We start from the raw sequence: 56,356 nt of genomic DNA, 5'->3' as shown, positions 1-56,356 counted from the left end.
GGATCTTCGCCAGCGCGTCGGCACCGGTGATGAAGAACAGGTCGACGTCATCGCCGCGCTCGGCCCGCAGGTCGCGCAACGTGTCGACCGTGTAGGTGTCACCCTCGCGTTCGATGTCGACCCGACTGACGGTGAACCTCGGGTTGGAGGCGGTCGCGATGACCGTCATCAGATAGCGGTCCTCGGCCGGGGACACGCGCCGGTCCTTCTTCTGCCACGGCACGCCGGTCGGCACGAAGACCACCTCGTCGAGCCCGAAACGGCTCTGCACCTCGCTCGCGGCCACGAGGTGGCCGTGGTGGATGGGGTCGAACGTGCCGCCCATCACTCCGAGGCGATAGCGCTGGCCCGCCCGGTCGCCCCGGCGGGCCAGTCCTGTCAGTTCACTCATAGAAGATCCGTACGCCGGCTCAGGCGTGCGGTCGGCTCTTCCCGATGTTCAGCACGAACATGAGTCCGGCGATCAGGAGCGCCAGCGCGATCAGGCCGAAGCCCCACGCCGGGATCGGCAGGTGCTTCAGGCCGTCGTGGGCGGCTCCGCCTTCGAGCAGGGTCATGCCCTGGAGCAAGGTCATCGTCATGGGCGGCAGCCTACCGTCCCCGCCGCGCCTGCGCGCTCACCCGCGTACCTGCCCGTCGCCGGTCACCACATATTTCGTCGACGTCATCTCGGGCAGCCCCATCGGCCCGCGCGCGTGGAGCTTCTGGGTCGAGATGCCGATCTCGGCCCCGAACCCGAACTCCTCGCCGTCGACGAAGCGGCTCGACGCGTTCACGAGCACCGCGGCGGCGTCCACCTCCGCGGTCCACCGGCGTACGCTCCCCTGGTCGCGCGTGACGATCGTCTCGGAGTGGCCCGACGAACAGCGGCGCACGTGGTCGAGGGCCGCGTCGATCGAGTCGACGACCGCGGCTGACAGGTCGAGCGAGAGCCACTCTTCGTCGAAGTCGCCCTCCTGCGCGGGCACGACATCGGCCGCGTACGCCGCGAACCGCGGTTCGGCGTGGACGGTGACCCCGTGCGTACGCAGGGCCTCGACCGCCTTGCCCACAAAGGATTCGGCGATGTCGGCGTGCACCAGCAGGGTCTCGACGGCGTTGCAGACGCTGGGTCGCTGGACCTTCGCGTTGAGCAGGATCTCGAGCGCCATGTCCTGGTCGGCGGACGCGTCGACGAACAGGTGGCAGTTGCCGGTGCCGGTCTCGATCACGGGCACCTTCGCGCCCTCGACGACGGCGTTGATCAGGCCCGCTCCCCCGCGCGGGATCAGCACGTCGACGACGCCGCGCGCGGACATCAGAGCGGCGGTGACCTCGCGTCCGCCGGTGACGAGCTGGATGCAGTCGGCGGCAGGCCGGCCTCCTCCAGGCCCGTACGCAGGGCCGCGACCACCGCGGCGTTCGACCGCGCGGCCGAGCTGGATCCCCGCAGGAGCACGGCATTGCCGGACTTCAGCGCGATGCCGCCGGCGTCGGCGGTGACGTTGGGGCGCGCCTCATAGATGATCGCGACGACGCCGAACGGCACGCGGACCTGGCGGACCTCGACGCCGTTCGGGTTGGTCCACCCGCGCACGACGTCGCCGACGGGGTCGGGCAGCCCGGCGAGCTGGCGCAGGCCGGCGGCCATGCCGTCCAGGCGCGCGTCGGTGAGGCGAAGGCGATCCACCAGCGACTCCGGCGTGCCGGTGGACCGGGCCGCCTCGACGTCCGCGTCATTCGCGGAAAGCACGTCGGTGCGCGCCGCGAGGAGCGCGTCGGCCATGGCGTGGAGGGCGCGATCCTTGGCGGCGCTACCGGCGGTGGCCAGCGTACGCGCGGCCTCGCGGGCGCGGGCGCCCTGCTGGGCCAGATCGCCTGCGAGGGCGTCCCGGTCGGCGCGGGTGTCCGCGGGGAGCTCGTTCATGGGCACAGGATAGGGCTCGACGCGCGGCGTCAGGCCACCTTCCAGACCGCCTTCTCGTCCAGCGAGTTCTCGTATTCGAGCTCGGTGACCTTCGAGGTCGTGTCGACCACCTTCGCCGCCACCAGGCCCTCGCCGCACTGCCCCACCCCGAACTTGGTGTCCACCGGGAACGTGGTCGGGCCCACGCGTACGGTCTGGGAGACCGGCGTACGCCACCCCGTGGTGCGGGCGCTCCAGGACTCCAGGCCCATGCGTACGCGGCCGTCCTCGGTGCCGGGGACCTGCGGGATCTTCACGACGCAGACCTTGAGCTGGTAGGTGAAGTCGTCGCCCTCCTGGCGGAAGTTCGACAGGGTCACGGTGAAGTGCTCGAACGACGCGGTGGTGCCGGGGGCGAGGGTGGAGCCCCCGGAACGCGGCGGCGCGGGCGACGTCGTGACCGGGGCGGGCGTCGCGACCGGGCCGCCGGGCTGGGCATCGTCCTGGCCGACGACGCCGAAGACGACGCCGCCGCCGATGACCGCACCGGCCAGCGCCGCGGCGACCGGGACGAGCGCCGGCGCGCGGCGGCGTACGGGATCGGCCGGGGTGTCGAGCACGGTCTGGAGCATCAGCTGCGGGTTGGGCAGCGGTCGTTCCTCGGGGAGCTTCATGAGACCCCTCCTTCGTCGTTGCCGGCCAGCAGCTCTGCCGCCGGGGAGTCGGCCAGCGTACGCCGGGCCCGCGAGAGGCGGGAGCGTACGGTGCCCTGCGAGATGCGCAGGGCCGAGGCCGTCTCGCCGACGCCCAGGTCGGCCCAGCACACCATCTCGATCACGTCGCGCTGGCCCTGCGGCAGCAGGTCCAGCGACTGGTGGATCGCCTGCATCGTCGCCTCCGACTCCACCCACTGGTCGGTGTCGTCGGTCGAGGTCTGGGTCGCGGGACCGACCTTGTCGACGAGGTTGAGCCCGCGCATCGTGGAGCGCACCTCGTTGCTGCAGGCGTTGCGCGTCATCACCAGCAGGATGCCGCGGGCCGAGTCGTTCTTGAGGCGATCGACGCGGCCTCCGAGGCAGCGCTGCCAGAGCTAGGCGAACACCTTCTGGGTGACGTCCTGGGCCTGGTCCCAGTCGGCGAGCCGCCGGAACGCGTGGTTGTAGACCGCACCGCTGTGGCGGTGGAAGATCTCGGAGAACGCGTCCTCGTCGGCCTCGAGGAGCCGACGCCACAGGTCGCGGTCGGACGGTGCTTCGGTCAGGGTCATCTCGCGGCATCGGGTCGGGGGCTGGGTGCTACGCGAGAGTAGCCGATCGAGGCCCACACCTCCCCCGATGGCGTGGGCCTCGACGGTGATCATTGGTCAACCGTTCATCTTCGCTGGCGAATTGACGGTCAGTTGTCCAGGTTCCAGACGAACGTCTCGTCGAAGCCGTTGCGGTAGACGACCTGCTTGGTCGGGACGTTCTCGTCGGCCTTCACGAAGGCGACCTTCCCGGTCGCGCACTCCCCGTCGCGGAGGTTGCGCTCGGCGTTGTGCTGGCCGTTGTGGGCGGCGCCGTCGCCGTACGGGTAGGTCATCTCGGGCGTGCCGCCCTCGAACATGCCGGCCCGGGCGGTGCGGTGGCGGCGAAGGCGGCGGCGGTGGTCTTCAGGGTCTTGGCAGTCATTCTGGGGGCCTCTCGGGATGGTCGGACTGCTTCGGACACCAACCTGATTCCGGCGGGAGGTGAGGTGTTCCACGAATCAAGGAGAAAGTTGGTGCGGACCCCGACCTGGGTGTTGGGCGCATGCAGCGGCCGCGCGTGATGGCAGCCGTCGCCCCGCCCGGCGCGGGGGGTGGGGCGCTCACCACGTCAGGCATCCTGCACCTCGTGTTCGGCGTCGTGGGATTCCTCGGCATGGGGGCTGCGGCCATCATCGCCCGCCCTTGGCTCGACCGTCGCCGACCGCACGGAGGGCCGCTTTCGCTGGCTGCGGGCCTCGTCATCATCCTGGCCTTCCTGCTGGGCGGCGCCCTCTCGGCCTTCCCGTTCGGGGTCGGCCTCATCTGGCTCGCCGTCCTGGCCATCTGGGGGTGGTTGGGACTCGCCTCGATCACCGCGTATCGTGCGATCCCCCATCCCCTCGTGGAACGCCGATGACCCAGGTCCGGTCGTCGAGTTCGGGAGACGGCTCTGGAGAGGGCGAGGTGCCCAACCAGTGCCGTCTCCATCCTTCGATGGAAGTACGCGGGTTCGTCCCTTCGCCCGTCGCGGCCGGGGGTCCGCGAAACCTAGCGTCGTTGGTGAGCAGATCGCTCACACGATGTCAGGAGTCCTTCGTGTCACCCACCCCCTCGGCGCCCTTCGCGCCACCGCTGCCCACCGGTCGGCCGGGATCGCCCGGTCCCGACCACCCACCCGCCCTGCAGCTCGTCGACGTGCGCAAGGCGTACGCCCAGGGTCCCGACGCCGTGATCGCCCTGCGCGGCATCGACCTCACGCTCTCGCGCGGATCGTTCACCGCTGTGATGGGGCCGTCGGGCTCGGGCAAGTCCACGTTCCTCAACTGCGCGGCGGGGCTCGGCACCCCGACGAGCGGGACCATCCACGTCGGCGACACCGAGCTGAGCGGGCGCTCGGCCGACTTCCTGACGAAGTTCCGCCGCGACCGCCTGGGGTTCGTCTTCCAGGCCTACAACCTCGTCCCCCAGCTCACAGTCGCCCAGAACGTCGGGCTCCCGCTGCTGCTGGCGGGCCGACCGGCCGACCACGCGCGCCAGACCGAGCTGCTGGAGGCCGTCGGCCTCGGCGGCATGGAGCGGCGTACGCCCGGTGAGCTGTCGGGCGGCCAGGCCCAGCGCGTGGCTCTCGCCCGCGCCCTCATGACGACGCCGGAGGTGCTGTTCGCCGACGAGCCGACCGGCGCGCTCGACAGCCGCACGGGCGCGCAGATCATTCGACTGCTGCGCAGCGCCGTGGAGTCGAGCCTGCAGACGATCGTGCTGGTCACCCACGACCGGTCGTCGCCGCGGCGGCCGACCGGGTTCTGTTCCTCGCCGACGGCCGCTTCGTCGGCCACCTCATCGAGCCGTCCGCGGCCGAGGTCGCAGCCCACCTGACCGAGATCGGCGGGCACTGACATGTGGCGCCTCGCAACGTCCACCGTCCGGGCCAACCGGGTGCCCTTCGCCGGGACGTTCCTCATGATCGCCCTGGCGTCCGCCCTGCTGTCGGGGGTCGGCGTACTGATGGAATCAGGCCTGCGCGCGGGCCGCGCTCCCGGAGGCTTCGGCCCCGGCGCCGGCGACCAGCTGACCACGCTCGCCGGATCGGTCGCCGGGGTCGCCCTCGGCATCGTCATGATCGTCCTCGCGTCCACCATGGCGCTGGTGGTCCAGCAGCGTCGCCGCGGATTCGCCCTGCTGCGGGCGATCGGCGCCACCCCGGGCCAGCTGCGGCTGATGCTCACCCAGGAGCTCGTTGTCGTCGGCTGCATCGCTGCACCCGTGGGTGCCGTGCCCGGGGCGTTCGCCGCCGTGGCTGCCCAGCCGCTGCTGGTGGCTGCCGGGGTGATCCCGGCGGGGTTCGCCATCACGGCCTCGCCGTGGCCGATCCTCGTGGCGGTGGCGGTGGTCGTCCCGGCAGCCCTCATCGCGGCGGTGCTCGGCGCGCGTCGCCACCTGGCGATCGCCCCGACCGACGCCCTGCGGCAGGCGGCCATCGAGTCGCCGGCCCTGTCGCGCGGCCGCATCGTGGGCGCCTGCGTCTGCGCCGTGGCGGGGCTCGTATCGGCGTTCTCGCCGTGGGTGCTGCCGGGCGCGCTCGGCGGAGCGACCGCCGGGGCCTCGGCCCTGCTGTTGATCACCGCGGCGGGGCTCGCCGGACCGCTCCTGGTCGACCGGGCCTTCGCGCTGGCGGCCCACGGGTCGGACCGGACCCGCGGGGGTGCCGGCGTACAGCTCGCCCTGGCCAACACGCGCGGATTCTCGCGCCGCCTCACGGCGGTCGTCGTGCCGCTGGCCCTGGTGGTGACGCTCGGCACGGTGCAGAACCTCGTCGGGGCCACGCTGGGATCTGCGGCGACCGCGCAGCTCAGGACGGGCTTCACGCCCGACCTGATCGTGGGCGACGGGACCGGCGTTCGGCCCGAGGACGTCGCCCGCCTGCGCGCGCTGCCCGGCGTACGCGAGGTGGCGCCGACCAGCACCATCCCCGCGGAGGTGCGGTCGGACCACGACGAGGAGGATCCCCTCCCGGGCGACCTGGCCCTGGAGTGGGAGCCGGTGCCGGTGCTCGCGGTCCCGTCGGACATCTCCCCCGGGCTGCTGGACCTCGGGGTCACCGAGGGCTCGCTGGCCGAGCTCGCGCGCCCCGGCACCATCGCGATCAGCCGCGACGCCCGCATCGAACACACGCTGGCGCTCGGATCGACCGTCGACGTGCGCGCGGCCGGCGGCACGGTGACCGCGACCGTCGTCGCGGTCTATGACCGGGGCCTCGGCTTCGGTGCGTTCGCCGTCGGCGAGGGCTCGGCGGCGGCGCTGGCGCCAGGCGGTTCCGCAGGAACGGTTCTGGTGGACGCCGAGCCCGGCCGTGCGGCCGAGGTGGAGGCAGGCGTACGCGGTCTCGGGCTGGACCTCACCGACCGGGATGCCCACATCGCCGCGGCGGTCCGGGCGGAGGGACAGTCCCAGACGGTCTCGCTGGGGGTGCTGCTGATCCTGCTGGCCTTCGTCGCGGTCGGGGCGCTGAACGCGTTGGCGATGACGACACTGGGGCGACGCGACGAGTTCACGCTGCTGCGGGTGATCGGCACGTCGCGGGCGCAGATCCTGCGTACCGGGGCGGTCGAGGCCGCGATCGTCGCGGCGGCGGCGATCGGGCTGGGAGTGGTGACGGTGCTGCCGGCGGTGGCCGGGGTGACCCTGGGGTTCGCCCAAGCGGTGGTGCCCACGCTGAGCTGGCCGTTGGTGGCGGGGCTCGTGGTCACGGCGGCTCTGGCGCCGGTGGTCGGGATTCCCCTCGTGGCGGCGGGCATGACGCGCACGTCACGCGAAGGGCGGCGGGCGCGGACGGTCGCGTCGGCCGTCTGAAGGTGGGGCACCCCGTCGTTGCCGCTGGCGCTCAGGCCGCGGCGACCGACGGGGTCTCGCGCGCGGCGCCGGCGGCGGCGCGGATGAGGTAGAGGACGACGTTCACCACGTACGCGAGGCCGATGACCGTGGCGACGATCGTGACCGACGGCTCGTGGGTGGCGAGAGCCCAGGCGAACCACGTGGCCTGGGTGAGCACCTGGAACAGCAGCGCGCTGAGCGAGACGCCGGTGACGTGGGTCGACCGGACGAGGTCGACGGCCTGGGCGATGAGGCCGATGAGGCCCGGCAGGAAGGCGGCGACGGCGAACGCGACGGGTCCCCAGGCCTGGCCGATGGCGAACATGAGCGCGCCGACCGCGGCGACCGGGGCGTACGCGCGGACGAGGCCCACGCTGCGATGCCGGGCGATCAGGCCGACAATGGTGGCGGCCGACAGCATCAGCACGAAGTTGGGGACGACGATGGTGGCGTTCTTCAGGACCCCGCCGTGAAGCGTCCAGCCGAGGCCGCACGCCGCGATGGCCTGCCAGGAGACCAGCGAGAGGCCGGCGGCGGTGCGTACGCGCACGAGCCGCAGGAGCTGGGGAAGGTTGGCGAGGATGGACAGCGTCGCCGCCGCCCAGGAAAGCACCACAACGAGCACGGAGAATCCTTCGACGAGGGGGCGGGCGCCCCGGGGACCAGCGTACGAGTGGGGTGACCGGGCGGTCGAATCGGGCGCACGCGTGGCCGCTTCGGCCCAGACGCCGGATCCTGCGTAGCCATCGTGGCGCGGAGCCCCGCGTACCGCTGTCGCGTGTGCGTGTGTTGGGTCGACACGCCGCGAGCGAAACGCAACTTGTGCAGCGGTGTGCACAAGTTGCGTCCGAGGCGGAGCCGAGGGCGGGTCCGAGGCGGAGCCGAGGGTGGGTCCGAGGCGGAGCCGAGGGTGGGTCCGAGGCGGGCCGAGGGTCAGCCGCGATGCTCCAGTGGCTCGGCGACCTGGTCGGACTTCGGCGTCACCTTGCCCGCCAGGATGTCCTCGGCGTAGTGGCATGCCACGCGGCGGCCCGGCTTCACCTCGCGCAGCTCAGGCACCTCGGAGTCGCACTTCGACTCCTGGCGCCACGGGCAGCGCGTGTGGAAGCGGCAGCCCGACGGCGGGTTGGCCGGCGAGGGAAGGTCGCCGGTGAGCAGGATGCGCTCGCGGGTGTCCTCCACCTCGGGGTCCGGCACGGGGATCGCCGACATCAGCGCGATCGTGTAGGGGTGGAGCGGCTCGGCGTACAGGTCGTCGGAGGAAGACTCCTCGACGAGCTTGCCGAGATACATCACGCCGATGGTGTCGGAGATGTGGCGCACGACGGCGAGGTCGTGGGCGATCACCACATAGGTCAGCCCGAACATCTCCTGCAGCCGCTCGAGCAGGTTCAACACCTGAGCCTGCACCGACACGTCGAGCGCCGAGACCGGCTCGTCGGCGATCACGAGGTCGGGGTTCAGGATGACCGCGCGGGCGATGCCGATGCGCTGGCGCTGGCCGCCCGAGAACTCGTGGGGATATTTCTCCAGCGCCGAGCGCGGCATGCCGACGAGCTCGAGCATGCGGACCGCCTTGGCCAGGTAGGCCTTGTCGGAGTTCGCCCCGAACTCCGCCTTGTCGGCGTCGGACAGCCCGTGGACCTTCAGCGGCTCGACCAGCAACGACTGGATCGACTGGCGCGGGTCCAGCGAGCTCATCGGGTCCTGGAACACCATCTGCATGCGGCGGCGCAGCGTACGCAGGGTCTCGCCCTTGAGCGCGGTGATGTCGGTGCCGTCGAACGTGATGGTGCCGCCCGCGGTGTCCTCGAGGCGCAGCAGGGCGCGGCCGAGGGTCGACTTGCCGCAGCCGGACTCCCCCACCAGGCCGTAGGTGCGGCCGCGGGGGATGTGGAGGTCGACGCCGTCGACGGCCTTCACGTGGCCGACGGTGCGGTCGAAGAACAACCCCTGCTTGATCGGGTAGTGGACCTTGAGGTCGTCGACGACGAGGAGCGCGGGGCCGTCGGCGGCCTCGGTGATCTGGGTGTGGGTGCCCTGGGGCTCAGCGGCGTGGGCCGGGGTCATCGGGCCACCTCCTCACGGATCGGGGCGTCGGCCGGGTGGACGCAGCGCGCCCGGTGCTCGAACGCCATCTCGGCCAGCTCGATGTCGGGGGTCACGCAGTCGTCCTGCGCGTGCATGCAGCGGGGTGCGAACGCGCAGGCCTTCGACCACGAGATCGTGTCGCGCGGCGTGCCGGGGATCGGGGTCAGCGGGGCCCCGCGATCGCCGTCCAGACGGGGAATCGAGTTCAGCAGCCCCTCGGTGTAGCGGTGGCGCGGATGGGCGAACAGCTCCCGGCGGGGGGCGTATTCGACGATGCGGCCCGCGTACATCACGTTGACGTGGTCGCACAGACCGGCCACGACGCCGAGGTCGTGGGTGATCATGATCATCGCGGTGCCCATGTCACGCACGAGCTCGGCGAGCAGCTCGAGCACCTGGGCCTGGATGGTCACGTCGAGCGCGGTCGTCGGCTCGTCGCAGATCAGCAGTTTCGGCTTGCACGCAAGGGAAACCGCGATGAGGGCGCGCTGGCGCATGCCGCCGGACAGCTGGTGGGGATATTCGGTGAACCGCCGCGCCGGGTCGGGGATGCCGCAGCGGTCGAGCAGCTCGATGGCCTCCGCCTTCGCGTCCTTCGCCGAGATCTTCTGGTGGGCGTGCAGGACCTCGGTGATCTGCTGGCCCACGGTGCACACCGGGTTCAGCGAGCTCATCGGGTCCTGGAACACCATCGCGAGTTCCTTGCCGCGGAGGCGGGTCAGCTCGCGCGACGACAGCGTCAGCAGGTTCTTGCCGCGATAGAGCGCCTCACCCGACACCTGGACGCCGCGGCGCGGCAGCAGGCCCATGATCGCCATCGACGACACCGACTTGCCAGAACCGGACTCCCCCACGATGCCGACGACCTCGCCGGGGCGGACGTCGAACGAGACGCCGTCGACGGCCTGGAACGGCGTCTGGTTGCGTCGGCCGAACGACACCGACAGGTCCTTCACGTCGAGCAGGACCTCGGCGCGCTCGCCGCCGGCCTTGGCGTGGGATTTGGTGCCGGAGGTCGTCTGGGCCCCGTGGGAGGTGTCGCGCTTCGGCGCGGCGAGGCGCTCATCGGGCGTCTCGGGCTGGGGGTTCTGCGGTTCTGCGCTGTGGGACATGGAGTTCTCCTGGCCCGTCACTTGCGGGACTTGGGGTCGAGGGCCTCGCGCATGGCCTCGCCGAGCAGGGTGAACCCCAGCGCGGTGATGGCGATGCAGACGCCCGGCAGCAGGGTCAGGTGGGGCGCCGACTCGAGGCGCTCCTGGCCCTTGACGAGCATGCGGCCCCACTCGGCGACGGTCGGGTCGGGAGCGCCCAGGCCGAGGTAGGACAGGGCGGCGACCTCGATGATGGCCGTGGCCAACATCAGGGTGGCCTGCACGATGACCGGGCCGAGTGAGTTCGGCAGGATGTGACTCATCACGATCGTGCGGTGCTTGAGACCGAGCGAGGTCGAGGCCAGCACATAGTCCTGGCCACGCTGCTTCAGCATCGACGCGCGGAGCAGGCGCGCGAACACCGGGATCTGGGCGGCCGCGATGGCCACCATCAGCGCCTCGGGCCGGCGGCCCATGATCGCCGCCACCGACACCGCCAGCAGGAGCGCCGGGATCGACAGCAAGATGTCGACGAAGCGCATGACGAGGGTGTCGACCCAGCCGCCGAACGCGCCGGCGAGGCCGCCGACGATCGCGCCGCCCAGCAGGCCGAGCAGCGTCGAGACCACACCGATGATGAGCGACTGGCGCGCGCCGTAGATGAGCTGGGTGACGAGGTCGGAGCCGAAGGAGTCCAACCCCAGCGGGTGTTCCGCGGAGAAGGGCGGGAGCGTCGTCGGAGTGATCTCGTTGGCCCACTCGGTGCTGGACGGCTTGAAGGGCGCCAGCACCGGGGCGAGCAGCGCGACGAGGATGAACACCGCGACGATGATCGCGCCGATGATCGCCGACGGGTTGCGGCGCAGGCGCTGGAAGGCGCCGGCCCACAGGCTCGTGCCGGTCTCCTGGGAGTCGGCCTGCGGGCCCATGGCGTCGATGAGGGCCTGGGGACGGCGGGACTGGATGTCGATGCTCCTCGACTCGCTTCGCTCGCTCGGAGAACGTTCGGTCATGACGCACGCATCCTCGGGTCGAACACCCCGTAGAGCAGGTCAACCAGCAGGTTGACGAGGGCGTAGATGATCGCGATGAACAGGATGAACCCCTGCAGCACGGCGTAGTCGAGGCTGGAGATCGCCTCGAACAGGTAGGAGCCGATGCCGTTGAAGGCGAACACGCCCTCGGTGAGCACCGCACCTGATAGCAGGTGGCCGGTCTGGAGACCGATGGTGGTGATGATCGGCAACATGGCGTTCTTCAGCACGTGGCGGCGATTGATCAGGCTCTGGGCGAGGCCCTTGGCCGTGGCTGTGCGGACGTAGTCCTCGCCCAGCACGTCGAGCACCGAGGCGCGGGTCATGCGAGTGACAGCGGCCAGCGGGATCGAGCCCAGCGCGATGCCGGGCAGGATCAGGTGGACGATCGCATCCCACGCGGCGTCGAATTCCCTGGTGAGGAAGCCATCCAGGACATAGAAGTTCGTGATGTGGGTGGCGTCCAGGCGTACGTTCTGGCGACCCGACGTCGGCAGGACGGCGAGGAACTCCAGCCCGGGCAGGCCGATCGCGAAGACGACCTTCAGCAGGTAGGCCAGCACGAACACCGGGATCACGACGCCGATGAGCGAGTTCGTGACGGCGAGGGTGTCGAGGAAGCCGCCCGCACGCTTCGCGGCGAAATAGCCGAGCGGGATGCCGACGACGAGCGCGAAGAGCAACGCTGCGGTCGCCAGCTCAACGGTGGCAGGGAATCGGTGGAGGAATGTGCCGACCACCGGCTCGCCGGTGCGCGGTGAGTTGCCGAAGTCGCCCTGGATCAGCTGGGAGACGTATTTCACGTACTGCACGAGCAGGGGCTGGTCGAAGCCGTACTGGGCGTTGATGCGCGCGACGGCCTCGGGGGTGGCCTTGTCGCCGAGCAGCGCCGACGCCGGATCTCCCGGCAGGGCACGCAACCAGGCGAACAGCAGGACGCTCAGCCCCACCAGCACCGGCACCATCAGCAGGAGCCGACGCACCACGAATCTCAACATGGGATGTCCTCACGTGCGTGCCGTGGACGGGAGCCCTGCGGCCCCGTCCACGGCACGGTGTTGTTCAAGCGGTGATCTTCAACGTGGCTTGGATTCTCAGCGCTTGACGGTGACGGTGTTCCAGACCTCGTCCTGGACGGGGCTCGGGGTGTAGCCCTCGACGCCCTTGCCGAACGCCAGCGACGGCGCGGGGTGGGCCAGCGGCACGCCCGGGATGAAGTCGGCGATCTGGGCGTTGACCTTCTTGTAGGCCTCTTCCTGCTCGGCCTTGGTCGACAGCTGACGCGCGTCCTGCAGCGCCTTGAACAGCTCCGGGTTGTCGAAGCCCCACTCGAGGCCCTTCTTGCCGAAGAACACGCCGACGAAGTTGTCGGGGTCGTTGTAGTCGCCGGTCCAGCCGAGGAAGTGGATGTCGCGCTTGGTGACGCCGTCGGCCTTGCGGGTCATGTCGAGGTAGTCAGGGCTCCACTTGGCCGTGACCGGCTCGACCTTCACGCCGACCTTCTCGAGCTGGCCCTTGATGGTCACGAAGGAGTTCTCGGGCGTCGGCATGTAGGGACGCGAGACGCCGGTCGGGTAGGCGAACTTCAGGGTGAGGTTCTCCTGCCCGGCCTCCTTCAGGAGCTGCTTCGCCTTCTCCGGGTTGTAGTCGTATTTCGTGACCCCGGCGTTGTAGCCCACCACGTTGTCGGGCATGAACTCGATCGCGGGCTTCGTGCCCTCCGGCAGGCTCTGCTTGACCAGCGCCTCCTTGTCGATCGCGTAGCTCAGGGCCTCGCGTACCTTCTTGTCCTTCAGGGCAGGCGTGGCCTGGTTGAAGGCGAGGTAGAAGATCGTGAACGGCGGGCGCGCCTTGACCTGCAGGCCCTTATCCTTCAGCGCCTGGATGTCGGACGGGGCGACCAGGTCGTAGGCGTCGATGTTGCCGGCGACGAGCTCCTGCGTGCGGGCCTTGGGGTCGGAGATGATGCGGACGATCGCCTTCGAGATCTTGGCCTTCTGGCCGTGGTAGGCGTCGTTGCGGTCGAGGACGACCTGCTGGCCGCGGTCCCACTTCGCGAACTTGAACGGGCCGGTGCCGGTCGGGTGCTGGGTCGCGTACGCCGAGAAGCGCGGGTCCTTCGCGTCGCCCTGGACGTCGTCGGCGTTGAACTCCTTCATCGCCTTCGGCGACTGCATCGCGAACGCCGGCAGGGTCATCGCGTCGATGAACGCGGCGAAGGGCTTGTTCAGCTTGATCGTGACCTGCTCGGCCGACTTGGCCTCGCAGCCCTCGTAGATGCCGGGCGTGCCGCCGGCCTCCGGGGTCTTGAAGCCCTGGAACAGCTTGCCGTAGTAGTAGGAGATGTTCTCGTTCTGGTTCAGGCCCTTCCAGTTCGCCCAGCGCTCGAAGTTGGCGCAGACGGCCTCGGCGTTGAAGTCGGTGCCGTCGTGGAACTTGACGCCCTGCTTCAGCGTGAAGCTGTGGGACTTGCCGTCGGTCGCCGACTCCCACTTCGTGGCGAGCAGCGGCTCGACGGTCGTGGTGCCGGGCTGGGCCGAGACGAGACCCTCGAAGAGCTGGCGCGAGATGCGGAACGACTCGCCATCGGAGGCGAACGCCGGGTCCAGCATGACCGGGTCGGACGAGCCCGCGAAGATGAAGGTGTCGTTGGCGCCGGACTTGGCGTCGCCGCCGGTGCCGGCGTCGCGCTTGGACTCGGCGCAGGACGCCATGGTCCCGGCGAGGGCCACGGCCGCGAGGGTCGCGATGCCGCGGCGAAGGATGTGATTCTGCACGTTGCCTGCCTCAGAACTCGTTGTTTCCCGGGTGATCGGGTGGCGGCGACTCTAGTACAGGCCTGTGGGACCTCGAACGATCACGAACATCACAATCTCCGTTACATTTCCAGCGAGGCCAAGGTCTGGGACGGATCTTCTCGCGATGTGGTCAGGCGGAACGCCCTCACGTTCTCCGAGCGAGCGCAGCGAGACGAGGAGTCAGCGCAGCACCGTCAGCACGTCGCGGTGCACCGCCTCGCGCTCGAACTCCGGCCCGAACTCCGCGAGGATCGCCTCGCTCGAGCGGCCCCTGATGCGGTCGAGGTCGGCGGCGTCGTACGCCACCAGCCCCCGCGCGATCACCACCCCGTCGGGCGCGACGAGGTCGACCGGCTCCCCCGCGGCGAAGTCGCCGCGGACGGCCGTGACGCCGACGGGCAGCAGAGAGGCCTTGCGCTCGGCGACCGCGCGGACCGCGCCGGCGTCGAGGACGAGCGCGCCGGCCGCGTGGGTGGCGTGGGCGAGCCACAGCAGCCGGGTCGGGCGGCGCTTGCCGGTGGGGTGGAACAGGGTGCCGACGTCGTCACCGCGCAGGGCGTCGGCGGCGCGGTCGGCCGAGGTGACGATCGCCGGAATGCCCGCCTGGGTGGCGATCTGTGCGGCCTCGACCTTGGTGGCCATGCCCCCGGTGCCGACCCCGGAGCCCACGCGCGAGGTGTCGGTCGCGGCGAGGTCGGCGGCGGAGCGGACGTCGGTGATGCGCCGGGCGCCCGGACGCGCAGGGTGGTCGGTGTAGAGCGCGTCCACGTCGCTGAGCAGGACCAGCGCGTCGGCGTGGACGAGGTGGGCGACGAGCGCCGCCAGCCGGTCGTTGTCGCCGAAGCGGATCTCGTCGGTCGCCACGGTGTCGTTCTCGTTGACGATGGGGGTGACACCGAGCTCGAGCAGCCGGGCGAAGGTGCGGTGGGCGTTGCGGTAGTGGCCCTGGCGCGTCACGTCGTCGACGGTCAGCAGGACCTGGCCCACCGCGTACCCGTGGGTCTGGAAGCGGCGCGTGTAGTCGGCGACCAGCAGGCCCTGGCCGACCGACGCCGCGGCCTGCTGGGTCGCGAGGTCGCGCGGCCGCCGTGCGAGGCCGAGCGGCTGCAGGCCGGCGGCGATGGCGCCGGACGAGACGAGCACCACCTCACGACCCTCGGAGCGCACGGCCGCGAGCGCGTCGACGAGCGCGCCCAGGCGCGCGGGGTCGATCGCCCCCGCGGGCGTCGTCAGGGACGAGGAGCCGACCTTGACGACGACGCGGGGCGCGTGGGCGATGGCGGTGCGGGTCACGTCACCCATCGTCGCGGGTGGCGTCGTCACCGACCTCGTACTCCCACGGACCGGACGCGTAGGAGTCCGACACGTCGGTGGTCGTGCCGCGTGCGTACCCGCGGCGCATGCCCTGGGTCTCCACGGCGTTCTCGTCCTTCTCGGCCTGGTAGGTCGCATCGCGCTCGCGACGCCGGATCGCCGCCGGGCGCTCCTCGTCGAACCGCTGGTCCTCGCCGCGGCGGCCGAGCATCTCGGCGCCGGTCTCGAGCTGCGGGTTGAAGTCGAACACGACGGCGTTGTCGCCGCCGATGGCGACGGCGTCGCCGGTGCGGGCGCCCTCCTGGAGGAGCTTGTCCTCGATGCCGAGGCGGTTGAGGCGATCGGCCAGGTAGCCCACGGCCTCGGGGTTGCCGAAGTCGGTCTGGCGCACCCACCGCTCGGGCTTGGCGCCGCGTACGCGCCACATCAGGCCACCCTCGCCGTCGCCGATCTGCTTGACGGTGAACTCGGCCACCTTGCCGCCGCGTACGCCCTCGGGCCTGATGACGATGCGGTTCGGGACCGGCTCGGGCAGCGTCGCGCGGCGCTCCTCGACGATCGCGGCCATGGCGAAGGTCAGGGCCTGCAGCCCCTCCCCCGACTTGGTCGAGATCTCGAAGACCCGATAGCCGCGGGCCTCGATCTCGCCGCGCACGATCTCGGCGAGGTCGTGGCCGTCGGGGATGTCGACCTTGTTGAGGGCGACCAGCCGGGGCCGGTCCTCGAGGCCGCCGTGGGCGGCGAGCTCGCCCTCGATCACGTCGAGGTCGGACGCGGGGTCGCGGCCGGGCTCGTAGGTCGCGGTGTCGATCACGTGCACCAGCGCGGCGCAGCGCTCGATGTGGCGCAGGAAGTCGAAGCCGAGGCCCTTGCCGACCGACGCGCCCTCGATCAGGCCGGGCACGTCGGCGACGGTGAAGGTGGTGTCACCGGCGACCACGACGCCGAGGTTCGGGATCAGCGTGGTGAACGGATAGTCGGCGATCTTCGGGCGCGCCCGGCTGATGGCGGCCACGAGACTGGACTTGCCGGCGCTCGGGAACCCCACGAGGCCAACGTCGGCGACGACCTTGAGCTCGAGCTGGATGTTGCGGGCCTCGCCGTCCTCGCCCAGCAGGGCGAAGCCCGGGGCCTTGCGGGCAGAGGTCGCGAGGGCCGCGTTGCCGAGGCCGCCCTTGCCGCCGGCCGCAACGACGAGCTCGGATCCCGCACCCGTCAGGTCGGCGAGCAGCTCGCCGGTGTCGGCGTCGGTCACGACCGTGCCGTCCGGCACGCCCAGGACGATGTCGTCGCCCTTGGAGCCGAACTGGTGGTCGCCCTTGCCGGGCTGGCCGTTGGTGGCCTTGCGCTTGTGCTGCCGGTGATATTCGACCAGCGTCGTCAGGTCGGCGTCCACCCGGAGGATCACCGAGCCGCCGTCACCGCCGTTGCCGCCGTCGGGCCCGCCCAGCGGCTTGAACTTCTCGCGGTGGACCGACACGCAGCCGTGGCCGCCGTTGCCGCCCGCGACCTCCAGGGTCACGCGGTCGACGAAGGAAGGAATGGCCATGGTGCTCTTCTCTGCTCGGTTCGGAGGTTCAGTCTAGGACGTGGAAATGCAGCAGGGGACGGCCCCGAAGGACCGTCCCCTGCTGGGAAGAATGGATCACTCCGCCGCAGCGGCGACCTTGGCTTCGACCGGCTGGATGTTCACGACGCGGCGACCGCGACGCGTGCCGAACTCGACGTGGCCCTCACGCAGCGCGAACAGGGTGTCGTCGCCACCGCGACCGACGCCCTCGCCCGGGTGGAAGTGGGTGCCACGCTGACGCACGATGATCTCACCGGCGTTGACGAGCTGACCGCCGAAGCGCTTCACGCCGAGGCGCTGCGCATTGGAGTCACGACCGTTTCGCGTCGAGGACGCGCCCTTCTTGTGTGCCATCTGTCAGCCCCCTCAGGCCTTGATTCCGGTGACCTTGACCTGCGTGTAGCGCTGGCGATGTCCCTGGCGCTTCCGGTAGCCGGTCTTGTTCTTGTATTTCATGATGCGGATCTTGGGACCCTTGGTCTCGGCGAGAACCTCGGCCGTGACCGTCGCCTTCTCCAGCTTGCCAGCCTCGGAGGTGATGGACTCGCCGTCCACCAGGAGGAGCGGCTGCAGCTTCACGCTGGCACCGACCTCGTCGTTGACCTTGTCGATCTCGACAACGTCGCCCACGGCAACCTTGTGCTGGCGGCCGCCACTGCGCACGATCGCGTACACGCCTGACCTACTCTCTTCTACGTCGTCTGGACTCAGACCTCGCGCCATCAAACAGACGACCCGGCCTCGGTGAGGTGCCGCGATCGGCCGACAAGGGCCGGGACCGCTGAGCACCGAGGGACAAGACTACGCGGCGGTCGCCAGCCGGGTCAAACCGACGGCTCGGGGTCGTCGGGGCCGCCGATCGGGCCCCGTGGCAGGAGCGGCCAGGGAGATGCCGGGTCCATGGGCGGGGATGGCGGTGCGGCCGCGGCTCCGGGCAGCAGGGGCCAGGCGCTGGAGTCCGCACGGCCCCCGCGAGCAGGGGCGGCGGGGTCCGGCGTCGCGGCGTCATCCACCGCGATGTCGGGTGTCTGCCCCGCCGGCGTACCCACGCGACCGAACCGCGCGTACACCTCCGCTCCGAGCCGGTCGGCCAACTCGACCAGGAACAGGGCCTCGTCGTCGAACGCGTCGAGGGCCTCGGCGGGCGACGTGGCACCGGTGCGGACGTGGAGGAGGTGGCGGTCGCACACCGCGAGGTCGAGCGGGCGATGCGTCACGAGGAGGTCGCGTACACCACCCACGAATCCCCCCAGCCATTCCCGGGCGAACGCGGACCGGGGATCGCCGTGGTCGGTGGCGTCGACGCGATACATGAGGTCGAAGGTCTGGTCGCCCAACGCGACATCGTCCTCGACCCGGAAGCGCTGGGGCGAGAGGTGGAGGTGGGGCAACGACCCGTCGAGCTCGACGACGAGGACCCACGCCACGCAGCGCCCGGCCCGGTCGAGGGCACGCGCACCGAGGACCTGCCGGTCGCCGCGGGTGGTGGCCAGGACGTGCTCGTACGCGACCGCCTGCACCCGTCGCCGCAGTTCGCCGCGGACGTCGTCCAACGCGGCGAAGGCGTCGCCGCCCGGGGCGTGCGTGTAGCCGGGCGGCGGCGTGAAGCCGGTCCAACCGCGTCCCATGAAGCGCCGCGTTCTCACGGCCCCATGGTGGCAGGTCCGCGGGCGATCGTCCCGACGCCTCGGAGCGAGCGCACCTGGCCGCATGGGGCTACGGCCTGTCCGAGGTCGAGCAGATCGTCGTCGACGGCGGCAAGGCAGAAGCCGCCCGCCGCGCCGCTCAGGCCGACGCCATCCGAGGCACCGTCGCGGACGACACCACGGCCCAGGACGCCACCGACTTCGACCCGCTGAACCCAGCCAAGCAGAACCCCCGACAGGAGACAAGACCCCATGACCACGACGACCGGCACGATTTCCTCGCTCATGTTCGGCGAGTTCCACAGTCCCGCCGACGGGATCAGCGCCAGCACCCGAACCGTGACCGTGCTGCACCCCGACGGCCGCCAGGCCCCGACCGACGCCCGGCCCGCCGTGCGCCTGGTCACCCGCCCCCAGGTGACCGCCCTGCGCGGCGTCACCATGCACCATTTCGAGCCCGCCACCGGCTGCCCTCCCGACCGGGTGGGCTTCATGGCCTCCGGGGCGTGGGTCGTCATCGACTCCCCCACCGCCCGCGCCCTCAACATCACCCCGGCCGCCTACCCGCTGCACGACCGCAGCGAGACGTCCGCCCGCTACGCGGCACTCAGCGAGTGACCGCCACCACCGCCCCCGACCGACCCACAGCGACAGGACCCCTCATGCTCACCATCACCCACACCCACGAAGCCGGAACCCTCATCGACGGCACCACCAAGGGCGACGGCACCGCCGCCGTCCTCAAGGCCTCCGGGTGGCGCTGGGGCCACAGCATCGCGGCATGGTTCATCCCGAACAGCCGCGACCACCTCCCCCACGGCTGGAAGATCAACCGCACCGTGACCGCGCTACGCGCCGCCGGTTTCGAGGTCACAACCGAACTCAGCATGGAGCACCGCCTCGCCTGATCCCTGCACGCCCACAGGCGCATGGTAGGTCGAGCCACCGACAGGGACAGCTACAGCAGCGCCTCGAGCGACCTCGACAGGGCCCGGTCGGCCCGGTCGCCGTCGCCAGCCTGGCGCATGACGCTCGCCCCGTCGATCGCAGCCGCCAGCTCGGCCGCGCTCGTGACAGGGCTGCGCGAGCCCGCCGCCTCGAAGAGCCGGCGCAGCACCCCAGCACGCCAGTCACGATGTGCCAGCGCCACGATCCGCGCCGGGTGATCGTCCTCGCGGAACAGCTGCGCCGCGTGCAGCAGCAAGTCCGCTCCGGGCGGGTTCGACAGGCTCCGCACCGCCTCCGCCAGCGCCTCGACGGCGCCGAGCTCACGTGCATCCATCTTCGCGAGCTGGTCGACGGCGAGCTGATGCCGGCGCTCGAGGACGGTCGCCGTCAGGTCTGCCGACGACCCGAACCGCTTGTAGAACGTGGCTCGGCTCGTCGGCACAGTCTCCACGATCAGGTTCACACCTACCGCGTTGATCCCGTGCTCCACGAAAAGCCGATCGGCAGTCTCGATGATCGCCTCCCGAGCCGTGACGGGAACGTTCGGGTTCAGCCGCTCCACGGCTCGACGAACCATCGCCACCGGCTTCGGCTCCGGACCCTCGGCCGCCGCGTCGAGAGCGAGCTGCAACAGCCGCTCACGCTCCGTCGCCGGCCAGTCACGCAGCATCGCCGCGGGCGAGTCCGGGTGCACAGTGACAGTGACGCGGCGGCCGAGCCGCCGGGCGATGGGACGAGCCAGGTCGGCCCACTCCTTACCCGTCACCCCCAGCGCGCCGATCCCGGCGCTCTGCGCCTGACCACGCCGTTGCCGGTCGAGCCAAATCGAGTACGCGACGGCCCCGTGCGCAGGCAACGTGAACCGAGGAGGCAGGGTCAAGTACTCGCGAGGCACCGAGACTTCACGCGGAAGGCCGGCGGCTCGATCGGTCATGGGGGCATCGTCGCAGAGGGTCCGCGTCTGTCTGGATACGACGGCCTACCGGGTTCAGGTCGACAGGCCGCCGCAGCATCAGACGTCAATGGACACGAGTGGTCCGTGACGAGCAGGCGGGGTCTGGGCCTGGTCACACGCTAACGGCACTGCGGCGTTTTCGGGTCAACCGATTTAACCCTCTCCGCCCACAAACGATCGTTTACGGTGCACTCGCGATAGAGTGGTTTCGGCGGGCGTTCAATGTCTCGCGAAGGGCTGGCGTTGTCAAGGCCCTACCAGCAGGCTATCGAGGCCAGCAGGCTCTCGAGCAACACCATTTGATTGGAGTAGACATGAAAGCAGTAGTGTACGAGGGACCCCGTCAGGTCAGCACGAAGGACGTCCCGGACGCGAGGATCGAGCGACCCACCGATGTCCTGGTCAGGGTAACAACGACGAACATCTGCGGCTCGGACCTCCACATGTACGAGGGGCGGACGTCCTTCGAGGTAGGCCGGACGTTCGGTCACGAGAACATGGGGGAGGTCATCGAGGTCGGTAGTGGCGTGGAGAAGGTCAGGGTCGGAGACCGGGTTGTGCTCCCGTTCAACATCTCGTGCGGATTCTGTAAGAACTGCGAACGCGGCCTGACCAACTACTGTCTCACCACCCAGCCCGAACCATCATTTGCCGGTGCGGCCTATGGGTTCGCCGACATGGGTCCCTATGGCGGTGGCCAAGCGGAATTGCTCCGTGTGCCTTTCGGTGACCACAACGCGCTGCGCCTGGGCGAGGATGCGGAGGAGAGGGAGAACGACTACGTCATGCTCTCTGACATCTTCCCCACCGGCTACCACGCCACAGAGATGGCCGGCGTGATTCCCGGCGACAGCGTGGTGATTGCGGGGGCGGGTCCGGTCGGATTGATGGCCGCTCTGTCCGCGATGATCAAGGGCGCGGCAAAGGTGATGGTGGTCGATCGCCACCCTGACCGGCTCGCGTTGGCCGAGCAGATCGGCGCGATTGCCATCGACGATTCCAAGGTCGACCCCGTGCAAGCTGTTCTCGACGAGACGATGGGGCTCGGAGCTGACCGTGGCTGCGAATGCGTGGGCTACCAGGCCCACGATCCCCAAGGCAACGAGGACACGGCCGCCACGCTGAACATGCTCATTAACTCGGTCCGCTTCACAGGAGGAATCGGCACCGTCGGCGTGTTCGTCCCCCAGGACCCTGGAGCCAGAAATGACCTCGCCAGGCAGGGAAAGGCGGCCATCGATTTCGGCACGCACTGGTTCAAGGGTCAGACCATGGGTAGCGGTCAGGCCCCCGTCAAGCGGTACAACCGCCAGCTGCGGGACCTGATCGCCGCCGGCAAGGCGACCCCCTCGTGGATCGTCTCCCACGAGATCTCGCTGGACCAAGCCGCCGATGCCTACAAGAACTTCGACGCCAGGTCCAAGGGTTGGACCAAGGTCCTCATCAAGCCCGGGATGTCGACCGAGAAGCAGGCGAGCTGATATGACCGAGATGCTACAGGGCAGGAGAGTTGCCATTCTCGCCGCCGACGGGGTCGAGCGGGTCGAGCTCGAAAAGCCCCGCGAGGCACTGGAGCGGGCTGGTGCACAGACCGAGGTCCTGTCAATCCATGACGGTGAGATTCAGGCGCGTGAGAACGATCTGGATGCAGCAGGCACGATCACCGTTCATGGGTTGGTCGCGCACGCCTCTGTCACCGACTATGACGCTCTGCTTCTCCCCGGGGGTACGGTGAACCCCGACCAACTCCGGGTTGACCCCGACGCGGTCTCCTTTGTCCGCGAGTTCGTCGAAAGCGGCAAGCCCGTTGCGGCGATCTGTCACGGTCCGTGGACGTTGATCGAGGCCGGCGTGGTCGGAGGTCGCACCTTGACGTCCTTCCCGAGCATCCGCACGGACCTGCGCAACGCCGGTGCGGACGTCGTCGACCAGGACGTCGTGGTGGACGGGAACCTGATCACCAGCCGCTCGCCCGATGACCTGCCTGCGTTCTGCGATACGATCGTGGCGAAATTTGCGAGCAATTCGACCCAGGAAGAGGTGATGTCATGAGCGTGACAAAGGGACTGCTTGTCAGGGTGGAGGCACTGCCCGGCAAGGAAGACGAGGTACAGGAATTTCTCGGTATCGGGCGAGGGCTCGTCGAGGAGGAACCGGCCACCGTCGCGTGGTTCGCGATCCGTCTGGGCCCATCCTCCTTCGGGATCTTCGACGTGTTCCCCGATGACGCCGGCCGCGACGCGCACCTGTCCGGCGCCGTCGCGACCGCTCTCGGCGAGCAGACCGGCAAACTGTTCAACGAGCCTACGATCGAGAAGTTGGACGTCCTGGCCTCTAAGCTCCCCGCCTGAGACCACGACCTCGTCGAGCGTGCCGCGGTCCGATTCTCACATCGCACAGCGGCACGCTCGTCACGATGGGGTCACGTTGGTAGCTGCCTGCAGTGCGGCGGCGAGATAGCCCGCGGAAGCACCGACGCCCTTATCCGCGACATGGGCGGGCGTACCAGCTGCAACCAAGGTCCCGCCGGCGTCGCCCGCGCCGGGTCCAAGATCGATCACGTGATCGGCCACCGCGATAACGCGCATGTCCAGCTCCGCGGCGACAACCGTGTTGCCTGCATCGACCAGCGTCTGCAGATGCGCGACCAGACGATCCGTATCGGCGCAGTGTAGCCCTGACGTCGGCTCGTCCAAGACGTACAGCGTGTCTCCGCGCTGCGCCCGCTGCAACTCGGTCGCGAGCTTGACACGCTGCGCTTCACCCCCGGAGAGCTCGGTTGCCGGTTGACCCAGCCGGAGGTAATCGAGTCCGACATCCGACAAAGCTGCCAGCGATCGCGTGATCTCCTCATCGCCCACGAAGAACAGGTTCGCCTCCTCAACGCTCATCGACAACACGTCCGCGACCGTGTGCCCCCTCCACGTGATCTCGAGCGTTGATGCCTTGTATCGGGTGCCGTGGCAGTCGGGACATTCGGTGTACACGGAAGGCAGGAAGAGGAGCTCGACCATCACCGATCCCTCGCCCTCGCAGGTCGGGCAGCGCCCGCCGGCGACATTGAAGGAGAATCGGCCAGGCTTGTACCCGCGGGAACGAGCTTCCGGGGAATCTGCAAATCGACGACGGACATGGTCGAACAGCCCGGTGTAGGTGGCGACGTTGGATCTCGGCGTCCGGCCGATGGGCCGCTGGTCGATGACGACCAGCCGCTGTACACCGGTGACGGGCCCGGCGACGCGCCCATCGAGACGCTCCGGCGCATCCGAGAGGAACGACTCGTCGCTGACCGGCTCGTCATCGGCCCGGACAGCCCGGCCAAGGCGATCGCCAAGCAGCGATGGAAGCGCCTGGCTAACCAGACTCGACTTGCCGGCCCCAGACACGCCCGTAACTGCGGTGAAGACACCCAATGGGATATCGACCGTGAGGTCGTGCAGGTTGTTCCGCGTCACGTTCTCCAGGCGCAGCCAACTGCGTGCCTCACGGGGTGTGCGAAGAGGGAGACCGCGGCCACCGAAGAGGTATCCGCGGGTCACGGACTCCTCAATATCAGCGAGCCCGTCGGGCGGGCCGCTATAGAGCACGCGGCCGCCGTGTTCACCGGCGCCGGGGCCGATGTCAACCAGCCAGTCCGCGTGCCGCATCACAGCCACGGAGTGTTCGACGATGAACAGGCTGTTCCCTCGCCCCTTGAGTCCATCCAGGATCTCGAGGAGCGCCGCCACGTCCTGCGGATGCAGCCCCGCCGATGGTTCGTCGAGGACGTAGACGACCCCGAAAAGATCAGAGCTGAGTTGCGTCGCGAGCCGGAGTCTCTGTAGCTCGCCGCCCGACAGTGTCGGGGTCGTCCGGCTCAATGACAAGTAACCCAGCCCCAGATCGACCAGTGGCCGAAGCCGCTGCAACACCCCTGAAGCGAGCTGGACCGCAGCAGCACGCTTCTCTGGCGCTCGGCTTGCGGTGGGTCGCACATCGGGCGCAGGGGCAAGCGGAGCCTTGCCCGCAGCGCCCTGCCCTTCCCCCGCGGCACGCAGAGACGCAGCGTCGGAAGAGGCGGCCTCGTGGTCCTCCAAGCGTGCGACGACTCCCGACAGGGTCGTGGCAAGTTCCCGAATCGGCAGTCGAGAGAGTTCAGCGATGTCGAACCCTTCGAACGTGACAGACAGCGCCTCGGGCTTCAGCCGCTTGCCATCGCAGACGGGGCAGATCGCAGCGGTGAGGAACTGCGCGACGCGCCGCTTCATCGAGGCGCTCTTCGTGTTCGCGAACGTGTCCAGAATGTACCGGCGAGCCCCGACGAATGTGCCCGAGTAGCTCGGCTCCACACCTGCCTCGATCGCAGCTTTGGACTCAGAGAGCGAGAGCCGAGAGTGGACCGGAACGAAGGGGGTCTCATCGGTATACAGGATCCAGTCCCTGTCTTCTTTCGGCAGGTCCCCCCACGGCACATCGACGTCGTAACCGAGAGCAACCAGCACGTCGCGCAGCTGATGGCCGTGCCACGCGGTCGGCCAGGAAGCGATGGCACGTTCGCGGATGGTGAGCGAGGGGTCCGGGACCATCTGCTGCTCGTTCACCGCGTACACGCGTCCGATGCCGTGGCATTCCGAACAGGCCCCTTCGACCGTGTTCGCGGAGAAGTCCTCCGCATACAACATCGGCTGCTCGTCCGGGTAGTCCCCGGCCCTCGAGTACAGCATCCGCACCAAGCTCGACAACGTGGTGATGCTGCCCACGGTCGATCGGGCATTCCCGGCACCGCGCTGCTGCTGCAGGGCGACCGCAGTCGGCATCCCCGTGATCGAGTCGACATCGGGCACTCCCGCCTGATCGATCAGACGGCGGGCGTACGGTGCGACCGATTCCAAATAGCGTCGCTGCGACTCGGCGTACAGCGTCCCGAACGCCAGCGAGGACTTTCCCGATCCGGACACACCGGTGAAGACGACCGTTGCATCGCGCGGCACCGTAAGGTCGACATCCTGCAGATTGTGTTCTCGGGCGCCGAGAACGCGAACGTCGGGCTGCACCGAGAGCTTCGGCGGCACGACCGCAGAGGATTCAACCATGGTTGAATGTTAGCAACGTACGGAAAGGTCGGACGGGCTGCGGCCTGCGGCCTGGGTTCCACACCAATAACGGCGCGGTGTGCGGCAGTGGTGGCTCGCAGTGCGACACCGGCCAGCGGATCCCGACCTCGCTGGCGAACGCGATGCTGGCCGGGGTGCTGCTGACGCTGTGCGTGGCGCCCTTCGCGTCCCTGGCCAAGAACCCTGCCGCGATCGGCCCCGTGGTCGTGGTGTGGCTGGTTCTGCTGCGGGTCGCCCCGACGTGGGCCGTGCCCGCGGCGCTGGTCGCCGGGCTGGGCGTCATGGCCGCGACCGGCTCGCTGTGGCGCGCGGGCGACCCGCCGCTCCTCCCCTCCCCCGGCCTCGTGGCGCCGCACTTCGACCTCGCGGCGTGCGTGGCCATCGGCGTACCCCTGTTCCTGGTGACCATGACGTCGCAGAACATCCCCGGCGTGCCGTGATGAAGTCGTTCGGCTATCGGGTGCCGTGGCTGCCGGCGCTCGCGTACACGGGCGGGGCGAGCGTGGCGAACGCGTTCCTCGGCGGGCCCTGCATCAATCTCGCCGCCATCTCGGCGGCACTGGCGGCCGGCCCGGACGCCGGTCCGGACCCCGCGCGGCGCTGCCGCGCGGGCGTCGCGTGCGGCGTGACCTACCTTCTGCTCGTGCCGGCGTCGGCACTGGTGGTGGCGGTCGCGCAGGTCGCGCCGGCCGGCATGTTCGCGGCCATCGCCGGGCTCGCGTTGGTCGCCACGTGGGCCAACGCGACGGCGAACGCGCTCGGCGACGGGGCGCACCGCATGCCCGCGGCCCTGACCATGGTCATCGCCGCGTCGGGCTTCTCGGTGTTCGGCGTGGGCGCCGCGTTCTGGGCGCTGCTGGGCGGGCTCTTGATGTACGCGCTGCAGCACCGGCCCGCGCGTACGCCGGGCTGACGGGCGTCGGGTCAGCGCAGGTCGTGGGGGTTCGCGAGCGGCCCCGAGGTGGTGGTGACCGGCGGGACCCACGCGGCGTACCGCGCAAAGACCTCGTCAGGGATCCGGTCGGCGATGAGGGCGAGCTGGGTGCCGCGGTTCTGGGCGTACGCGACGGCCTTGGGCACGTCGCCGACCTTGGGCGTGGACACGAGGAAGCGACCGCGGATGCGCCACGCGAAGGCGACCTCCTTCATTTGGCGGACCACCGCCGGCGTGAGGATCGCCGAGACGTAGGCCCGGGACTCGTCGGTGTCGTCGTCCCAGCCCGTGACGTGGTAGAGCCGGTCGAAGTGGGCGTCCCCGGTGTCGTGATCGCCCCGGCGGTCGGCTTTGTGGGGCTCGCGCACGACGTCGAGGGGCGGCAGGGGCGAGCGCAGGGGCACCATCAGATACCACTGGCGCCAGCCCTCCGGGTCGACGTGCTCGAAGGCCACGAAGCGGGTGGGTTCGGCGTTGCTGGACCGGCGGGCCCCGACGAAGCCCTCGAGCCGGTTCTCGAAGTGGCCCGGGCCGAAGCCGTCGGGCGGGACGGTGTCGGCCCAGAGGTCCTCGATGCCGCGGGCCCCGGGGTCGAGCGTCATCGAGTCGGGGATGTGGCGCGTGATCGCGAAGATGTTGCGCAGGCGGCGGTCGCGACGCCGGCGACGCGGCGCCTTCTTCCGTCCTGACGGGAACAGCAGGTCAGCGAGCGCGTCGAGGAATGCGGCCATGGGGCCCATCCAAGCAGGCCCGCCCGCGTCAGGAACGCCGACGGCGCCCGGGTGTCCGGGCGCCGTCGGCGGTTCGTGCGTGGGGATCAGGCCTGGGCGTCGCCCTCGGCGGGAGCCTCGGGGTCGGCCTTGCGCCGGCGGCTGCCGCCGCGCATGCGGCGGGCGGGTGCCTTCTTCGTGGACTCGACAGCCTCGGCGGGTGCCTCGGCGGCTTCGGCGGACGTCAGCTCGGGCAGGACCTGATCGACGTCGGCCGGGGCCTGCTCGACCCACTGGTCCTGCACCGGGGCCTGCGCAACCTGCTGGTCCTGGACCGCAGCCTGCTCGACCCGCTGGTCCTCGACCGGGGCCTGCTCGACCCGCTGGTCCTCGACCGGGGCCTGCTCGACCCGCTGGTCCTCGACCGGGGCCTGCTCGACCCGCTGGTCCTGGACCGGGGCCTCCTCGACCTGCTGGTCGCCGTCCTGCTCGTCCTTCGGCTTCGGGTGGGGGAACTTCCGCTTCACGGGCTCGGTGTCGGCGTCCTTGGTCCGGGACCCGGTGTTCTGGGACCCGTTGTCCTGGGACCCGCTGCCGCCGTTCCCGTTGTTCTGGTTGCCGTTCCCGCGGCCGCCGTTGCCACCGCCGTTGTCGTCACCGCGGCCCTTGCCACGGCGACCCCGGCCACGTCCGCCGCGGTCACCGCCGTCGGCCGGGGCCTGGGTGTCGACCGGCATGTCGTGGATCTCGAAGCCGCGGCCGTTGCAGTGTTCGCAGTCCTCGGTGAAGGCCTCGGCGAGGCCGGTGCCGATCTTCTTGCGGGTCATCTGCACGAGCCCGAGCGACGTGACCTCGGCGACCTGGTGGCGCGTACGGTCGCGTCCCAGGCACTCGGTGAGGCGACGCAGCAGCAGCTCGCGGTTGGCGGGCAGGACCATGTCGATGAAGTCGATCACGATGATGCCGCCGATGTCGCGCAGGCGCAGCTGGCGCACGACCTCCTCGGCCGCCTCGAGGTTGTTCGACGTGACCGTCGCCTCCAGGTTGCCGCCGGAGCCCGTAAACTTGCCGGTGTTGACGTCGATGACGGTCATCGCCTCGGTGCGGTCGATGACGAGGGAGCCACCCGACGGCAGGAAGACCTTGCGCTCGAGCGCCTTGGAGATCTGCTCGTCGATGCGGTGCTGGGCGAAGATCTCGCCGCGGGCGCCGTCCCAGCGCTCGATGCGCTCGGCGAGGTGGGGAGCCACGTGCTCCACGTACGCCGTCACGGTCTCGTACGCGTCGTCGGCCGTGCCGTTGCCGTCGATGACGAGCTTCGAGAAGTCCTCGGTGAAGAGGTCGCGCACGATGCGGACGGTGGGATCGGGCTCCGCGTACAACTGCTGCGGGGCCTGGCCGCCCTTGACCTTCTTCTCGATGGCCTCCCACTGGGCCTTCAGGCGGTTCACGTCGCGGACCAGCTCGTCCTCCGAGGCGCCCTCGGCCGCCGTGCGGACGATCACCGACGCCTCGGAGTCGACCAGGTCGGCGAGGATGTCCTTCAGGCGCTTGCGCTCGGTGTCGGACAGCTTGCGGGAGATGCCGGACAGGTGGCCGCCGGGGGCGTACACGATGTAGCGGCCGGGCAGCGAGATGTTGTTGGTCAGGCGGGCACCCTTGGCGCCGACCGGGTCCTTCGTCACCTGGACGAGGATCGGCATGCCGGACTTCAGCACCTTCTCGACCTTGCGGCTCTGGCCGTCGGACCCGAAGGAGTCCCAGTCGACCTCGCCGGCGTACAGCACCGCGTTGCGGCCGCGGCCGATGTCGATGAAGGCGGCCTCCATCGACGGCAGCACGTTCTGGACGCGGCCGAGGTAGACGTTGCCGATCAGCGAATGGGCCGAGGCGCGGTCGACGTAGTGCTCGACGAGGACCTTGTCCTCGAGCACCGCGATCTGCGAGAGCTCTTCGTTCTGGCGGATGACCATGGTGCGCTCGACCGACTCGCGGCGGGCGAGGAACTCGGCCTCCGACAGGATCGGCGCGCGGCGACGCCCGGCGGCGCGGCCCTCGCGGCGGCGCTGGCGCTTGGCCTCCATGCGGGTCGAGCCGTCGATGCCGGTGACCTCGTCGGACGCCTTGCCACGGCGGGGCTCACGGACGCGCTCGACGACCTCGACGTTCTCGTCGTCGTCGGACGTGGAGGCCTCTCCGCGGCGGCGACGACGGCGACGGCGACGGCGGCCGTCGGCCGACCCCTCGCCGCGGTCGTCCTCGTTGCCCTCGTCGTCGGAGTCGGTCTCGCTGTGGTCGGACTCGGACGACGGGTCGGCGTCCCTGTCGGACTGCTGACCGTCGGACTGCTGACCGCGGCCGCGCTGGTCCTGGCCGGAATCGTCATCGGACTCGTCGGAGTCGTCGCCCTGCCCGCGGCGGCGACGACGTCCGCCGCGACGGCGGCGACGGCGACGGGGACGACCGTCCTCGTCGGAGTCATCGTTGTCGTCGGAGTCCTGGTCGTCGGAGTCCTCGTCATCGGAGTCCTCGTCATCGGAGTCCTGGTCGCCATACTCGGTCGATGCGTCCTCGGCGGTCTCGGACTCGTCGAGGGTCGTGGCAGGCTGGTCGTCGTCGGCGACCTCGGCGGCAGCGGTCTGCTCGGCAGCGGTCTGTTCGGCGGCGTCGTCGGCGTTCACGCGGTCGGCCGGCGCCGGCTCGGCCTCGGGCTCGGCGGCCACGGGCACCGCGAAGGGATTGGCGACGGCCTTGCGGGGGCGACGGCGCGTACGCGGGGCCTCGTCGACCTCGGGCTGGGGCGCTGCGGCAGGTTCGGTGGTCGCAGCGTCGGCACCGGGCGTCGCGTCCGTCTCGGTCGGCGTCTTTGCCACGTTCTTGCGGCTGGCGCGCTTGCGGGGCGCCCTGGCGGGCGCGCCGGCGATGGTCTCACCGGTCGCGGCGGCCTCCCCCGAGGCCTCGGGTGCGGACTCGGCCGTCATCGCGAGCGTCTCGGGAACGTCGGGCAGGGGGTCGGGCGCGGCCGTCTTCCTGGTGGCCCGCTTGCGGGCGGGGCGCTTGGTCGGCGCGGGGTCGGCGGCGGGCGCTTGGGCTGCGCGAGCCTCGACCGACGGCGCGGCCGGCGTGTCGACCAACGGTGTCTCGGAGGCGATCGAGGGCGCGGAGGCAATCGGGGGCGCGGAGGCGATCGGTGCCTCCGAGGCCGGGACGGTCGGAGCTTCGGTCACCGGGACCTCGACCGGCGGACCGGCCGGGCGGCTGGCCGCACGGCGGCGGCGACGGGGCTGGGGGGCGTCGTGGCCCTCGGGGCCATCGGTGGAGGCAGGGACGTTCGTGGGTTCGTCGAGCATGAAACTCCTTCGCCGGCCACCGGGGCCGACCTCACAGGGCGCACCGCGGGGGGCGCCACAAAGCTGGCGGTCTCGAGTCCCGGCGCCATGAGCCTCCCGCGGTCGCGTACGTCGCGGTGGAGATCTGCCTCAGGTCGGTGACCTGCTGGCCACACGGGCTGCGCGGGCTCGACGAGCCACCGGCGGTGGCCCTTAACCTGACCCCACTATCCCACACGCGCAGCGCGGGGACCCACAGGGCCGCGCCGCGCGCCGTGGCGGATCAGGACGTCTCGTCGGTCAGGACGCGCCCGCGGGTCTCGGGCAGGGTCAGGACCGTGGCCGCGCTGATGAGAAGCATCGTCATGACGTAATAGGAGAACGCCCGCGGCCCGTACGCCCGCGTGAGGAAGGTCTGGTGATAGAGGCTGGTGCCCCCGAAGACCGCCACGGCGACCGACAGCGGGAGCGCGACGCCGATCGTGCGGATGCGGGTCGGGAAGATCTCGCACATGATCGCCGGCGAGATCGCACACGGCCGCGACGAACACCTGGGCGATCGTCATCGCGAGGAAGAGCCGCATTGGGTTGCCGTCGATCATCGACGAAAGGGGCAGACAGACCACGCTCAGGCCGACGATGCCGATGAGCATGACGGGCTTGCGACCGATGCGGTCCGACCCTCGCTGGCCATGGCGGCAGCCATCCACCGCAGCGGCACAGCTGCGGGACATGCGCGTGGCCACCACCGTGGTCGCGGGACGCGTCGACCACGACGCCCGCTGACCTTGCCGCTGGCCCTGTGGCCAGGATCCGCCCGGGTCGGAGGCCCGGAGCTACGCCGGGTCAGCCGGTCCGAACGGGTCGAGCAGACCGTCGTCGGTGAGTTCGCCCTGCGCCAGTCGCGTCAGGAGCGCGTTGGGGGGCACGGCGAGCTCGGGAGTGACCTTCGCGATCGCCTGCAGGACGTCGTCGGGCCGGACCAGCGGGGCCTGGTGTCGCGCCACCAGGGCGATGCCCGTGTCGGTCGCGGTGAGCTCGACCACGGCCGCGCGCGCGTCGAACGCGCGCATCCCGTTCTTCGTCATGCGCTCGACCTCCACGTGGTCCGCGGCGAGGAAGTCGGCCACGGCGCGCTCGAGCACAGCCAGGTCGGCCACCGGGAAGTCGACGCGCCACGCGCTCGCCGTCAGCCGGTCGGCCAGCGCTCCCCCGCTGGCTTCCACCACCGCAATGACGTCGAGCCCCGGTGGCAGCGCGGCGTCCAGGGCCTCGCGTACCTTCTCGGGGTCACAGCGCTCGGCCAGCCCGATCTCCAGATACTCCGCCTCGGTGGCGGCGCCGGTCGGCGACGCGTTGGCGAAGGACACGCGCGGGTGGGGGTTGAATCCCGACGAGTACGCCATCGGGACTCCCGCGCGCCGCAGGGCCCGCTCGAACGCGCGGCCGAAGTCGCGGTGGCTGGTGAACCGGGCGCGGCCGCGCTTGGCGTACTGCACCCGCAGCTTCTGCACCGGCGGGGCCTGCTGCTCGGGCTGGCGACGCTTCTTCGACTGGTCTGGGGACACGACGCGCTAGCCTACCGGGAGTGCAGCCAGATTCTTCGATCCGGCGTCCGGGCTGGCTGGTGCTGGCGGCCCTGATCCTGCTGTCGATCAACCTCCGCCCGACCGCGTCCGCCCCGGGTCCGGTGTTGGGCGCGATCCGCACCGACCTGCACCTCAGCGGCGCCACCGCGGGCCTGCTCACCTCCCTGCCGGTCGTCTGCTTCGCGGTGTTCGGCGCCCTGGCGCCGGCCATCGCCAACCGCATCGGGAGCCACCGCGCCGTGGTCGGCGCGCTGGGGGTGATGGTCGTCGGCCAGGCCCTCCGCCTGTACGCCGGCTCGGCCGCCCCGTTCCTCGCCGCGTCGATCCTCGCGCTTGCCGGCATGGCCGTGGCGAACGTCCTGCTGCCGTCGCTGGTCAAGCAGCACTTCCCCGATCGCATCGGGCTGGTGACCGCCCTCTATTCGAGCGGCATCATCGCGGGCCTGACCATGGCCTCGATGCTCACCGCGCCCCTGGCCGAACAGCTCGGCGGCTGGCGCCAGGCGTTCTGGGCGTGGGTCCTGATGGCGCTCGCGACGGTGATCCCCTGGCTGGCGATGCTCGCGTACGACCGCGGCCACGCGCCGCGCCACGCCTCCACCCGCATCTCGCTGGCCCGCGTCGCTCGCACCCGGCTCGCCTGGTTCCTGGCGATCTTCTTCGGCTTCCAGTCCGGCCAGGCGTACGCGGTGTTCGGCTGGCTCGCGAGCATCTATGTGGAGGCCGGCAGCACGCCCGCGGCCGCCGGGCTCTATCTCGGCATCGCCACCGGGGTGGGTATCCCGCTCGGATTCCTGCTGCCCGCCTACACCGCGCGGCGCCAGAGCCCGTACGCCCTGCTGGTCGTCATCGGCGTCTGCGGCCTCGTCGGGTACGCCGGGCTGGCCCTCGCTCCCCTGGCCGCCCCCGCGCTGTGGGCCCTGATGGTGGCCTTCGGCACCGCCGCGTTCCCCATCTTCCTCGCCCTGATGGGCATCCGGGCCCGCACCGCGGAGGGCACCGCAGCGCTGTCGGCGTTCGCCCAGAGCGTCGGCTATCTCATCGCGATCCCGTGGCCGCTGCTCGTGGGCGTGCTCCGCGACGCGACCGGCGGGTTCACCGCACCGCTGGCGATGATGGCCCTGATGCTGGTCCCGCTGGTCGCCTTCGGCCTGCTGGCGTCGCGGCCGCGATTCCTCGAGGACGAGCTCTGAGCCGCAGGGCACGCCGTGCTCCTCGTCTCCCGGCGCTCGCGCGGAGAACGTTCCTCGGTTGGCGTACCGGCCGGTCATCACTAGGGTTCGGTCCGTGGCCCGCCAATATCAGTTCTCTCCCGAAGGCGCCGGCGAGAAGGTCGAGATCGCCGTGCGCGGTCGTCAGATCCTTGCCCGCCCCATGATCAACTACGGCACGGCGTACACGCTCGCCGAGCGCGACGAGCTCGGGCTGACCGGCCTGCTCCCCCCAGCCGTGACGACCATGAACTCGCAGCTCAAGCGCATCTATCAGCAGTTCGAGGCCCAGCCCGACGCGCTGAGCAAGAACGTCTTCCTCACGCAGCTCCAGGACCGCAACGAGATCCTGTTCTATCGGCTGCTGACCGAGCACCTCGAGGAGATGCTGCCGATCATCTACACGCCGACGATCGGCGAGGCGATCCAGCAGTTCTCTCAGTGGTTCCACCGCCCGCGCGGGGTGTTCCTGTCGATCGACGACCCCGACGGCGTCGAGGCCGCGCTGCAGTCCTATGGCCAGGGCGCCGACGACGTCGACCTCATCGTCGTGACCGATTCCGAGGGCATCCTCGGCATCGGCGACCAGGGCGTCGGCGGCATCCGCATCTGCGTCGGCAAGCTGTCGGTCTACACCGCGGCGGCCGGCATCCACCCGCTGCGCGTGATGCCCGTCGTGCTCGACGTCGGCACCGACAACCTCGAACTCCTCAACGACGACGGCTACCTCGGCGTACGCCACGCCCGTGTGCGCGGCGAGGAGTACGACGCGTTCGTCGACCGCTTCGTCGAGACCGCGACGCGCATGTTCCCCAAGGCACTCCTCCACTGGGAGGACTTCGGCGCGTCGAACGCCCACCGCATCCTCGACAAATATCGCGAGGAGCACTGCACGTTCAACGACGACATCCAGGGCACCGCCGCCGTCGTTGTGGCCGCCGCCCTCGCCGCCGCCAAGGCCAAGGGCGAGCAGCTGTCCGACCAGCGCGTCGTGATCCACGGCGCCGGCACCGCCGGCATCGGCATCGCCGACCTGATGACCGACATCATGGTGCGCGAGGGCCTGTCGGTCGAGGACGCCCGCAAGCGGTTCTGGGGGCTGGGTTCGCGCGGCCTGATCCACACCGGTGCGCGCATGCGCTCGTTCCAGGAGCCGTACGCGCGCGACGAGGCCGAACTGAAGGGCTGGCGCACCGACGCACCGGGCCGCTACGAGCTCGCCGACGTCGTGCGCAACGTCCAGCCCACCATCCTCATCGGCACGTCGGCCCAGCCGGGCGCGTTCACCGAGGCGATCGTCACCGACATGTACGCGGGCTGCCGCCGCCCCGTCATCATGCCGCTGTCGAACCCCACCAAGAAGTCCGAGGCGCTGCCGAGCGACGTGATGAAGTGGACCGACGGCAATGCGCTGATGGCGACGGGGTCGCCCTTCCAGCCGGTCCACCACGACGGGATCGACTTCGAGATCGCCCAGGCGAACAACGCGCTGGTCTTCCCCGGCATCGGGCTCGGCACCATCGCGGTGCGCGCGACCCGCGTGACCGACCACATGGTCGCGGCGGCCGCCGAGGCGGTTGCCGAACTGACCGAGGCCACGAAGCGTGGTTCGGCCGTGTTGCCGTCGATGACGCAGCTGCGGGCGGTGTCGGCGACGGTCGCGCTGCGGGTCGCCGAGGCCGCGGTCGAGGACGGCGTGGCGACGGTCGAGCTCGAGAACCCGATCCAGGACATCTATTCGCAGATGTGGAAGCCGAACTATCCGCGCATCGACGTGGTGACGAACGAGCTGACGCCGAAGCGGAAGGGCTGACTTCGACTCGCTGGCGCTCGCTCAGCCAACGTTGGGGACGGGTGCTCGGCCACCCCGCGTTGGCTGAGCGAGGCCGCCTGCGGCCGAGTCGAAGCCCGGTTCCGCCGCTCGGCCACCCCACGTTGGCTGAGCGAGGCCGCCTCCGGCCGAGTCGAAGCCCGGTTCAGGCGCTCGGCCCACCCCACGTTGGCTGAGCGAGGCCGCCTGCGGCCGAGTCGAAGCCCGGTTCAGCCGCTCGTCGGCTGCACCAGCCACATGCCGTCGTGCATCAGCGTGCGGTCGGCGCCCTCGAACTCGCCGCGCCACGCCTGGATGCGGCGCGGCCGGAAGACATACATCTCCGAGCTGTCCGCCGGTTCGGCGCCCGTCTGCGCCTCGTAGGACGCCATCAGGTCGCCGTGGTTCTTCCGGAACTCCGGCACGGAGTGGGAGTCGGTGACCTGGGCGTCGATGACGACGCAGTCGGCGCTGGAGCCCACCCCCAGGCGTACGCGCGGGTCGGCCTTCAGGTGGCGGGTCGCGGGAAACGGCTCCGGGACCGCGATCAGCACCGACTCCTGGTGCCACGCCATCGGCAGCGGCGTCACGTAGGGATGGGACGCGACCGTCGACAGCCAGGCATCGATCCCGGGGGTCGCGAGCAGGTTCAGCGTGTCGGCGCGGCGTTCGGCATAAGCGCGGGGCTCAGGCATGGTTCCAACCCTAGACCGTGACCTCCTCCGGCTCGGCGGGGGCCGGTCGCCGCCCCGGCAGCCTCAGTGCCAGGGCCACGGCGGTCGCCACGACGAGTCCGAGCGCCGCCACCACCAGCGTCTGACGGATGCCGAACGACCCCACCAGCGCCGACGCCAGGAGTGCCCCGAGCGGTTGCCCGCCCCACGCGATCATGCGCGCCGTGGCGTGGACGCGGCCCTGCAACGTCTCGGGCGCGAGCTCCTGGCGCGTCACGATGCCGTTGATCACGACCGTCACGCTGCACCAGGACCAGCAGGTCAGGGCTCCGAGCGCGACCGGGAGCGATGGCGCGTACGCCAAGCCGCAGACGAGGGCGAATCCCGCGGCATAGCCGACGGTCGCGACCGCTCCCGGCGACCAGCGGCGGCGTACGCGAGGTGCGGTCACCCCGGCGAGGACGCTGCCGAGCGCCGAGGCGACGAACACCAGCCCGAGCAGGCCCGACGACTCGCGGACGTGGTGGACCTCGATCGCGTACGGCACCTGGAGGCCGACGACGGCGCCGCTGGCGAGGCTCACTCCGATGCCGAGGAAGGTGAGCGGCCCGATGAGGGCGTGGGAGGCGACGAAGCGTACGCCGACCGCGATAGACCGGGCGAACGACTCGGGCGGCGGATCGGCGGATCGGTCGCGGTCCACCTGACGCAGGGCGATCGCGAGCACGGCGGCCAGGGCGAGGCAGGCGACCTCGACCCAGAGCACCGAAGCGGGACGCAGCACCGTGAGGAGGAGTCCGCCGACGCCAGGGGCGACGAGGCCGACGATCGTGCCGAGGGTGGTCAGCAGGCCGTTGGCCTCGGCGATGCGCTCGCGGCCGACCAGCGTGGGGATCGAGGCGAACGCCGCCGCGTCCACCAGCACGAGGGCAAGGCCGACGACGAGGGCGGCGCCGAGGACGTGGCTGGTCGCGGGCCCGCCGGCCAGCATTGCCAGCGGCACGCTCGCCAGCGCCATCGACGCCGCGGCGCACCCGCCGACCATGATCGCGCGGCGCCCGTGGCGGTCGGCCAGGGACCCCGCGGGGAGGCCGAGGATCAGGTAGGGCAACACCTCGACGGCGCCGACGAGCGCGGTCAGCGACGCGGACCCGGTGCGGTCATGGACCAGGACCGGCAGCACGACGACCGAGGTGCCGGCGCCGGCCCAGACGAGCAGGCGGGCCAGGACGAACCACGAGAACCCCGGTGAGGAGAGGAGGGATCCATCCCTCTTGGTGAACATGATTGTCACTATAGCCTCGCGTACCGGCAGGCAGGAGTGTCCCGGACCTCAGTGCGATCGGCGACGCCAACGACGATCGGCGCCCCTGTCGCGTGTGCACGTTTGGGGCCACGCGCCCCGGCGTGTCGACGCACCCTGCGCACGCGTGTGCACAAGTTGGGTGTTCAGCAGCGCAGCGCGGGGCTCAGCCCCCGGCCAACCCCGAACGCACCGTCGGCAGCGGCAGCAGCACCTTGTCGGTGGGGCCGATCTGGATCTCGGTGTCCATCTGGGGGCAGACACCGCAGTCATAGCAGGGCGTCCAGCGGCAGTCGTCGACCTCGCGCTCGTCGAGGGCGTCCTGCCAGTCCTCCCACAGCCAGTCGCGGTCGAGGCCCGAGTCGAGGTGGTCCCACGGGAGCACCTCGTCATAGTCGCGCTCGCGCGTGGTGAACCAGTCGAGGTCGACGCCGTACGCAGCCAGCTCGCGCGCCGCCAGACCGGTCCAGCGATCGTAGGAGAAGTGTTCCGACCAGCCGTCGAACCGGCCCCCGTCGCGCCAGACCGCCTCGATGACCCGACCGACGCGGCGGTCGCCGCGCGACAGCAGCCCCTCGATGATGCCGGGCTTGCCGTCGTGGTAGCGGAAGCCGATCGCCTTGCCGTACTGCTTGTCCTCGCGGATCGCGTCGCGCAGCTTCTGCAGGCGCGCGTCGGTGGTCTCGACATCGAGCTGGGCGGCCCACTGGAACGGCGTGTGGGGCTTCGGCACGAACCCGCCGATCGAGATCGTGCAGCGGATGTCGCGGTGTCCGGCGGCCTCGCGGCCGGTCGAGATGACCCGCTTGGCCATGTCGGCGATCGCCAGCACGTCCTCGTCGGTCTCGGTGGGCAGCCCGCACATGAAATAGAGCTTCACCTGGCGCCAGCCGTTCGCGTACGCCGTCGCGACCGTGCGGATCAGGTCGTCCTCATCGACCATCTTGTTGATGACCTTGCGCATGCGCTCCGAGCCGCCCTCGGGCGCGAACGTCAGGCCCGAGCGCCGGCCGTTGCGGGACAGCTCGTTGGCCAGCGTGATGTTGAACGCGTCGACGCGCGTCGAGGGCAGCGACAGGGAGACGTTCGAGCCCTCATAACGGTCGGCGAGCTGCTTGGTGACCTCACCGATCTCGGTGTGGTCTGCGCTCGACAAGGACAGCAGGCCGACCTCCTCCAGGCCCGTCGCCTTCAGGCCGCCCTCGACCATCTGGCCGATCGTCTCGATGTTGCGCTCGCGGACCGGGCGCGTGATCATGCCGGCCTGGCAGAAGCGGCAGCCGCGCGTACAGCCGCGGAAGATCTCCACCGAATAGCGCTCGTGGACCGTCTCGGCGAGCGGCACCAGCGGCTTCTTCGGGTAGGGCCACGCATCGAGGTCCATCAGCGTGTGCTTGGCGACGCGGAAAGGGACGCCGGAGCGGTTGGGCGCGACCCGCTGGATTCGACCGTCGGGCAGGTAGGTCACGTCGTAGAACTTGGGGACATAGACACCGCCCGTCTCCGCCAGGCGCAGCAGGACGCCGTCGCGCCCACCCGGGCGGCCCTCGTCCTTCCACTCGCGGATCACGTCGGAGATCTTCAGCGCGATCTCCTCGCCGTCGCCCAGCACGGCACAGTCGATGAAGTCGGCGATCGTCTCGGGGTTGAACGCGGCGTGGCCGCCCGCGATGACGATGGGGTCGAACTCGCGCCGATCGACCGCGAGGATCGGCAGCCCCGCGAGGTCGAGCGCGTTCAGCATGTTCGTGTAGCCCAGCTCGGTCGAGAACGACACCCCGAACACGTCGAAGGCGCCCACCGGCCGGTGGGCGTCGAGCGTGAACTGGGGGATCTGGTGTTCCCGCATCACCTTCTCCATGTCGGGCCACACCGCGTAGGTGCGCTCGGCGAGGATCCAGTCGCGCTCGTTCAACACCTCATAGAGGATCGCGACGCCCTGGTTGGGCTGGCCGATCTCGTAGGCGTCCGGATACATCAGCGCCCAGCGGACTGCGACGGCGTCCCACTCCTTCACGACGGAGTTGTGCTCACCGCCGACATATTGGATCGGCTTCGAGACCGACGACAGCAGGGGCTCGAGGCGCGCGAAGACCGGCTCCGGCGAGGGAGCCTGCGTGGGCAGTGTGTCGGTGGTCATAGGGGAACAAGCGTACGCGTCCCCACCGACAGGTCCAATCGCGCCGCTGCGCTGGCTCGACAACGTCCTCCGAGCGAGCGCAGTGAGACGGCGAGCGCTGTCAGCGCAGCGTCGGCTGACCCGCGATGAGCTCACGACCCGGCGCGGCCACGCGCAGCCACGGCCCGCGCCGGTGCCACAGCTCGACCAACCCCAACACCACGAGGCCGGCCAGCAGCGAGATCAGGATGACGGGCGACCCCTGTCCCGCGCTGCGGTCGAACCCCTCCGACATGTGGCCCGTCAGCGCGGCGGCGGTGAAGGCCAGGACGTTGTTGACCGCGTGCAGCACCGATGACGCCTCGAGCCCGCCGGTGCGCCAGGTCAGCGCGCAGAAGACGAGACCCAGGCTGAAATAGTAGAAGTTCAGCCAGAGGTCTCCCGCGCCGTGCACCAACGTGAACAACCCCGACGACACCAGTGCCCCTGCGACGAGACCGAACTTCTCGGGCAACCACGCGGCCACCGAGCGGTTGATCAGCCCGCGGAACATGTATTCCTCGCCCGCCGACTGGAACGGGATGAGCAGGAGCGCGATCGCGATGTAGGCCGCCGCCTGCGAGGTGTCGCCCTTCGGCGTCGTGTCGAGCAGGGTCGGGATGCCGAGCCAGAGCAGCCAGATGGGCAGCATGACGGCGAGGCAGCGCAGCGCCCACCCCCACCGGAACCGGCCCTCCACCGAATGCAGCCAGCGGGCCTGCTGGCCGAAGGTCACCTTCTGGGTCAGCATCGCGCCCGGGATGAGGAGCGCGAGGCTGACCGCGGTCACCGCGAGCAACACCGGCGACATGGTGATCTTGCCGGCCTGCAGGTCCTCCATGGACGCGCGTCCGCTCGCCAGGTCGACGAACAGGGGGATGGCCTGCAGGAGCGAGACCACCCCGAAGATCGCCCCCATCATGAGGAGGGCGACGAGGGAGCGCCACCACGCGTTGGCTGGCGTCCGCAGGAACTCCGCGTACGTGCGCTCCTCGACGGGGAGCGCCGGCGGTTTGGGCATGGGCGCGTAGGGCGCGGGCGCGTACGGGTTGGGGGCGTGGGACGGTGCGTACGGCGGGTACGCGGGGTTCGGCGGCGCACCGTCAGGACCCTGCGCCTGCGGCCACTGCCCCAGCGGCGCGTGCGGTTCCGGTCCGCCCGGCCCTGCCGTCACGCTCAGGCCTCGGAGGTCGCGGCGAGCCCGGGGAACCACAGCGCGAGTTCGCGCGCCGCCGACTCGGGCGAGTCGGAGGCGTGGACGAGGTTCTCGCGGTTCGACAGCGCGAGGTCACCGCGGATCGAGCCGGCCTCCGCGGCGCGGCCGTCGGTCTTGCCGTTGATCAGGCGAACGGCGTCGATCGCGCTGTCCCCCTCGAGCACCAGCGCGACGAGCGGCCCGGACGTGATGAAGGCCCGTAGCGGCGGATAGAAGTCACGCTCGACGTGCTCGGCGTAGTGGCGGTCGGCCATCTCGCCGTCGACGGTGCGGAGTTCCAGGGCGACGAGCGTCAGTCCCTTGCGCTCGTAGCGACCGAGCACCTCCCCCACCAGCGAACGGCGGACGGCGTCGGGCTTGATCAGGACGAGGGTGCGCTCAGAGCTCATGGCGGCAGCCTAGCGGGCGGCGCGGACCTCTTCGATCCGCTTGCCGAGCACGAAGCAGGTGATCCAGAGCGTGAGGAACATCGCGCCCATGACGAACATGCCGTAGGTCAGGAAGCCGAGCGCGACGCCGACGAGCTGGGTGAGCCAGCCCAGGGCGTACCCGACCCGGGGCCGGCGCATCATCGCGGCCGCCGCGACGGCCAGCAGGGCCGCGGCACCCCCGGCGAGCGAGGCGGTCACCGGGGTCACGTCGGCGGTCATGATCATCACCGGGATGGCGAGGCCGAACACGATGACCTCGAAGATCAGCACGGCCATGAGCACCTTGCCCATGGGGTTGTCGGGGCGCAGGGTCATCGATCGTCCCGGTCGTCGCGCTCGCTGCCGTCGAACCTGTCGCGGCGATCGTCGTCGTCACTCTCCCCCGGCAGCGCGACCTCCTCGTCGGTCGCGTCCCAGTCGACCTCCTCGGCCTCCTGGGGCCGCTCGTCGACGAGGAGACCGCGGGCCTCGCCCACGGCGATGACCGATCCGGTGACGAGTACGCCCGGCAGGCCCCCATCGGTGTCGGCCAGCGTGGTCGCGAGCTCGAGCGCGTCATCCAGACGCGGAGCCACGCGTACGCGGTTGGCCCCGAAGATGCTGGTCGCGAGCTCCGCCAGTTCCTCGGCCGGGAGCCCGCGCGAGGTCGAGGAGACCTGCGTACAGACGATCACCGAGAGGTGCTCCTCCCAGATTTTGAGGACGCCCTCGACGTCCTTGTCGCGCATCATGGCCACCACACCCACCATCGGGTCGAACGCGAAGGCCTCGCGGACGGCCTCGGCGGTCACCAGCGTGGCCGGCACGTTGTGGGCGCCGTCGAGCACGATCGGCGGCGACTGGCGCACCGACTCGAGGCGCCCGGGGGCGCGTACCTCGGCGAAACCGTCGGTGATGACCTCGCCGGACAGGGGCTTGCCTCCCCCGCCGGATCCTGCGCCCAGGAACGCCTCGACGGCCGCCAGCGCGACGCCGGCGTTGCGGGCCATGTGGGCGCCGTGGAGCGGGAGGTGGATGTCGCCGATCGGGCCCTCGGCCCCGTTGAGGCGGATGACCTGGCCGCCGACGGCCTGCTGGCGCTCGAGCAGCCCGAAGTCGAGGCCCTCCCGCAGCGGAACAGCCCCCGCCTCGGCACAGCGCGCGAGCAGGATCGTGGCCGCCTCGGGCTCCTGGCCCGCGAGGACCGCGATGGCGCCGGGCTTGATGATGCCGGCCTTCTCGGCCGCGATCTCGGCGATGGTGTCGCCGAGGAGGTGAGTGTGGTCGAGCCCGACCGGCATCACGACGGCGACCTGGCCGTCGGCCACGTTCGTCGCGTCCCAGGTTCCGCCGAGGCCGGTCTCGACGACCGCGACGTCGACGGGGGCGTCGGCGAACGCCGCGTACGCCATGGCCGTGACCACCTCGAAGAACGTCATCGGGCAGCCGGGCCCTCCGTCGCCCGCCGGCAGGTCCATCTCGTCGACCATCGCGACGTAGGGGGCGATGTCGGCCCAGACCTCGGCGAAGCGCTCCTGGGAGATCGGGTGTCCGTCGATGGCGATGCGCTCGGTGACGTCGACGAGGTGGGGGCTTGAGAACCGGCCCGTACGCAGCCCCGTGGCGCGGAGCAGCGCCTCGATCATGATGGCGGTGGAGCCCTTGCCGTTCGTGCCGGCCACGTGGATGACCGGGAACGACCTCTGGGGCTCGCCGAGCAGGTCCATCAGGGCCTGGATGCGGTTGAGGCTGGGCGCGACGCGGTGCTCGGGCCATCGGGCGGTCAGTTCCGCCACGAGCTTCTCGTGATTCGTTGTCATTTCATCTCGCATCCTATGCTGTGGGCCATGAGCCCCGAGCATGTCGCGACCGCTGCCCGTCGGCGACACGGCCTGCCCGACTGGATCGGGTTGGCGGCGCGCCTCGTGCTCGGCGTCGTGTGGCTGTGGGCCGGCGGCGCGAAGATCCTCCACCTCGACGAGTCGGTGCTCGCGGTGCGGGGCTACCAGATCCTCCCCTACGAGTTGGCGCTCGTGGTGGGCTATGCCCTGCCGATGGTCGAGATCGTCGTCGGCCTCCTGCTGATCCTCGGTCTCCTGACTCGCTGGGCCGGCCTGCTCAGCTCGCTGATGATGCTCGCCTTCATCATCGGCATCGCCGCCGCCTGGGCGCGCGGCATCGCGATCGACTGTGGCTGCTTCGGCGGCGGCGGCGAGATCGCGTGGGAGGAGGCGCGCCGCAAATATCCGGTCGAGATCGCGCGCGACCTCGGCCTCTTCCTCCTGGGCGCCTGGCTGGTCTGGCGCCCGCGTACGCCCTTCAGCCTCGACGAGCGCCTGTTCGGCGAGCCGTCGTACGCGGCCGCGTACGCCGATCTCGACGACGACGAAGACCCCGACGACGACGTCACCGACACCCACGACCACCGCCCTGACCCCGCAAAGGAACACCGATGAGCAAGCCGAAGCCCGCCAAGCAGGGCAGCCGCCGCGCCGAACTGCGCGCCGCCCAGATCGCCGAGGCGAAGCGCCGCAAGAACCAGCGCACCGTGTTCGCCATCGTCGGCGGGCTGCTGGCCCTGGCGCTCATCGCCGGCATCGCGTTCGCCGTGATCAAGTTCCGCGAGGCGGAGGCCGCGAACATCCCGCCGAACGCGACCAAGGACAAGGGCGGCATCGTCATGAACCCCGGCAAGGCCAAGCCCGGCGCCCCGGTGGTGGCGATCTATCAGGACTACCAGTGCCCCGCCTGCAAGCAGTTCGAGGACCGCGTCGGCCCCCAGCTCGAAGAGCTGGCGAACGCCGGCGACATCCAGCTCGAGAACCACACCATGAAGTTCCTCGACACGAACCTCCGCAACGACGCCTCCGAGCGCGCCGCGAACGCGGCGGTGTGCGCGGATGCGGCGGGTCACTACGCGGCCTACCACCGCACCGTCTACAAGAACCAGCCCGCGCAGGAGGGGGTCGGCTACACCGACGACCAGCTGAAGAAGGACTTCGCCCAGCAGGCCGGCATCACCGGTGACCAGGCCCAGTCGTTCGAGAGCTGCTTCACGTCGCGCAAGTTCAAGTCGTACGTGAACTCCATGGACGTCAAGGCGGGCGAGGCCGGCATCACCGGCACGCCCTCGGTGAAGGTCAACGGCAAGGTCGTCGAGACCAAGAACTTCGTCGGCGACAAGACCGCAGTGAAGGCGGCCATCGACGCGGCGGCGAAGTGAGCCACCAGCCCCCTCCCGGCGGGCAGGGCCAGTGGCGACAGCCACAGCAGGGGCAGCCGGGCCAGTGGGCGCAACCTCCCCAGGGCCAGGGGGCGCAACCGGGTCCCGTGAACGGCGGGCACCCGCCGAAGAAGAACGGCCCCGTCGTCGCGATCGTCGCCGGCGTCGTGGTCCTGCTCCTGGCCATCGGCGGCTTCGCCGCCTGGCGCGCGCTCACCACCCTGTCGACCCTGCCCGGGCGCACGCCGACCACAGGCTCGCCGTCGACCGAGCCCGGCGTCCCGCCCCACGCCACGGCCGCGCGTGACGGCATCGTCGCCAATCCCGGCAAGGGCTCCGGCAAACCCGTCGTGAAGGTCTACGCCGACTACCAGTGCCCAGCGTGCGGACGGTTCGAGAAGCTGTTCGGTGACGTCCTCGACGACATGGCGGCCAAGGGTGAGGTGGGCCTCGAGGTGCACACCATGACCTTCCTCGACACCAACCTGCGCAACGACTCCTCCGCCCGCGCCGCCAACGCGGCCGCCTGCGCCGATGTGGCCGGACACTACGCGGCCTATCACCGCGCCCTGTTCGCCCACCAGCCCGCCCAGGAAGGCGACGGGTTCACCGACAACCAGCTCACCGGCGAGATCGCCGAGGCGGCCGGCATCAGCGGCGCGGCCATCAACGGGTTCCGTGCCTGCGTGCGTGAGCAGCGCCACCAGGCCTTCGTCAAGGGCGTCGACACGACCGCGGCGAAGGACGGCATCACCTCCACACCGACCCTGACGGTGAACGGGAAGAAGCTCGCCACCGCGAACCTGACCGCCGATCCGCAGTCGCTGCGCGCCGAGATCATGCGGCTGGCCCGCTGAGTGAGATCTGTCATGGGCCTGCAGTGACACGGTCCCGCCGGCCGGTGTGCCACGTCACCGGTCAGCTGCCCGCTTCGATGTGAGAGTGGAGTCATGACCGAGCACCCCGACAAGGCCCCCGACACCGAGCAGCCCGTGACGACCGAGACGGAGCGCCCTCTGACCAAGGAAGAGCTCCAGGAGCAGCGCATCGCCGAGGGCCGCGCGGCCATGCGTCAGGTGATCCCCTGGGAGGGGAAGGCCACGCGGACCGACAGGGCGCTGGTCATCTGCATGGGCGTCGCCTTCGCCCTCTCGCTCGCGATGATCCCGATCAAGCCGTTCCTGCTGGGTCGCAACCCCGTGCTGCTCGAGTTCATCACGGGCAACACCTCGGCGATCGGTGCCGGAGCCGCGTTCGCGCGCATCGGCCAGGCTCCCCTGTGGCTCGTGATCGTCGCCGGCGTCATCGGCTCCATCAAGTTCGACTGGCTCTTCTGGTGGATGGGTCGCCGCTGGGGCGGCCGCATCGTGCGGCTGTTCATCCCCAACCCGAAGATGCAGGAGCGCGTGGACCGCGCCGAGCACCTGCCGAAGTGGGTCGGCGCGGTCGCCGTCCTCATCGGTGTGCTCCCCGGCGTCCCGACCGCCGCCGCGTACGCGTTCGCGGGCTGGCAGAAGCTGCGCCTGCCGGCCTTCCTCGCCCTCAACATCCTGTCCACGACGCTGTGGGTCGGCCTCATCGCCGGGCTGGGGTACGCGGCGGGCCAGCGCGCGGTGGACATCGTGATGATGGTCGACAAGTACGCCCTGTGGGTCAGCCTCGCCCTGATCTTCGGCATGGCCTTCTGGGGAGCCCGCCGGCAGAAGGCCCGCTGACCCCGGATCCCCCCGCCCCGCAGGCCCCCGGTCCGCGCAACCGACGTGCGTACCGGGGCCTCGCTCAATAGGATTCACCCCATGACTTCTGCGCCGCTCGCCTCCCGCGTCCCCGACAAGCCCGCCCTCGAGGGGCTGGAGGACAAGTGGGCCGCGGTCTGGGCGCAGGACAAGACGTACGCGTTCGTCCGCCCCGCCTCACGCGCCGAGGTGTTCTCCATCGACACTCCCCCGCCGACCGTGTCCGGCTCGCTCCACGTGGGCCACGTGTTCTCCTACACCCACACCGACGTGATGGCGCGCTACCAGCGCATGAACGGCAAGCACGTCTTCTATCCGATGGGCTGGGACGACAACGGCCTGCCGACCGAGCGCCGCGTCCAGAACTACTACGGGGTGCGCTGCGACCCGACGGTGGCGTACGACCCCGCGTTCACGCCCCCGGCCAAGCCGGACCCGAAGAAGCAGGTGCCGATCAGCCGCAAGAACTTCGTGGAGCTGTGCCACGAGCTGACGGCGATCGACGAGAAGGCGTTCGAGGACCTGTGGCGCCGCGTGGGCCTGTCGGTCGACTGGAGCCTGCTCTACGAGACCATCTCCGACGCGTCGCGCACGGTCGCCCAGCGCGCGTTCCTGCGCAACCACGCGCGCGGGGAGGCGTACCTCTCGGAGGCGCCGACGATGTGGGACGTGACGTTCCAGACCGCGGTGGCGCAGGCCGAGCTGGAGGCGCGGGACTATCCCGGCGCCTACCACCGCATCGCGTACGCCCGCCCCGACGGCGAGAAGGTCTTTGTCGAGACCACGCGCCCCGAGCTCATCCCCGCCGCCGTCGCGCTGATCGCCCACCCCGACGACGAGCGCTACCAGGCCCTGTTCGGCACCACGGTGACGTCGCCGCTCTTCGGCGTCGAGATCCCGGTCGTGGCCCACCCGGCCGCCGAGATGGACAAGGGCGCCGGCATCGCCATGTGCTGCACGTTCGGCGACCTCACCGACGTGACCTGGTGGCGCGAGCTGCAGCTGCCGACCCGCACGGTGATCGGCCGCGACGGGCGCCTGCTCCGCGAGACGCCGGAGTGGCTCACCCACCCCGAGCCGTACGCCGAGCTCGCCGGCAAGACCACGTTCTCGGCGCGCGAGGCGCTCGTGGCCATGCTGCGGGAGTCGGGCGACCTGGACGGCGAGCCGAAGAAGACCGAGCGCAAGGCCAACTTCTTCGAGAAGGGCGACAAGCCGCTCGAGATCGTGTCGACGCGCCAGTGGTACATCCGCAACGGTGGCCGCGACGAGGCGCTGAAACAGGACCTGCTCGCCCGCGGCGAGGAGCTCGCGTGGGTGCCGGAGCACATGAAACACCGCTACGACAACTGGGTCGGCGGCCTGAACGGCGACTGGCTGATCTCGCGCCAGCGCTTCTTCGGCGTGCCCTTCCCCGTCTGGTACACGCTGGACGCCGACGGCGAGCCCGACTACGCGAACCCCATCACCGCGGCCGAGGACACGCTGCCGGTCGACCCGAGCTCCGACTGCCCGCCCGGGTTCACCGAGGACCAGCGCAACCAGCCCGGCGGCTTCGTCGGTGACCCGGACGTCATGGACACCTGGGCCACCTCGTCGCTGAGCCCCCAGATCGCCTGCGGCTGGGAGCGCGACCCCGAGCTGTTCGCCCTGACCTTCCCCATGGACATGGCGCCGCAGGCCCACGACATCATCCGCACCTGGCTGTTCTCGCGCGTGGTGCGGTCCCACTTCGAGCACGGCTCGCTGCCGTGGCGCCGCGCGACGGTGTCGGGATTTGTCGTGGACCCCGATCGCAAGAAGATGTCGAAGTCCAAGGGCAACGTTGTCGTGCCCACCGACATCCTCGACCGGTTCGGCGCCGACGCCGTGCGCTGGCGCGCGGCGATGGCCCGCCCGGGGCTCGACTCGCCGTTCGACGAGACTCAGATGAAGGTCGGCCGCCGCCTCGCGATGAAGGTGCTCAACGCGTCGAAGTTCGTGCTGGGCTATGGCGCGACCGACGTCGCGCCGACCAATCCTGTCGACCTCGCGCTGCTCGCGCGGCTGCGTACGGTCGTCGGGGAGGCGACCCGCGCCTTCGAGCGGTTCGACTACACCGGGGCGCTCGAGGTGACCGAGACGTTCTTCTGGTCGTTCTGCGACGACTACCTCGAGCTGGTGAAGGAGCGGGCGTACGGCGCCCAGGGTGACGAGGCCGCCGCCTCCGCCCGGGCCGCGCTGACGACGACGCTCGACACCGTGCTGCGCCTGCTCGCGCCGTTCCTGCCCTTCGTCACCGAGGAGGTGTGGTCGTGGTTCCGCGAGGGCTCGGTCCACCGCGCCGCGTGGCCCACGACCGACGCGCTTCCCGACGAGGGTGACGAGTCGCTCCTCGACGACATCGCGGCCGCGCTCATCGCGATCCGCGGCGCCAAGTCGACGGCCAAGGTGTCGATGAAGACCGAGGCGACCCGCGCCGAGTTCGACGGGCCGGCCGATGTCGTGCAGCGCCTGCAGGCGATCGAGCCCGACCTGCGCGCCGTCGGACGCCTCACCGGCGAGGTGCTGTGGGTCGATTCGCCCACACCGCTGTCCGTCGACGTCCAGCTCGCCGACGCGAACGGCTGACGCGTGGCGCAGACGCAGCCGGTCGGCGCACGACCCGCGGGGACGGCGCAGGGACCGAGCGGGATGGAGCGCGCGCGGGCGTGGACGGCGGACGCCGCTGCCCGCGTCCCGGCACTGGGGAATCTCGAGGGCGGCACCGCGAGCCTCGCCGCGCTCTTCGCCCCGATCCTCGCGATCGCCGCCCTCGGCTGGCTGCTTCGGTGGGTGTCCGACGACGGATGGATCAACATCCGCATCCTGCAGCAGCTCTTCGCCGGAAACGGCTTCGTCTTCAACTCCGGCGAGCGCGTCGAGGCCGGGACGAGCACGCTGTGGCTCGCCCTCGTCGCGGGACTGCACCTCCTCGCCCCGGGCGCCGACCTCGGGCTGGTCAGCGTCGTCCTCGGCGTCGTCCTGACCACGCTGGCGATCACGCTGGCCACCCTCGCGGGCGTGCGCGTCGCCCGCAGGAGCGCCAGCGACCTCGTGGGTTTCCTGCCGTTCGGCACGGCAGCGGTCGTCGCCCTGCCCCCGTTCTGGGACTTCGCCACCTCGGGGCTCGAGACGAGCCTGACGTTCTGCTGGCTGGCGCTCTGCTATTGGCTCTTGGTGCGTCGCGTCCCCGCACAGGGTGAGCCGGCCACGGCTGCGTGGTGGCCCGTGTGGCCCGCGTTCGTCATCGGGCTCGGCTGGCTCGTCCGGCCGGACGCGGCCCTGTACGCCGTCGCGTTCGCGGTCGCTCTCCTGGTCCAGAGCCGGTTCGGCCTCCTGGGCTGGCTGGGCGCTTTCGTCGCGGCGGTCCTGGTCCCCGCGGCCTATCAGGTTTTCCGGATGGGCTATTTCGCCGCGCTCGTGCCGAACACGGCGCTGGCGAAGGATGCGGGAGCGAGCAAGCTGCAGCAGGGCCTTTATTACCTGCGCGACTTCGCCGTCCCCTATTCGGTCTGGTTCCCGCTCCTGCTCGGCGCGGCGCTGATCGCCGGTCCGGCGGTCGGCTGGGCCCGCGCCCGCGACTGGCGGCTGCTGGTCACGGTGGTGTGCCCGGTCGTGCCCGCAGTGCTGCACGCCGCGTACGTCGTTCGTGTCGGCGGCGACTTCATGCATGCGCGGTTCCTGCTCCCGCCCGTGTTCGCGCTGCTCCTGCCGGTTGCGGTCATCGGCGTACGCCCGGGTCAGCAGTTGCGCACTGTCGCCGCGGCCCTCGGCCTCGGGTGGGCGATGGCCGTCGGCAGCGGCGCGCGCGTCGCCTACACCGACACCATCGACGTGATGACCGACGAGTACGCGGGCACCCCCAACCAGCTCGGCGTCGCCAACGAGAGGGCCTTCTGGCACAGCCGTACGCTCGCCCACCGATCGGTGCTGATCACCGACTGGCGCGGGTCGGCGTCCACGCGCGACGCCGAGGACGTCGCCTGGGACCGCGCGCTGGGCCGCTCCTACTATCGCGACGACCGACTGCTCGGCTATCTCTTCGGGCGCGCCACCTACGACGAACGCGCGCGCCTCGACCAGGAGGCCCGCCGTCGGAGGGCTGATCCGCAGCATCGGCCCGTCGGCATCCTCTTCGACGCCGTCGACCGCCGCACCTACCTGGTGGCCGACAACATGGGCATCCAGGCCGTCACGGCCGGCGTCGACGTCCACCTGGTCGACCGCCACGCGCTCACCGACGCCGTCACCTCGCGTGCCAAGCCCGAACACCCCCAGGTGGCGCGCATGGGGCACCGCCCCACCGACCCGGCCTGGCAGGCAGCGCGCTTCGTCGACAACGACCGACTCACCAACCGCCACATCACCAACGCGGCGGCCGCGCTGAAGTGCGGCGACCTGCCGGTGTTGCTCGAGGCGGTCACCGCGCCGATGACCCGGGAACGGTTCATGGAGAACCTGCGGCTCGCGCCACGCCTCACGGCGTTCACGTTCCCGGAGGACCCGACGCGGGCCCGCGAGGTGCTGTGCGGGTACGCCCCGCCGGTCGTTCCGCGCTGACCCGCCGGGGTCCGCGTACGGGGTTCAGGAACGCACGCGGCGCGGGAAGTGGGTCGCGACACGCTTGCGGCTCATCAGCAGGCCGATGACCGACAGGACGCCGCCGAGCAGGATGTAGGTCGAGATGCCCGTCGAGCCATAGCCGTCCTTCATCAGCCACTGGGCGACGAAGGGCGACAGTCCGCCGCCGAGCACGGCGCCGACGTTGTAGGACAGGGCGACGCCCGAATAGCGGTGCTCGGGGTCGAACAGGCTGACGAAGTACGCGGCCATGGGTCCGAACACGAAGCTGAGACCGATATAGGCCACGACGACCGCGACATAGAGCATCGGGACACTGCGGGTGTTGAACAACCAGAAGTACGGGAACGCCCAGGCGATCTGGAACACGGCACCGATCATCATGGTCGAGAAGAGGCCGATGCGATCGGCCAGTGCCGACGCGATGAAGACCGTGATCAGCATGGCGGCCGAGCCGGCCAGGCCGCTCACGAGCAGGTCCTGGCGGCTCATCTTGAGCTGCTGGGTGCCGTAGGCGTTCGAGAACGAGTTGATGATGAAGATGAACTGGTTGAAGCCGAGCTGCACCAGGATGCCGGCCACCATCAGCCCCAGCCCCTTCTTCATCACGCCCGCGATGGGCAGGTGACCGGTCGTCTCGCGCTCGCTCTGCATGGCCTTGAAGACCGGGGACTCGTGGAGCCCCAGACGCACCCACAGGCCGATGCCGATGAGCACGACCGACAGCAGGAACGGGATGCGCCAGCCCCAGGTGAGGAAGCTCGGGCCGGTGGCCGCCGCGGTGATCTGGAAGGCGAGCAGACCGAGGATCGACCCGATGGGCGAGCCGGCGGTCGCCGAGGCGCCGAAGAAGGCCTTGCGGCCGGCCGGCGCGTGCTCGGTCACCATGAGGAACGCGCCCGACTGCTCGCCGCCCATGAAGAAGCCCTGGAGGATGCGCAGGACCACGAGGAGGATCGGCGCGGCCACCCCGATGGTGGCGTACGTCGGGAGGCAGCCCATCAGGAGCGTGCACAGGCCGGTGGTGGCGAGCGAGATGACGAGCATCAGGCGCCGCGACACGCGATCGCCGAAGTGGCCGAACACGAGACCGCCGATGGGGCGGGACACGAAGCCGGCACCGAAGGTCATGAAGGCGAGGAGCGTTCCGACCAGCGGGTCGGACTGGGGGAAGAAGAGCTTGGGGAAGACCAGCCCCGCGGCCAGGCCGAAGATCAGGAAGTCATAGAGCTCGATCCCGGTGCCGAACGCCGACGCGATCGCGACCCTCCTCACCTGGGACGGGTCGGACGACAGGTGCTCGTCGAGCTCGGCGGTGCTGTGCGACATCAGTGATCTCCTCGTTCGACACCGCAACGGCGCGGTGCGTCGCACATCCTGTCGGAAAATGTCGGACATGAGAAGGACCGTCCACGAGCGTGGTGAAAAGTGCACACCTGCGCCCAGAACGCACCCTCACACCCACCCCCGACCGCAGAACGCGCACACCCGCGCCCAGAACGCACCCTCACACCCACCCCCCACCGCAGAACGCGCACACCCGCGCCCAGAACGCACCCTCACACCCACCCCCCACCGCAGAACGCGCACACCCGCGCACTTTTCACACGCACCGATGCCCGATGCGAGTACGCGGGAAGCAGAGAGGACCGCCCACGGGTGTGGACGGTCCTGGAGTCTTTCTGGGTCGATCGCTCAGGCGCTCTTGCTGCGCCGCTCCCGCTTCGGGGCCTGCGACCGCGGCACCAGCGTCGGGAGTGCGGAGTCGTTGACGACCTCGGCACTGATCACGACCTGGGCGATGTCCTCCTCGGACGGGACGTCATACATCACGTTGAGGAGCACCTCCTCCAGGATGGCCCGGAGCCCGCGCGCACCCGTCCCACGCGCCAGCGCCAGGTCGGCCACCGCCTCGATGGCGTCGTCGGTGAACTCGAGCTCGACGCCGTCGAGCTCGAACAGCTTGCGGAACTGCTTCACCAGCGCGTTGCGGGGCTCGACGAGAATGCGGATCAGCGCCTCGCGGTCGAGGGGCGTCACCGTCGAGATCATCGGCAGGCGGCCGATGAACTCGGGGATCAGGCCGAACTTCGTGAGGTCTTCGGGGCGCACCTGGGAGAACGGGTCGTCGTTCTCGACCCGGCGGCTCTCGGCGTCGTTGTTGAAGCCGATCGGTCGCTTGCCGATGCGCTGGTCGATGATGTGCTCGAGCCCCGCGAACGCCCCGCCGACGATGAACAGCACGTTGGTGGTGTCGATCTGGATGAAGTCCTGGTGGGGATGCTTGCGGCCGCCCTGCGGCGGCACCGAGGCGGTGGTGCCCTCGAGGATCTTCAGCAGCGCCTGCTGGACGCCCTCCCCCGACACGTCGCGCGTGATCGAGGGGTTCTCGCTCTTGCGGGCGACCTTGTCGATCTCGTCGATGTAGATGATGCCGGTCTCGGCCTTCTTCACGTCGAAGTCGGCCGCCTGGATCAGCTTGAGCAGGATGTTCTCGACGTCCTCGCCGACATAGCCCGCCTCGGTCAGCGCGGTGGCGTCGGCCATGGCGAACGGCACGTTCAGCATCTTCGCGAGCGTCTGCGCCAGATAGGTCTTGCCGCAGCCCGTCGGCCCGATCAGCAGGATGTTCGACTTGCCGAGCTCGACCCCGTCATCCTCCGCGGCGCGGCGCGGCGTGGTCGACGCGGCCTGGGCCTGGACCCGCTTGTAGTGGTTGTAGACCGCGACCGCCAGGGCCTTCTTGGCCGCCGACTGGCCGATCACGTACGAATCGAGGAACTCGCAGATCTGGCGCGGCTTCGGCAGGTCATCCAGCAGCCCGATGTCAGATCCCTCGGAGAACTCCTCCTCGATGATCTCGTTGCACAGGTCGATGCACTCGTCGCAGATGTAGACCCCGGGGCCCGCGATGAGCTTCTTGACCTGCTTCTGGCTCTTGCCGCAGAAGTTGCATTTGAGCAGGTCGCCGCTCTCTCCGATGCGCGCCATGTGTCAACTCCTGGTCGGGTCGGCTGCGGGATGCGTCCGAGGGAATCGGACGCCCCCGAAACTACCCGCTCGGAGCGCGGATCGGTCGGTCTGGGCGGCGTGTTCGCTGACAGCGCAGGACCGCCCCCGGGTCACCGACCGGTGTTGGCCAGTCCCCCGTGCTCGTCGTACTGCTTCGGGTCCGCCGGCTTCGGGGCCGGTACGCCGGGCTCGCTCGGCGCGGGCTCGTTCGGCGCGGGGGTGGGCACCGGCTCGCTGGGCACCGGCTCGCTGGGCACCGGCTCGCTCGGCACGGGAGTCACCGTCTGCTTCGGCGTCGCGGGCTTCGGGGTCACGGTCGGCGTCCCGGAAGACTTCGGCGTGACCGTCGGCTTCGGCGTGACCGACGGCTTCGGCGTGACCGACGGCTTCGGCGTGACCGTCGGCTTCGGCGTACCGGACGGCTTCGGCGTCTGCGACGGCTTCGGCGTGACCGTCGGCTTCGGGTCGTCCCCCGGCTCCACGAAGCCCTTCAGCGTCGGCGTGACGCCATCGGCACCCCAGCCGAGGTTGGCTGCGTACAGCACGCGGTGTGCCGTCTTCGGCACCACGCCCGTCATGGGGCAGGGCTTCAGGCCCTCGCACACCCAGCCGTGGAGGATCAGTTGGTCGTTGTTCCCGGTGCCGTCGACCACATCGGCCCCGCCGGGTCCGCAGATGCCCGTGTTCTTCTGGTCGAGCAGCGTGTGCTCGGGCTTGTCGGCGAAGCTCCAGATGTCGGTCGAACGGCGCCAGGCGGTGGCATACCGGCACTGGTCGTACCAGTTGTTCGAGACGAACAGGATGAAGTGCTTGCCGCGCTGGACGATGGTCGGGTTCTCGACGCTGTCGCGGCGCTGGATGAGCTCGCGGCTCCTGCCCTGCACGTGCAGGCCGTCGTCGGTCAGCTTCACCAGGCGGATCGAGCCGGGCGCCGTCTGGGTCTTGTAGAGCAGGAAGCGGCCCTGGTCGGTCACCACCGGTGACGGGTCGATGACGCCGGAATCCTTGACCGGACGCCCCTGCACCTCGTCCTCACCGCGGTGGGGGCAGATCAGCGGGCGGTCGCCGCGCGCCTGGAACGGGCCGTTCGCGCTGTCGCCGATGGCGACCCCGATGCAGCGCTGGGTGCCCGGCATGCTCTTGGCCTGCACGGAGTAGTAGAAGAGCCACTTGCCGTCCGGGCGGCGCACCGCGTCGGGAGCCCACGCGGCGCCCTCGCCCGTGGCCCACGAGCCATAGCCACCGGGTACGGCCTGGCGTCGCTCGACGGTCCACTTCCCGCCCACGCGGTCGGCCCCGAGCACGCGGCCGCCGGTCAGATAGACCCGCACGCCCTTGTCGGTCACCGCCACCCCGGGATCGGCCGAATGGCCCTCGGAGAAGATCGGCCTCGGGGCCTTCTGGCCGCCGTGGGCCGCGAGTACGCCGGCCCCGACACCCAGGGTGCTCACCACGAGGGCCACCGCCAGGGCCCACCACCGTCGCAACGTCATCTCAGATCCCCCGCGTCATCCGGGGACCCGCGTCCCCGATCGCTTCGACCGTAGGACCGGACGGGGCGCGTACGCGCGTCCGCGGGGGCGGAGGTTTCCCTCTCCCCGCGACCTCGGAAGACACCGAACGGCCCGCACCCGGGCGGGGGTGCGGGCCGCTGCGTACGCGGTGGCGGGATCAGCCGATCAGGCGTCCTTCAGCGACATCAGGACGTCGTCGATGATGCCGTATTCCTTGGCCTCGGGGGCCGTCAGGTATTTGTCGCGCTCGACGTCGCGGCTGATCTTGTCGACGTCCTGGCCGGTCGCATCGGAGATCATCTGCTCCATCAGCGAGCGGATGCGCAGGATCTCGTTGGCCTGGATCTCCAGGTCGGAGCTCTGGCCGAACGACGACTGGCCCATCGCGGGCTGGTGGATCAGCACCGTCGAGTTCGGCAGGGCGAGGCGCTTGCCCTTCGTGCCGGCGGCCAGCAGCACGGCCGCGGCCGACGCCGCCATGCCGAGACAGATGGTCTGGATGTCGGGCTTGATGTAGCGCATCGTGTCGTAGATCGCGCTCATCGCGGTGAACGAGCCGCCGGGGCTGTTGATGTAGATCGAGATCTGGCGGTCGGCGTCCATCGACTGCAGGCAGAGCAGCTGGGCCATGATCGCGTTCGCGATGTCGTCGCTCACCGGAGTGCCGAGGAAGATGATGCGATCCTCGAACAGCTTGGTGTAGGGGTCGACGCGGCGCACGCCATAGCTCGTGCGCTCCTCCCACTGCGGGATGTAGTAGTCGGAGCGCGGGCCGGCCGGGGCCAGGCCGCCCGGGAGGGCCTCCTCCCGCTGCTCCATGTTGAACCGGGCGAGGTCGTTGACGTTCATTCCTGTGGTCCTCACTGGTTCGGCGCGTCGTTGCCGCTGATCTGCGACGCGTTCTCGTAGACGTGGTCGATGAAGCCGTAGTCCAGCGCCTGCTGGGCGGTGAACCAGCGGTCGCGGTCGGAGTCGGCGTTGATCTGGTCGACGGTCTGGCCGGTCTGCTCGGCGATCAGCTCGGCCAGGACCTTCTTGAGGTGGAGCGACTGCTCCGCCTGGATGCGGATGTCGGACGCGGTGCCGCCGAGGCCGCCCGACGGCTGGTGCATCATGATGCGGCTGTGGGGCAGGGCGTACCGCTTGCCCTTGGCGCCCGCCGACAGCAGGAACTGGCCCATCGACGCCGCGAGGCCCATGGCCACTGTGGCGACGTCGTTGGAGATCCACTGCATCGTGTCGTAGATCGCCATGCCGGAGTCGACCGAGCCGCCCGGTGAGTTGATGTAGAGGTAGATGTCCTTCTCGGCGTCCTCGGCGTTGAGTAGGAGCATCTGGGCGCAGATCGCGTTGGCGTTGTCATCGCGCACCTCGGAGCCGAGGAAGATGATGCGGTTCGCCA

The 56,356-nt window shown here is 70.3% G+C and carries 51 protein-coding genes and 3 pseudogenes (2 of these 54 cut by a window edge); 17 read left to right on the top strand and 37 right to left on the bottom strand.

Annotated features, from left to right (window positions below):
• The 7 genes and pseudogenes from nadD to ACYVAG_RS04735 form a co-directional block, all read right to left on the bottom strand.
• Window positions 1-391, bottom strand: the 5' portion of a protein-coding gene (gene nadD, locus ACYVAG_RS04765; RefSeq protein ID WP_460767254.1) for a nicotinate-nucleotide adenylyltransferase. It extends 272 nt beyond the left edge of the window; 391 of the gene's 663 nt are visible here — the first part of the coding sequence; the start codon lies at window positions 389-391; its stop codon lies off the left edge, out of view.
• Between the two features lie 19 nt (window positions 392-410).
• Entirely contained in the window at window positions 411-581 is a 171-nt protein-coding gene (locus ACYVAG_RS04760) for a hypothetical protein (RefSeq protein WP_460767251.1), read from the bottom strand.
• A 36-nt stretch (window positions 582-617) separates the two neighbouring features.
• A pseudogene (locus ACYVAG_RS04755) lies at window positions 618-1,906 on the bottom strand (glutamate-5-semialdehyde dehydrogenase).
• Window positions 1,907-1,935: 29 nt separating this feature from the next.
• Entirely contained in the window at window positions 1,936-2,559 is a 624-nt protein-coding gene (locus tag ACYVAG_RS04750) for a hypothetical protein (RefSeq protein ID WP_460767249.1), read from the bottom strand.
• The gene (locus ACYVAG_RS04745; RefSeq protein ID WP_460768032.1) at window positions 2,556-2,915 is read right to left on the bottom strand and encodes an RNA polymerase sigma factor; all 360 of its coding nucleotides are present in this window, start codon (window positions 2,913-2,915) and stop codon (window positions 2,556-2,558) included. Before ACYVAG_RS04745 ends, ACYVAG_RS04750 begins: the two co-directional genes overlap by 4 nt.
• A gap of 60 nt (window positions 2,916-2,975) precedes the next feature.
• The gene (locus ACYVAG_RS04740) at window positions 2,976-3,152 is read right to left on the bottom strand and encodes an RNA polymerase sigma factor (protein ID WP_460767246.1); all 177 of its coding nucleotides are present in this window, start codon (window positions 3,150-3,152) and stop codon (window positions 2,976-2,978) included.
• A gap of 128 nt (window positions 3,153-3,280) precedes the next feature.
• Window positions 3,281-3,490, bottom strand: a complete 210-nt coding sequence (locus tag ACYVAG_RS04735; RefSeq protein WP_460767244.1) for a hypothetical protein — start codon at window positions 3,488-3,490, stop codon at window positions 3,281-3,283.
• 185 nt (window positions 3,491-3,675) lie between these two features.
• On the opposite strand from ACYVAG_RS04735, the gene ACYVAG_RS04730 reads away from it, so the two are divergent.
• The 3 genes from ACYVAG_RS04730 (at window position 3,676) to ACYVAG_RS04720 (ending at window position 6,962) form a co-directional block, all read left to right on the top strand.
• Window positions 3,676-4,029, top strand: a complete 354-nt coding sequence (locus tag ACYVAG_RS04730) for a hypothetical protein (RefSeq protein ID WP_460767241.1) — start codon at window positions 3,676-3,678, stop codon at window positions 4,027-4,029.
• 179 nt (window positions 4,030-4,208) lie between these two features.
• Entirely contained in the window at window positions 4,209-4,988 is a 780-nt protein-coding gene (locus ACYVAG_RS04725; protein WP_460767238.1) for an ABC transporter ATP-binding protein, read from the top strand.
• 21 nt (window positions 4,989-5,009) lie between these two features.
• A complete protein-coding gene (locus ACYVAG_RS04720; protein ID WP_460767235.1) occupies window positions 5,010-6,962 on the top strand; it encodes an FtsX-like permease family protein in 1,953 nt (650 codons plus the stop codon).
• 31 nt (window positions 6,963-6,993) lie between these two features.
• Here ACYVAG_RS04720 and ACYVAG_RS04715 read toward each other — a convergent pair whose 3' ends face one another.
• From ACYVAG_RS04715 to ACYVAG_RS04660, 12 genes are all read right to left on the bottom strand, one after another.
• A complete protein-coding gene (locus ACYVAG_RS04715) occupies window positions 6,994-7,608 on the bottom strand; it encodes a hypothetical protein (protein WP_460767232.1) in 615 nt (204 codons plus the stop codon).
• Window positions 7,609-7,916: 308 nt separating this feature from the next.
• Window positions 7,917-9,053, bottom strand: a complete 1,137-nt coding sequence (locus ACYVAG_RS04710) for an ABC transporter ATP-binding protein (RefSeq protein ID WP_460767229.1) — start codon at window positions 9,051-9,053, stop codon at window positions 7,917-7,919.
• The gene (locus ACYVAG_RS04705; RefSeq protein ID WP_460767227.1) at window positions 9,050-10,186 is read right to left on the bottom strand and encodes an ABC transporter ATP-binding protein; all 1,137 of its coding nucleotides are present in this window, start codon (window positions 10,184-10,186) and stop codon (window positions 9,050-9,052) included. The genes ACYVAG_RS04710 and ACYVAG_RS04705 overlap by 4 nt, the downstream gene beginning before the upstream one ends.
• A 17-nt stretch (window positions 10,187-10,203) precedes the next feature.
• Window positions 10,204-11,178: an ABC transporter permease gene (locus ACYVAG_RS04700; RefSeq protein WP_460767224.1), complete on the bottom strand. Its 975-nt coding sequence runs from the start codon at window positions 11,176-11,178 to the stop codon at window positions 10,204-10,206.
• Entirely contained in the window at window positions 11,175-12,197 is a 1,023-nt protein-coding gene (locus tag ACYVAG_RS04695) for an ABC transporter permease (protein ID WP_460767222.1), read from the bottom strand. Before ACYVAG_RS04695 ends, ACYVAG_RS04700 begins: the two co-directional genes overlap by 4 nt.
• 96 nt (window positions 12,198-12,293) lie before the next feature.
• Window positions 12,294-13,976, bottom strand: coding sequence for an ABC transporter substrate-binding protein (locus ACYVAG_RS04690; RefSeq protein ID WP_460767219.1), 1,683 nt, complete (start codon window positions 13,974-13,976; stop codon window positions 12,294-12,296).
• Between the two features lie 201 nt (window positions 13,977-14,177).
• Window positions 14,178-15,299 carry a glutamate 5-kinase gene (proB, locus tag ACYVAG_RS04685; RefSeq protein ID WP_460768030.1) on the bottom strand — a complete coding sequence of 374 codons (1,122 nt, stop codon included), beginning with the start codon at window positions 15,297-15,299 and terminating at the stop codon, window positions 14,178-14,180.
• On the bottom strand, window positions 15,292-16,860 hold the full coding sequence (obgE, locus tag ACYVAG_RS04680; protein WP_460767217.1) for a GTPase ObgE: 1,569 nt from the start codon (window positions 16,858-16,860) through the stop codon (window positions 15,292-15,294). Before obgE ends, proB begins: the two co-directional genes overlap by 8 nt.
• 96 nt (window positions 16,861-16,956) lie before the next feature.
• Complete coding sequence (gene rpmA / locus ACYVAG_RS04675; protein ID WP_460767214.1) at window positions 16,957-17,235, bottom strand: 50S ribosomal protein L27; 279 nt, start codon at window positions 17,233-17,235, stop codon at window positions 16,957-16,959.
• A 12-nt stretch (window positions 17,236-17,247) separates the two neighbouring features.
• Window positions 17,248-17,556, bottom strand: a complete 309-nt coding sequence (gene rplU / locus ACYVAG_RS04670; protein ID WP_460767212.1) for a 50S ribosomal protein L21 — start codon at window positions 17,554-17,556, stop codon at window positions 17,248-17,250.
• 149 nt (window positions 17,557-17,705) lie between these two features.
• Entirely contained in the window at window positions 17,706-18,527 is an 822-nt protein-coding gene (locus ACYVAG_RS04665; RefSeq protein WP_460767209.1) for a hypothetical protein, read from the bottom strand.
• Window positions 18,524-18,859 carry a hypothetical protein gene (locus ACYVAG_RS04660; protein WP_460767206.1) on the bottom strand — a complete coding sequence of 112 codons (336 nt, stop codon included), beginning with the start codon at window positions 18,857-18,859 and terminating at the stop codon, window positions 18,524-18,526. Before ACYVAG_RS04660 ends, ACYVAG_RS04665 begins: the two co-directional genes overlap by 4 nt.
• 7 nt (window positions 18,860-18,866) lie before the next feature.
• On the opposite strand from ACYVAG_RS04660, the gene ACYVAG_RS04655 reads away from it, so the two are divergent.
• Window positions 18,867-19,145 (top strand): hypothetical protein, encoded by a 279-nt coding sequence (locus tag ACYVAG_RS04655; RefSeq protein ID WP_460767204.1) that lies wholly within the window; start codon window positions 18,867-18,869, stop codon window positions 19,143-19,145.
• A 44-nt stretch (window positions 19,146-19,189) separates the two neighbouring features.
• Complete coding sequence (locus ACYVAG_RS04650; protein WP_460767201.1) at window positions 19,190-19,435, top strand: hypothetical protein; 246 nt, start codon at window positions 19,190-19,192, stop codon at window positions 19,433-19,435.
• Between the two features lie 50 nt (window positions 19,436-19,485).
• Here ACYVAG_RS04650 and ACYVAG_RS04645 read toward each other — a convergent pair whose 3' ends face one another.
• Window positions 19,486-20,409, bottom strand: coding sequence for a TetR/AcrR family transcriptional regulator (locus tag ACYVAG_RS04645; protein ID WP_460767198.1), 924 nt, complete (start codon window positions 20,407-20,409; stop codon window positions 19,486-19,488).
• Window positions 20,410-20,744: 335 nt separating this feature from the next.
• Between ACYVAG_RS04645 and ACYVAG_RS04640 the strand changes: the two genes are divergently transcribed.
• From ACYVAG_RS04640 to ACYVAG_RS04630, 3 genes are read left to right on the top strand one after another with little or no spacing between them, the layout of a single operon-like run.
• Window positions 20,745-21,911, top strand: coding sequence for a glutathione-independent formaldehyde dehydrogenase (locus ACYVAG_RS04640; protein ID WP_460767195.1), 1,167 nt, complete (start codon window positions 20,745-20,747; stop codon window positions 21,909-21,911).
• A gap of 1 nt (window position 21,912) precedes the next feature.
• Complete coding sequence (locus ACYVAG_RS04635; RefSeq protein WP_460767192.1) at window positions 21,913-22,482, top strand: type 1 glutamine amidotransferase domain-containing protein; 570 nt, start codon at window positions 21,913-21,915, stop codon at window positions 22,480-22,482.
• Window positions 22,479-22,781, top strand: a complete 303-nt coding sequence (locus tag ACYVAG_RS04630; protein WP_460767189.1) for a putative quinol monooxygenase — start codon at window positions 22,479-22,481, stop codon at window positions 22,779-22,781. Before ACYVAG_RS04635 ends, ACYVAG_RS04630 begins: the two co-directional genes overlap by 4 nt.
• Window positions 22,782-22,841: 60 nt before the next feature.
• Here ACYVAG_RS04630 and ACYVAG_RS04625 read toward each other — a convergent pair whose 3' ends face one another.
• Window positions 22,842-25,502, bottom strand: a complete 2,661-nt coding sequence (locus tag ACYVAG_RS04625) for an excinuclease ABC subunit UvrA (RefSeq protein ID WP_460767187.1) — start codon at window positions 25,500-25,502, stop codon at window positions 22,842-22,844.
• A 143-nt stretch (window positions 25,503-25,645) separates the two neighbouring features.
• Between ACYVAG_RS04625 and ACYVAG_RS04620 the strand changes: the two are divergent.
• Window positions 25,646-26,436: pseudogene (locus tag ACYVAG_RS04620) on the top strand (benzoate/H(+) symporter BenE family transporter).
• An 11-nt stretch (window positions 26,437-26,447) separates the two neighbouring features.
• Here ACYVAG_RS04620 and ACYVAG_RS04615 read toward each other — a convergent pair.
• The 4 genes from ACYVAG_RS04615 to ACYVAG_RS04600 all read right to left on the bottom strand — a co-directional run bounded on the left by ACYVAG_RS04615 (window position 26,448) and on the right by ACYVAG_RS04600 (window position 32,064).
• Window positions 26,448-27,188 carry a hypothetical protein gene (locus ACYVAG_RS04615; RefSeq protein ID WP_460767184.1) on the bottom strand — a complete coding sequence of 247 codons (741 nt, stop codon included), beginning with the start codon at window positions 27,186-27,188 and terminating at the stop codon, window positions 26,448-26,450.
• Between the two features lie 86 nt (window positions 27,189-27,274).
• A complete protein-coding gene (locus ACYVAG_RS04610; protein WP_460767181.1) occupies window positions 27,275-30,517 on the bottom strand; it encodes an Rne/Rng family ribonuclease in 3,243 nt (1,080 codons plus the stop codon).
• Window positions 30,518-30,779: 262 nt separating this feature from the next.
• Entirely contained in the window at window positions 30,780-31,010 is a 231-nt protein-coding gene (locus ACYVAG_RS04605) for a hypothetical protein (protein ID WP_460767179.1), read from the bottom strand.
• A 322-nt stretch (window positions 31,011-31,332) separates the two neighbouring features.
• Complete coding sequence (locus ACYVAG_RS04600; RefSeq protein ID WP_460767177.1) at window positions 31,333-32,064, bottom strand: TIGR03936 family radical SAM-associated protein; 732 nt, start codon at window positions 32,062-32,064, stop codon at window positions 31,333-31,335.
• A gap of 20 nt (window positions 32,065-32,084) precedes the next feature.
• Here ACYVAG_RS04600 and ACYVAG_RS04595 point away from each other — a divergent pair, with 20 nt between their 5' ends.
• Both ACYVAG_RS04595 and ACYVAG_RS04590 read left to right on the top strand, forming a co-directional pair.
• Window positions 32,085-33,278 carry an MFS transporter gene (locus tag ACYVAG_RS04595; RefSeq protein ID WP_460767174.1) on the top strand — a complete coding sequence of 398 codons (1,194 nt, stop codon included), beginning with the start codon at window positions 32,085-32,087 and terminating at the stop codon, window positions 33,276-33,278.
• Window positions 33,279-33,372: 94 nt separating this feature from the next.
• A complete protein-coding gene (locus ACYVAG_RS04590; protein ID WP_460767171.1) occupies window positions 33,373-35,109 on the top strand; it encodes an NAD-dependent malic enzyme in 1,737 nt (578 codons plus the stop codon).
• Window positions 35,110-35,336: 227 nt separating this feature from the next.
• Here ACYVAG_RS04590 and ACYVAG_RS04585 read toward each other — a convergent pair whose 3' ends face one another.
• The 7 genes from ACYVAG_RS04585 to ACYVAG_RS04555 all read right to left on the bottom strand — a co-directional run bounded on the left by ACYVAG_RS04585 (window position 35,337) and on the right by ACYVAG_RS04555 (window position 42,687).
• On the bottom strand, window positions 35,337-35,801 hold the full coding sequence (locus ACYVAG_RS04585) for a hypothetical protein (RefSeq protein WP_460767169.1): 465 nt from the start codon (window positions 35,799-35,801) through the stop codon (window positions 35,337-35,339).
• A 10-nt stretch (window positions 35,802-35,811) separates the two neighbouring features.
• The gene (locus ACYVAG_RS04580; RefSeq protein ID WP_460767166.1) at window positions 35,812-37,065 is read right to left on the bottom strand and encodes an MFS transporter; all 1,254 of its coding nucleotides are present in this window, start codon (window positions 37,063-37,065) and stop codon (window positions 35,812-35,814) included.
• A 184-nt stretch (window positions 37,066-37,249) separates the two neighbouring features.
• Window positions 37,250-39,223 (bottom strand): TIGR03960 family B12-binding radical SAM protein, encoded by a 1,974-nt coding sequence (locus ACYVAG_RS04575; protein WP_460767163.1) that lies wholly within the window; start codon window positions 39,221-39,223, stop codon window positions 37,250-37,252.
• A gap of 100 nt (window positions 39,224-39,323) precedes the next feature.
• Complete coding sequence (locus tag ACYVAG_RS04570; RefSeq protein WP_460767160.1) at window positions 39,324-40,415, bottom strand: lysostaphin resistance A-like protein; 1,092 nt, start codon at window positions 40,413-40,415, stop codon at window positions 39,324-39,326.
• 2 nt (window positions 40,416-40,417) lie between these two features.
• On the bottom strand, window positions 40,418-40,846 hold the full coding sequence (gene ndk, locus ACYVAG_RS04565; protein ID WP_460767157.1) for a nucleoside-diphosphate kinase: 429 nt from the start codon (window positions 40,844-40,846) through the stop codon (window positions 40,418-40,420).
• A gap of 9 nt (window positions 40,847-40,855) precedes the next feature.
• Window positions 40,856-41,203, bottom strand: coding sequence for a DUF4233 domain-containing protein (locus tag ACYVAG_RS04560; RefSeq protein ID WP_460767154.1), 348 nt, complete (start codon window positions 41,201-41,203; stop codon window positions 40,856-40,858).
• Window positions 41,200-42,687, bottom strand: coding sequence for a bifunctional folylpolyglutamate synthase/dihydrofolate synthase (locus ACYVAG_RS04555; protein ID WP_460767152.1), 1,488 nt, complete (start codon window positions 42,685-42,687; stop codon window positions 41,200-41,202). Before ACYVAG_RS04555 ends, ACYVAG_RS04560 begins: the two co-directional genes overlap by 4 nt.
• Before the next feature lie 27 nt (window positions 42,688-42,714).
• On the opposite strand from ACYVAG_RS04555, the pseudogene ACYVAG_RS04550 reads away from it, so the two are divergent.
• From ACYVAG_RS04550 to ACYVAG_RS04525, 6 genes and pseudogenes are all read left to right on the top strand, one after another.
• Window positions 42,715-43,197 (top strand): annotated as a pseudogene (locus ACYVAG_RS04550) (MauE/DoxX family redox-associated membrane protein); the annotation flags it as partial.
• A 122-nt stretch (window positions 43,198-43,319) separates the two neighbouring features.
• Window positions 43,320-44,090 (top strand): DsbA family protein, encoded by a 771-nt coding sequence (locus ACYVAG_RS04545; RefSeq protein WP_460767149.1) that lies wholly within the window; start codon window positions 43,320-43,322, stop codon window positions 44,088-44,090.
• A 107-nt stretch (window positions 44,091-44,197) separates the two neighbouring features.
• Entirely contained in the window at window positions 44,198-44,947 is a 750-nt protein-coding gene (locus tag ACYVAG_RS04540; RefSeq protein WP_460767146.1) for a DsbA family protein, read from the top strand.
• A 93-nt stretch (window positions 44,948-45,040) separates the two neighbouring features.
• Complete coding sequence (locus tag ACYVAG_RS04535; protein ID WP_460767143.1) at window positions 45,041-45,805, top strand: DedA family protein; 765 nt, start codon at window positions 45,041-45,043, stop codon at window positions 45,803-45,805.
• A gap of 81 nt (window positions 45,806-45,886) precedes the next feature.
• The gene (gene valS / locus ACYVAG_RS04530) at window positions 45,887-48,436 is read left to right on the top strand and encodes a valine--tRNA ligase (protein WP_460767140.1); all 2,550 of its coding nucleotides are present in this window, start codon (window positions 45,887-45,889) and stop codon (window positions 48,434-48,436) included.
• Between the two features lie 3 nt (window positions 48,437-48,439).
• Window positions 48,440-50,407: a hypothetical protein gene (locus ACYVAG_RS04525; RefSeq protein WP_460767138.1), complete on the top strand. Its 1,968-nt coding sequence runs from the start codon at window positions 48,440-48,442 to the stop codon at window positions 50,405-50,407.
• Between the two features lie 24 nt (window positions 50,408-50,431).
• Here the strand turns inward: ACYVAG_RS04525 and ACYVAG_RS04520 are convergent, their stop codons facing one another.
• The 5 genes from ACYVAG_RS04520 to ACYVAG_RS04500 form a co-directional block, all read right to left on the bottom strand.
• On the bottom strand, window positions 50,432-51,757 hold the full coding sequence (locus ACYVAG_RS04520; RefSeq protein WP_460767135.1) for an MFS transporter: 1,326 nt from the start codon (window positions 51,755-51,757) through the stop codon (window positions 50,432-50,434).
• Window positions 51,758-52,123: 366 nt separating this feature from the next.
• Complete coding sequence (clpX, locus tag ACYVAG_RS04515) at window positions 52,124-53,419, bottom strand: ATP-dependent Clp protease ATP-binding subunit ClpX (RefSeq protein WP_460767132.1); 1,296 nt, start codon at window positions 53,417-53,419, stop codon at window positions 52,124-52,126.
• A 131-nt stretch (window positions 53,420-53,550) separates the two neighbouring features.
• Window positions 53,551-54,933: a family 43 glycosylhydrolase gene (locus ACYVAG_RS04510; RefSeq protein ID WP_460767129.1), complete on the bottom strand. Its 1,383-nt coding sequence runs from the start codon at window positions 54,931-54,933 to the stop codon at window positions 53,551-53,553.
• Between the two features lie 186 nt (window positions 54,934-55,119).
• Window positions 55,120-55,803 carry an ATP-dependent Clp protease proteolytic subunit gene (locus ACYVAG_RS04505; protein WP_460767127.1) on the bottom strand — a complete coding sequence of 228 codons (684 nt, stop codon included), beginning with the start codon at window positions 55,801-55,803 and terminating at the stop codon, window positions 55,120-55,122.
• 11 nt (window positions 55,804-55,814) lie between these two features.
• A protein-coding gene (locus ACYVAG_RS04500; protein WP_460768028.1) for an ATP-dependent Clp protease proteolytic subunit crosses the window boundary here: on the bottom strand, window positions 55,815-56,356 show its 3' portion. 58 nt of this gene lie beyond the right edge of the window; the window shows 542 of its 600 coding nt (coding positions 59-600); its start codon lies beyond the right edge, outside the window; it ends in the stop codon at window positions 55,815-55,817.

This window comes from Mariniluteicoccus flavus (genome assembly GCF_054776655.1).
The sequence above is the reverse complement of the archived record's forward strand: the minus strand, read 5'-3'. Positions and strand labels throughout refer to the sequence as shown.

What these genes read in the sequence shown, in the direction of transcription:
- ACYVAG_RS04545 (WP_460767149.1), top strand. Translation starts at nt 43,320, where the DNA reads ATGAGCAAGCCGAAGCCCGCCAAGCAGGGCAGCCGCCGCGCCGAACTG.
- ACYVAG_RS04735 (WP_460767244.1), bottom strand. Translation starts at nt 3,490, where the DNA reads ATGTTCGAGGGCGGCACGCCCGAGATGACCTACCCGTACGGCGACGGC.
- ACYVAG_RS04615 (WP_460767184.1), bottom strand. Translation starts at nt 27,188, where the DNA reads ATGGCCGCATTCCTCGACGCGCTCGCTGACCTGCTGTTCCCGTCAGGA.
- ACYVAG_RS04575 (WP_460767163.1), bottom strand. Translation starts at nt 39,223, where the DNA reads ATGACCACCGACACACTGCCCACGCAGGCTCCCTCGCCGGAGCCGGTC.
- ACYVAG_RS04705 (WP_460767227.1), bottom strand. Translation starts at nt 10,186, where the DNA reads ATGTCCCACAGCGCAGAACCGCAGAACCCCCAGCCCGAGACGCCCGAT.
- ACYVAG_RS04695 (WP_460767222.1), bottom strand. Translation starts at nt 12,197, where the DNA reads ATGTTGAGATTCGTGGTGCGTCGGCTCCTGCTGATGGTGCCGGTGCTG.
- ACYVAG_RS04760 (WP_460767251.1), bottom strand. Translation starts at nt 581, where the DNA reads ATGACGATGACCTTGCTCCAGGGCATGACCCTGCTCGAAGGCGGAGCC.
- ACYVAG_RS04720 (WP_460767235.1), top strand. Translation starts at nt 5,010, where the DNA reads ATGTGGCGCCTCGCAACGTCCACCGTCCGGGCCAACCGGGTGCCCTTC.
- ACYVAG_RS04560 (WP_460767154.1), bottom strand. Translation starts at nt 41,203, where the DNA reads ATGACCCTGCGCCCCGACAACCCCATGGGCAAGGTGCTCATGGCCGTG.
- ACYVAG_RS04635 (WP_460767192.1), top strand. Translation starts at nt 21,913, where the DNA reads ATGACCGAGATGCTACAGGGCAGGAGAGTTGCCATTCTCGCCGCCGAC.
- rpmA (WP_460767214.1), bottom strand. Translation starts at nt 17,235, where the DNA reads ATGGCACACAAGAAGGGCGCGTCCTCGACGCGAAACGGTCGTGACTCC.
- ACYVAG_RS04585 (WP_460767169.1), bottom strand. Translation starts at nt 35,801, where the DNA reads ATGCCTGAGCCCCGCGCTTATGCCGAACGCCGCGCCGACACGCTGAAC.
- valS (WP_460767140.1), top strand. Translation starts at nt 45,887, where the DNA reads ATGACTTCTGCGCCGCTCGCCTCCCGCGTCCCCGACAAGCCCGCCCTC.
- ACYVAG_RS04580 (WP_460767166.1), bottom strand. Translation starts at nt 37,065, where the DNA reads ATGTTCACCAAGAGGGATGGATCCCTCCTCTCCTCACCGGGGTTCTCG.
- ACYVAG_RS04610 (WP_460767181.1), bottom strand. Translation starts at nt 30,517, where the DNA reads ATGCTCGACGAACCCACGAACGTCCCTGCCTCCACCGATGGCCCCGAG.
- ACYVAG_RS04700 (WP_460767224.1), bottom strand. Translation starts at nt 11,178, where the DNA reads ATGACCGAACGTTCTCCGAGCGAGCGAAGCGAGTCGAGGAGCATCGAC.
- ACYVAG_RS04555 (WP_460767152.1), bottom strand. Translation starts at nt 42,687, where the DNA reads ATGACAACGAATCACGAGAAGCTCGTGGCGGAACTGACCGCCCGATGG.
- obgE (WP_460767217.1), bottom strand. Translation starts at nt 16,860, where the DNA reads ATGGCCATTCCTTCCTTCGTCGACCGCGTGACCCTGGAGGTCGCGGGC.
- ACYVAG_RS04535 (WP_460767143.1), top strand. Translation starts at nt 45,041, where the DNA reads ATGACCGAGCACCCCGACAAGGCCCCCGACACCGAGCAGCCCGTGACG.
- ACYVAG_RS04625 (WP_460767187.1), bottom strand. Translation starts at nt 25,502, where the DNA reads ATGGTTGAATCCTCTGCGGTCGTGCCGCCGAAGCTCTCGGTGCAGCCC.
- ACYVAG_RS04750 (WP_460767249.1), bottom strand. Translation starts at nt 2,559, where the DNA reads ATGAAGCTCCCCGAGGAACGACCGCTGCCCAACCCGCAGCTGATGCTC.
- ndk (WP_460767157.1), bottom strand. Translation starts at nt 40,846, where the DNA reads ATGAGCTCTGAGCGCACCCTCGTCCTGATCAAGCCCGACGCCGTCCGC.
- clpX (WP_460767132.1), bottom strand. Translation starts at nt 53,419, where the DNA reads ATGGCGCGCATCGGAGAGAGCGGCGACCTGCTCAAATGCAACTTCTGC.
- ACYVAG_RS04520 (WP_460767135.1), bottom strand. Translation starts at nt 51,757, where the DNA reads ATGTCGCACAGCACCGCCGAGCTCGACGAGCACCTGTCGTCCGACCCG.
- ACYVAG_RS04505 (WP_460767127.1), bottom strand. Translation starts at nt 55,803, where the DNA reads ATGAACGTCAACGACCTCGCCCGGTTCAACATGGAGCAGCGGGAGGAG.
- ACYVAG_RS04510 (WP_460767129.1), bottom strand. Translation starts at nt 54,933, where the DNA reads ATGACGTTGCGACGGTGGTGGGCCCTGGCGGTGGCCCTCGTGGTGAGC.
- ACYVAG_RS04640 (WP_460767195.1), top strand. Translation starts at nt 20,745, where the DNA reads ATGAAAGCAGTAGTGTACGAGGGACCCCGTCAGGTCAGCACGAAGGAC.
- proB (WP_460768030.1), bottom strand. Translation starts at nt 15,299, where the DNA reads ATGGGTGACGTGACCCGCACCGCCATCGCCCACGCGCCCCGCGTCGTC.
- ACYVAG_RS04605 (WP_460767179.1), bottom strand. Translation starts at nt 31,010, where the DNA reads ATGTGCGAGATCTTCCCGACCCGCATCCGCACGATCGGCGTCGCGCTC.
- ACYVAG_RS04645 (WP_460767198.1), bottom strand. Translation starts at nt 20,409, where the DNA reads ATGACCGATCGAGCCGCCGGCCTTCCGCGTGAAGTCTCGGTGCCTCGC.
- ACYVAG_RS04710 (WP_460767229.1), bottom strand. Translation starts at nt 9,053, where the DNA reads ATGACCCCGGCCCACGCCGCTGAGCCCCAGGGCACCCACACCCAGATC.
- ACYVAG_RS04650 (WP_460767201.1), top strand. Translation starts at nt 19,190, where the DNA reads ATGCTCACCATCACCCACACCCACGAAGCCGGAACCCTCATCGACGGC.
- ACYVAG_RS04730 (WP_460767241.1), top strand. Translation starts at nt 3,676, where the DNA reads ATGCAGCGGCCGCGCGTGATGGCAGCCGTCGCCCCGCCCGGCGCGGGG.
- ACYVAG_RS04740 (WP_460767246.1), bottom strand. Translation starts at nt 3,152, where the DNA reads ATGACCCTGACCGAAGCACCGTCCGACCGCGACCTGTGGCGTCGGCTC.
- ACYVAG_RS04630 (WP_460767189.1), top strand. Translation starts at nt 22,479, where the DNA reads ATGAGCGTGACAAAGGGACTGCTTGTCAGGGTGGAGGCACTGCCCGGC.